Below are 54,703 nucleotides of genomic sequence, written 5' to 3'. Positions count from 1 at the left end.
CGCGGGCTCGGCCACGGTGCGCCGGTCGCCGTCTTCCGAGAAGCGCACGCCCCACAGGCCGTTGGCCTCGAAGCGCCAGAGCGGGCCGTCCAGGTGGTTGTCCCAGTCGCGGTCTTCTCCAGCTTCCCCGTCTTGCTCGTCGCCGTCGCCTTCATTCGCCATGAAGTCTTCGAAGCGCTCGTCGCGCGGCGGCTCGTAGCCGTTGAAGTAGGCATGCGAAACACCGCCCAGGCCGAACTGCCAGGCCCAGCCCTCCCAGTCGGCGAAGCGCTTGATGCCGAGTTCGGCGTCGAAGCCGGGGTGGTTGCCGCTGTCGATGCAACGCTGCACGCGCGCCCACCGCGCATTGCATTCGTTGCGGCTGCGCTCGATGAAGCCGCCCTGCTGCGCATCGCCGTCCATCCACGACAGCTCGTCCAGGTCGGCGGACAGGCACGGCCGGGTGCCTTCGGGCGCCTCGTCGATCAGCGCGGCCAGATGCAGCGCCAGCGCCTCGAACTGGAGCGCGACCTGCGGCAGCGTGTGCAGCATCGGATGCCGCTCCACGAAGGCCTGCATGCGCCGGACGCGGCCCAGCGCGGCGTGCGCATCGCTGGCGAGGTTGCGGGTGCCGGCGTCGCCGAAGACGCGCTGGTGGTCGATGGCCGCGCCCGCCGCGCCGTTCGCCAGCAGGATCTGCCAGAGCACGGGAAAGTTGTTGTTCGCCGCGCCGAATTCGGTGGAGGCGGCCTCTTCGTCATCGGCTGCGGTGCGGTGTTCGAGATAGAGCCAGGAGCGATTACCCATGTGCGGTCGGTGCGTGTGTGGTCCCTGGCGAAGGCCAGGGTTGACGGGCAGTTTAGGGGCGCGCCACGAGGCGCCGAGTGACCCGCGCGCTCCCCCACAAGCCCTCCTCGAAGTGGCGGCAAAAGCCTTAAAGATGTTTTGCTCATGTGAAACCAACAAACGCATCGTTCCCCGAATAAGCAGTTCTGCCGAGAATCTCCGGTCGGCCCCAACCGGGGCCCCGACTCTCTTGCGCGCCAGATGAACTTCCAACAACTGCGCTCGGTACGCGAGGCCGTTCGTTGCGGCTTCAACCTGACCGAAGTCGCCCACACCCTTCACACTTCCCAGCCCGGCGTGAGCCGGCAGATCCGCGAGCTCGAGGAAGAACTCGGCATCGAGCTGTTCGTGCGCGCCGGCAAGCGGCTCACGGGCCTCACCGAGCCCGGCGGGCATGTGCTGCCGATCATCGAGCGCATGCTGATGGAGAGCAGCAACCTCAAGCACGCGGGCCAGGAATTCATCGCGCAGCAAAGCGGGCTGCTGTCGGTGGCGGCCACGCACTCGCAGGCGCGCTATGCGATGCCGGTGGCGGTGCAGGAATTCCGAGCGCAGTTCCCGAACGTGAAGCTGCACCTGCACCAGGGCTCGCCCAAGCAGATCGCGCAGATGCTGCTCGACGGCGAAGCCGACGTGGGCATCGCCACCGAGGCGCTGGGCGATTATCCGCAGCTGGTCGCCCTGCCCTGCTACCGCTGGACGCATTCGGTGATCGTGCCGCCGGGGCATCCGCTGCTCGACGCACCGCTGACGCTCGACGCGCTCACGCGCTATCCGCTCATCACCTACGACACCGGCTTCACCGGCCGCTCGCGCATCGACGAGGCCTTCGAGCAGCGCGGACTGCAGCCCAACATCGTGCTGGCCGCGATGGATGCCGACGTCATCAAGACCTACGTGCAGCTGGGCCTGGGCGTGGGCATCGTGGCCGGCGTGGCCTACGAAGCCGAGCGCGACACCCACTTGCGCGCGCTCGATGCGGGGCGGCTTTTCGGCATCAACCTCACCAAGCTCGCGGTACGGCGGGGCACCTACCTGCGCAAGTACGTCTATGCCTTCATCGAATCGTTCGCGCCCACGCTGACGCGGGCGGTGGTCGAAAAGGCCCTGGGAGACGAGGCCAAAGCCTCACACTACGAAATCTAGAGCCTGTCCAGTGGCGTTTGGGGGGTGTGTACCGGGGACGACAGAAAGGTTAAAAAAGAAGAATGCAGCTTCACACAGGCGGCGTACATTCGGGTTAATTCCCTGGCTTCCTGGAAACGGATCAGCAATGGCATCGACCCCGCAGCAGCAGCAACAGCAAACAAGGGCCGCCCTCAAGGCCGCCGATGCCGCGGAGCGGCGCGAACGGCTGAGACGGGGCCTGCCCGCCACGGTCGAACTGCTGCAGAGCCGCCAGGCCGATCGCATCGACGATGCCGACATCGATGCATACGTGAGCCTCAACTGGCTCGAATGGCACGGCGGCGGGCTTCGCCTGACCATCACCGGCCGCAACGTCTGCGCCCAATCGGCGCCCACCGCACTGGTCTGAAAAAAACGCCGCAAGCCTCGCGGCCTGCGGCGTCGTCTGTGCAGTGCTGTTTCGCGCAATGGCCGAAACAGCGTCTGTTTACTGGCCTGCGATGATGTTCGCAATCACGCCGGTGGCAATGGCCGCGAGCACGAAGTCTCCGCCCACGCCCACCCATTGGTACCCACGCGGCGGCTGCTGCAGCCGGTAGGCACGCCAGTCCTGCACCACGTAGTTGCGGCCACGGTACTCCGGCGGCACGCGGCCACCACGGCGCCATTCGGCGTGCGGTTGCGGGAAGCCGCGGCGATCGAACTGGCGGCCGTCACGGAAGTCCTGGTTGCCACGGTAGCCCGGCGGGCCGCCACGGTGATCGAAGTTGGGGCCGCGCTGTTCGAAGCGTCCGTCGCCCGGGCCGGGACGGCCGTCGAAACGACGATCCTGCGCAACGGCGCTGCCGGCGGCCATGCACATTGCCAGTGCCGCTGCGGCAACGGCCATGCTCTTTGACTTGATGTTCATCTGGAATCCTCCATGCGTTGATGAGACGAGTCCATTGTGTGCCCCGCATGTGTCCGCAACGGCCGTTTCAGGTCGCGGTCAGGTGAAATCAGGTAAGCGCTGGTATCCGTGCGGGGCCTTGTCCTGCAATCGGTCCAGCGGCGGCAGGTCGAGCTCGATCAGGGCGCCGTGGGTGCGTGCAAGGTCGAAGGTGCCGGTAGATTGCGGCCGGCCCGTGTGCAGCACCAGCGCATAGGGCCCTTCTCCGCGCGCGGCGATGCGCTGTGTGAGCGTGTCGCTGCCCTCCCCCGCATGGGCCGCGTTCTCGCGCGGCGACGACAGCACGAGCACGCTGCTCCCCAATGCGACGACCGCCACGCGCAGATGGCTGCCGGGCACCGCCACGGGCTCGCCGATGTGGGTGTCGGCATCCTCGGGCACCGTGCCCAGCAATGCGCGGTAGCGCGCGAGCGTCGCGTCGAGGTCGCGCACGGCGATGGCCAGGCTCGCCACGCCGAGCGCGCCGTTGGCATGCACGCGCGCTTCGCCTTCGGGCACGCGCAAGGCGCGCGGCGTGAGGTCGCCGCACAGGAAGGGCAAGTCGGCCGAGGGCGCACGCGCCGTCTGCCAGCGCAGGCGTTCGCCATCGGGCCGCACGCGGCCGCCGTCGAGCGGACCTTCCAGCACCAGGCCGCGCTCCTTCGCGCCGGCGACCGTGGCCGCGGTGTCGCGCGGCAGCAGCGCGAAGTCGACGATGCCCTCGCCGTGCTTCTGCAGCAGCTGCCACCACCGTTCGGCGGGCGACGGTTCGCGCCATGCGATCAGCTCGAAGTAGCTGCCGTCACCGAACACCACCAGCGCGTTGTGCGTGGCGCGGCCCGGATGGTCGCCGCCGCGCAGCACGTGGAAGCCGAGCGCGCCGTAGTCGGCGATGGTGCGTTCGAGGTCGTGCACCGCGATGACGACGTGGTCGAGTTTCAATGGCATGGGTGGGTTCTCTCTCTCTCTCCGTGGGCTTTCGCCGATTCAGGAAGCGGTGCGCGCCGCGCCGTCGCCGCCGAGGTAGGCATCGCGTATGCGCGCGTCCGCCAGCAGTTCGCGCGCCGGGCCCGACAGCACGATGCGCCCGGTCTGCAGCACATAGCCGTGGTGCGCGATCTGCAGCGCGAGGCTCGCGTTCTGCTCGACCATGAACACCGACACGCCCTGTGCGTTGATGCGCGCGATGAGCTCCAGCACCTTGTCGACGTACAGCGGCGACAGGCCCATGGTCGGCTCGTCCATGCAGATGAGCTGCGGACGGCCCATGAGCGCACGTGCCATCGCCACCATCTGCTGCTCGCCGCCCGACAGCGTGCCGGCCTGGAACTCGATGCGCTCCGCCACGCGCGGGAACAGCTCGAGCATGCGCTCCAGGTCTTCGGCCACGGCCTTGCGGTCGCTGCGCGCGTAGGCGCCCATCAGCAGGTTCTCGCGCACGGTCATCGCGGGGAACAGGCGGCGCGCCTCGGGCACCGAGCCGATGCCCTTGCGGATGATCTGCGGCGTGCTCAGCCCGAGCGTGGAAGCGCCGTTGAAATTGACTTCGCCCGAGCGCGGCTTGAGCAGGCCGAGCACGATCTTCATGGTGGTCGACTTGCCGCTGGCGTTGCCGCCGAGCAGGCTGACGATCTGGCCCTTGCGCACTTCGATGTCGAGGTCGAAGTGGGCCTGGACCGGACCATAGAAGCTGTTGACCTTCTTCAGCTGCAGCAGCGGCTTGTGCGATTCATTCGGAGCCGGCGCGGCAGTGCGCTCCGGCAGCCCCTCTTCGCCCCGGCCCTCTCCCCAGAGCGGCGACGGAGAAAGGCCTGTGCGCGCGACGGTGGCGATCATGCGGGCACCGCCTCTGCCGCACCCACATGGCGATGCCCGAGATACGCCTCGATCACCGCAGGGTCGTTGCGCACTTCATCGGGCAGCCCCTCGGCGATCTTGCGGCCGTCGTCGAGCACGGCCACGCGGTCGGAGAGCTGCATCACGAGGTCGAGCTTGTGCTCGATCAGCAGGATGGCCTGGCCGCGCGCCTTGAGGCTGCGAATGATCTCCAGCATCTCGGCGGTCTCGCTCTCGTTCATGCCGGCGGTGGGCTCGTCGAGCAGCAGCAGGCGCGGCCGAAGCGCGAGCGCGCGTGCGATCTCTACACGGCGGCGGTTGGCATAGGAGAGGCTGTAGGCCGGATGGTCGATGCGCGGCGCCAGCCGTTCGCCGAAGAGCGCGATGATCTCGCGCGCTTCTTCGCGCAGTGCGTCTTCCTCGCGGCGCACGGCGGCGGGCTGCACCAGCGCCAGCGCAAGCTCGGCCAATGCGCCCAGGCCCGGCACGCCGCCCGCGCGCGGTTTCACGGCGCGCAGCCGTGTGTGCGCACCGACCAGCACGTTGTCGAGCACAGAGAGATTCGCGAACACACGCCCATGCTGGAACGTGCGCGCCAGGCCGCGCTGCGCGAGCTGTTGCGCGGGCAGGCCGGTGATGTCTTCTGCGTCGAACAGCACCCGGCCTTCATCGGGCCTGTCGAGGCCCGTGACCAGGTTGAACAGCGTGGTCTTGCCGGCGCCGTTCGGGCCGATCACGCTCAGCAGTTCGCCCTCGCCCACATGCAGGTCGACGGCATCGACGGCGGTGAGGCCGCCGAAGCGGCGCACCAGGCCGCGTATCTCAAGCAGCGACGGCATCGGCGGCCTTCGCCTTCGAGTTCACGAGCTTCACGTCGGCGCGGATGGCCTGCGGATTGCGCAGCAGGTTCAGGATGGGGCAGTTGCGTTCGACCGCCTCGAACAGCGCGTCGATCTCTTCGCGGCTCGCGGGCGAATCGATGTGCACCGTGTAGCCGATCTCGTGCGGCCAGATGGGCGTCTTTTCATGGCCCGGCTTGCCTCCGCGCGGATCGATGATGCCGGTCACTTCCACTTCGAGGCTTTCGAGCGGCACCTGGCGCTCGGCCGCCTGGATCAGGAAGATGTGCGTGACGCAGGTGCCCAGCACGCCCAGTTGCAGCTCGGGCGAACTGGGGCCGAGGTTGTAGCCCGCGAAGTCGGACGGGCTGTCGCTGATGACCTGGTGGTCGCGGATGCGCAGGCGGCGCACGCCGCTGCGGCCTTCGGCCTTCACGCTGGCCTTGAGTTGCACGGGCTGCGCTGTGCCGGCCTCGACGGCGGCATTGCGTGCGAGCACGGCGGCGCGTTTCTCGGCGAGGTAGTCGTTCAGGTGGCTCATGGTGTGGTGTTCTTTCAGACAGTGCCCAGCAAACCCTGCGGGCGGAAGCGGATCAAGAGAAGCAGCGCGACGCCGTAGATCAGCATGCGGTACTCGGCCGTCACGCGGAACAGCTCCGGCAGGCTCACGAGCGCGACCGCGCCCAGCAGCGCGCCGCTGATGTTCCCGAGGCCGCCGAGGATCACCATCGTCAGCGCGAGGATCGAGATCTGCGAGCCGAAGGTCTCGTGGTTGATGTACGAATACATGTGCGCGGTGAAGGCGCCGCTCACGCCGGCCGCGAAGCCACCGAAGCCGAAGGCCAGCGCCTTGTAGCGGTCGGGGCTCACGCCGTAGGCGCGCGCCGCCACTTCGTCTTCGCGCACCGCGCGGAAGGTGCGGCCCAGGTGCGAACGCAAGAGACGCCACTGCAGCAGCGCAAGAAGCACCATCGCACCGAAGGAAGCCCAGTAGATGGCCTGGTTCGACGAAGCATCGCGCCCGAACAGCGACAGCGGCGGTATGCCCGACACGCCGATGGGCCCGTGCGTGAGGCTTTCCCAGTTGAGGATGGTGAGCGCCACGATCTCGCCGATGCCCAGCGTGGCGATCGACACGTAATGGCCGCGCAGCCTGAAGGCCGGAAAGATGAGCGCGGTGCCGATCAGCGACGTGAGGATGCCCGCGAGCACGATGCCCATGCCCACCGGCAGGTGCAGGTCGAGCACCAGCAGCGACGACGCATACGCGCCGATGGCCAGCAGCCCCGCATGGCCGAGCGAGATCTGCCCGATGGTGCCGGCCACCAGCGTGAGGCTCAGCGCCAGCGCACCGTAGAGCCATGCGTTGGTGAGCGTCTGCAGCAGGTACGGCGACGGATCGAACAGCGGCAATGCCACAGCCACCGCGAACACTGCGGCGAGCACGCGGCGCGGTATGTGCCAGGGCTTGCTCGGCGCGATGAAGGTGCCGGTCAGCGGCTCGGGCGGCAGTGCGCGCTTGCGGCCGAACAGGCCGTTCGGCTTCCACACCAGGATGACCAGCAGCAGCGCAAAGGCAAAGAGGTTGCGGTACGGCGTGCCGAGAATGGCCACGCCGTAGCTTTCGATCAGCCCCAGCAACAGGCTGCCGACAATGGCGCCCGGCACGTTGCCCACGCCGCCGACCACCGTGGCCACCACGCCCTTGAGCGTGGCCTGGAAGCTCATCGCCGGGCTGATGTTGTTGTAGTACATGCCCACCAGCAAGCCAGAAAGGCCACCCAGCGCGGCGGCAATGGCGAACACGGTCTGGTTCACGCGGTCGACGTCCACGCCCATCTGCTGCGCCGCGTCGCGGTCTTGCGCGGTGGCGCGCACGGCCCAGCCGAGCTTCGTGAAACGCAGGAAGAGAAACAGCACGGCCGCGCTCGCGAGGCCGATGCCCGCAATCAGGATGTCGAGCGCGCCGATGGTGCCGGTGCCGATCTGCAGCCGCCAGTCGGGCAGCTGCGTGGGCAGCGAGCGCGGGTCGGGGCTGAACACCAGCTGCACGAGGATGTCGAGCACGAAGCTGATGCCGATGGTGGCCAGCAGCGGCGCAATGCGAGCCGCGCCCTGCAGCGGCCGCAGGCCCACGCGCTCGATCAGCATGCCGAGCGCACCGGAGCCCAGCACCACCAGCAGGATGGTCACGGGCAGCGGCGTGTGCAGGTAGGTGATCGACGCCCAGCCGATGTACGCGCCCACCGTGTACACCGAGCCGTGCGCGAAGTTGATGAGATGCGAGACACCGAAGATCAACGCGAGCCCGACCGCGAGCAACGCGTAGATGTTGCCGATGATCAGGCCGTTGACGGTGTAGTCGAAGAAGGAGGTGAAGCTCATCGGCTACCTGGCCGCAGCAAGCGCCGCCTTCTCGTCCAGCTGCGCCCACTTGCCATCCTTCACGACAAGATTCACGCTCTTCACGCCGATGATCCGCCGCGTCTGCGCATCGAAGCTGGCCTTGCCGAAGATCACGCTCGGCACGTCCTTGATCTTGTAGAACGCGTCGCGCACGGCCTTGCGATCAGCGTTCGCGCCGGCCTGCCGCAGCGCGGCGGCGGCGTACACCACGGCGTCGTAGGCGTAGGCATTGAACGCGTCCGGCTCCTTGCCGTACTTCGCGCGGAAGCTCTTCACGAAGTCCTGCACCTCGGCGCGCGGCTCCTCCGGATAGAAAGCGGTGTTGGTGAAGATGCCGTTCACCGCCGCGCCGCCCAGCTCGATGAACTTCGGCGAATACACCGAGCCCACCGCGGCGATGGGCTGCCTGAGCCCCACGCTGCGCACCTGGCCCGCGATGAGCGCGCCGTCGGGGTAGTAGGAGATCAGCACCAGCCCGTCGGGGTTGGCGTCGCGCACGCGCACCAGGGTCGAGCGGAAGTCTTTCTCGTCGGGCTGGTAGCCCTCTGCAATCGCGACCTGCGCGCCGCGTTCCTGCGCGGCCTTCACGAGCACGTCCTTGCTGGTTCGGCCCCAGTCTGTGTTGAGGTAGAGCACCGCGATGCGCTTGAAGCCCAGCGTCTTCACCGCGAGCTCGGCCAGCAGCGGCTGTGCATCGGCCTGGCTGATGGAGGGGCTCCAGATGTAGTCGCCGCCCTTGGTGAAGTCGGGGTGGGAGTTGGTGAAGCCCAGTTGCACCAGGCCCGCGCGCTGGTAGATGGGCGATGCCGCCATCGAGGCCGGGCTGGAGAAGTCGCCGAGCTCGATGAGCACGCGCTTGTCGTTCACCAGCTTCTGCGCGATGGCCACCGACTGGCGCGGGTCGCTCTGGCTGTCCTCGAAGTTGTAGGCCAGCGGGCGGCCGTGGATGCCGCCCTGGGCATTGATGTGCTCCAGCGCGAGATCGAAGCCGGCCTTCCACTGCGCGCCGTACTGCGCGTTCTGCCCGGTGAGCGGGCCGCTCACGCCGAACCATACGGGATCGCCCGTGGCCGGTGCGGCCAGGGCCGCGAGCGGCGCGGCCAACAGGGCAGCGGAAAGAACGGCCACATGGCGCAGGAAGCGGTGGCGGGAAAGCAGCGGCATGGTGTCGGGCCCCGGTCGGTGGTGATGAATGAAGATGCAGGGCCGCGATTCTTCGCCTGCCCCCTTCGCCGGGGAACGAACAAAAACGGGGAGGCTTATGCGCTTTCCGAGAAAAGGGGCAAGCGCCCGGGCAGCTTGTGGCCGCGATTAAGCTGCGCGCAGCATGAAGCGAAGACACCTCCTCCACCTGCTGGCCGGCGTGCCCGCAGCGGCAGCACTGGCGGCCTGCGGCAAGCGCAAGGCCTCCTCCAACGCATTGAAGCCCGGCGCCCGCGTGCTGGCGCTGGGCGACAGCCTGACCTTCGGCTACGGCGCGCCGACCGACGCGTCATGGCCCGTGAAGCTGGGCGAGATCACGGGCTGGCAGATCGACAACGAGGGCGTCAACGGAGACACCTCGGCGGGCGCGCTGCAGCGGCTGCCAGGGCTGCTCAATGGCGCAAGCTACGACGCGATCCTGATCGGCATCGGCGGCAACGACATGCTGCGCGGCGTGTCTGCCGCGGCCACGCGCGACAACCTGGCGGAGCTGATCGACCTGGCACGCGCGCACACGCCGCATGTCGCGGTGCTGGCCACGCCGGCGCCCGACGCGATGCGCGCATTCGTCGGCTCGCTCAGCGATGCGCCGTTCTATGAAGAGGTGGCGAAGTCGGGGCAGGCTCTGCTTGTCGCCAATGTTTATTCGAGCGTGCTGTCGGATGCATCGCTGCGCTCCGACCGCATCCATGCCAATGCACGAGGCTATGAAAAGGTCGCGCAGCTGCTGGCGGACCAGTTGAAGGCCGCGGGCTGGCGCTGATCAGGCGGCGCTGTTCAGAAGATCGACGTAGGCGCCCTGCACCAGCTGGTCGGTGCCCACGCCCAGTCGCGCCATGAGCGCATGCGCCTGCGCGATGCCGGCTTCGGCGGACTCGCCCTCTTCCAGCACCACTTCGAGCTCAAGGAATTCGCCGAGGCCTTCCACGCGGTCCAGGTGCACACGTGTGCGGCCCACGAGAAACAACCGGCGCTGCTTGCGCACGCGGCCTGCCTGGCCCCATGCGAGCGTGAGCGATTCGCGCAGCACGTCGGGTGTGCTGCAGGGCGTGATCAGGTAGAACGATTCCTTGGGGCCTGCGCTGTTGGCGCGGCGGTAGAAGATCAGCTCCGCGCGGTCGGGTGCGAAGGTACGCAGCTTCAGGCGGTCGGCGCTGTCGTTGCAGCGGAAGAAGGTGTCGTCCTGTGCGATCTCGATGGGGCCCTTGTTGGCCAATGTCGCGGCGATGGTTGCCACGCGTTCGACGCTGTCGATGCGGGCTTTGATCTCTATGTTTCTTGCCATTTTTTGTGCCTTCGGGTTTTGGTCCGGGGGCGTGCGAATGACACCGGGTACTCCCCTCCGCGAATGTCCCCCGCCCTTCGGGCTCCTCCTTTATTTCGCTGCGGGGAGCACCCGGTGCCATTCGCACATGGGCGCGGCTTTGGTGCCGGCCGCACGAACGCTGCGTCCATCGATCACGACGGCGGGGTGCCTTGCGCAGCGAAATAAAGGAGGAGGCCGCAGGCCGGGGGACATTCGCGGAGCAAGGTACCCCGCCGTCGTGAGCGCGCCCCGAACTGGATCAGTCAAAGCTTCAGGGCGCGTTGCCCTGAGGCCCCACAGGCGGCGGTGCGGCGCGGCCACTGGAACCCGGCGCGAGCTTGCGTCCAAACGCTTCGCCCACATTGCGCACCGGACGGCTGGCCTTTTCAGATACGTTGTTGACGCCGCGCCGGGTGGCTGCGTCTGCGCGGCCGATGCCTCGGCCCGCCGCATTGGTACCGCGCTGCACGCTGCCCACCACCTTGCCGCCGCGCGACGGCTGCTTGAGCGTGTGGGCGCGCTGTGCCTTGGGCGGGTTGTCGGCGCTCTGGGCGTGCGCGGCGACCGGCAGCCAGAGCGCGGCGGCCATCGCCAAGGCGAGCGATGCGCTGACGGTGTTCGGGAATTTCATGGGGCCTCCTTGTTGTCCTCGTCTTCTGCTGCTTCCGCTGCGGCAGCACGCGCCATGCGCTCGCTCTTCCAGTAGACGTCGTCACCGCCGTTCATGCGGTTGAGCACGCGCGCCAGCACGAACAGCAGATCACTCAGACGATTGAGGTACTGGCGCAGCGCATCGTTGAGCTCGGCCGTGGCGCCCAGCGCGACCACCGCGCGTTCGGCCCTTCGCGCCACCGTGCGGCACACATGCGCGAGCGAGGCCGCGCGGGTGCCGGCCGGCAGGATGAATTCGGCCAGCCGCGGCAGCGCGGCGTTGTGCTCTGCCAGGGCGTTGTCCAGCTGCAGCAGCGCATCGGCCTTCAGCAAGGTGAAGCCCGGCATCGAGAGCTCGCCGCCGAGGTTGAAGAGCTGGTGCTGCACATCGACCAGAAGCTCGCGCACGGGCTCCGGCATGGGCTCGCACAGCAGCACGCCGATTTGCGAGTTGAGTTCGTCCACGTCGCCCATCGCATGCACGCGCAGGTGATCCTTGGGCACGCGGGTGTTGTCGCCGAGGCCGGTGGTGCCGTCGTCGCCGGTGCGGGTGGCGATCTGGGAAAGTCGGTTGCCCATGGGCGCTCCTGCTTTTATTGCGCGACGCTCGATGCGTCGATCTTGCCGGCCAGCCACTGCAGGCCTGCAAGATGCTGCTGGTCGTGGCTGCAGAGGTAGTGAATGAGGCTGCGCATGGTCAGGGGGCCGTAGCCCTCGAACACGGCCGTGCGCTGCAGCTGCGCGTCGCTCAGGCTGGAGATGATCTCCATGGTCTGCACGCGCGCCAGGCGGAAGTCGGCCAGCACCTTTGCCGCGTCGGCCGCGCCGTAGTTGCGCTCGACGGCCAGCGGCTCGCTGTCGATCGAGGCCAGGGTCGGGTGCGCCTCCTGCAGCGTGCGGCGAAAGCGCACGTGGTAGCCCTCGATCTCGATGTCGCGCACATGGCAGAGCTGCTCGATGGCGGTGAAGGCCTCGCTGGGAACGCCCTCCCACGAGGGCGGCGTCCAGTGCCTGAAGGCCGGGGGAATGGCCGCGTAGTGGGCCTCCAGTTGCGACGGAAAGGCCGCGAGTGCGCTGAGGGTGGTGGGGTTCATGTTTTTTCCGAAGCGCATTATGGTGCTCGCTCCGTAAAATGGCCGATCCCCCTCACCCCTCGCAGGAGACGCCCCGATGAACGCCCCGACCCAAACCTCGCACCTGATGCCGGAGCTTCATCTGCGCGACGTTCCCGCCAGCCTGATCGACGGGCTGAAGGCCCGCTTCGGCGCCAACTGTTCCACGGCGCTGGCGGTGCGCACGCAGCACGGGCGCGACGAGTCTTCGTTCGACGCGCCGCCGCCCTCGGCCGTGGTGTTCGCCGAAAGCACGCAGGACGTGGCCGACGCGGTGAAGCTGGCCAGCGAGCACAGCGTGCCGGTCATCCCCTTCGGCGTGGGCTCCTCGCTCGAAGGCCACCTGCTGGCGGTGCAAGGCGGCATCAGCATCGACGTGTCGCGCATGAACCGCGTGCTGTCGGTCAACGCCGACGACCTCACGGTGACGGTGCAGCCGGGCGTCACACGCAAGCAGCTCAATGAAGAGATCAAGAGCACGGGCCTGTTCTTCCCCATCGACCCCGGCGCCGACGCCTCCATCGGCGGCATGACCGCCACGCGCGCCAGCGGCACGAACGCGGTGCGCTACGGCACCATGCGCGAGAACGTGCTGGCGCTGGAGGTGGTCACCGCCGCCGGCGAAGTCATTCGCACCGGCACGCGCGCGAAGAAGTCTTCCGCCGGCTACGACCTCACGCGCCTCATGGTGGGCAGCGAGGGCACGCTGGGCGTGGTCACCGAGGTCACGCTGCGCATCTATCCGCTGCCCGAGGCGGTGTCCGCCGCGATCTGCTCGTTCCCGAGCATCGAGGCCGCGGTGCGCACGACCATCGAGACCATCCAGCTGGGCGTGCCGATCGCGCGTGTGGAGCTGATCGACGTCAACACGGTGCGCATGGTGAATGCCTATGCCAAGCTGAACCTGCGCGAAGAGCCGATGCTGCTGATGGAATTCCACGGCTCGCCCGCAGGCGTGAAGGAGCAGGCCGAGACGGTGCAGGAGCTGGCCAGCGGCCACGGCGGCAATGCCTTCGAATGGGCCAGCACGCCGGAAGAACGCACGCGCCTGTGGACCGCGCGTCACAACAGCTATTTCGCGGCGGTGCAGTCGCGCCCGGGCTGCCGCGTGATCTCGACCGACACATGCGTGCCGATCTCGCGGCTGGCCGACTGCCTGCTCGACTCGGTGGCCGAGGCCGATGCCAGCGGCATCCCCTACTTCCTGGTCGGCCACGTGGGCGACGGCAACTTCCACTTCGGCTACCTGCTCGACCCGAACATCCCCGAAGAGCGCGTGAAGGCCGAGGAGCTGAACCACGCGCTAGTGAGCCGCGCGCTGGCGCTGGAAGGCACCTGCACCGGCGAGCACGGCGTGGGGCTGCACAAGATGGACTTCCTGGTCACTGAAGCAGGCGTGGGCGCGATCGACATGATGCGCACCATCAAGCGCGCGCTCGACCCGAAGAACATCATGAACCCCGGGAAGATCTTCAGCCTCTGACGGCCCGGGCGTCCGTTCCCGGACGATCCATGAAAAAGCCCGGCGGCTCGCGAGAGCCCCGGGCTTTTTTTCCGATCGCGCGCGCGAGGCGATCGATCGATCGATCAGTTGCTGCTGTTGCTGCGACGACGCGCAGGAGCCGGCTTCTCGGCCGGCACATAGGTCTGCGACGGCGCTGCGCCGCCGTCCACGCCCAGGCGGCCGCCGCCGCCGAGGCCTTGGCCGCGCACCGTCTGCGCCTTGTAGTTGCGCAGCGAGCGGACCATCTGGTTGAAGGCATCCATGAAGGCGGCGGCAATCACCTTGCCCTGCGCCGTGTTGGTGTAGCCGCCGATGTTGCCGCCCGCGCTGCGGCCGGCGAGCGCGCCGAAGGCGCCGAAGTCGGTCTTGGAGGCGCTGCCTTCCGAAGCCGCGACCTGCACGCCGGAGCGGTTGTCGATGAGGGTCAGCAGCGCGCTGGCTTCCTTGGTCTGCATGCTGCCGCCGAGCTGCGCGAGCGCGCGGCCACGGCCGCCACCCACGAGGCCGCCGAGCGCGCCGCCGATGCCGCCTGCGTCGCTGTTGCTGAACACGATCTCGGGCGACAGGCCGTAGTCGGAAGCGACCATCTGGCCGCGGCCGAAGTTGCTGCCGCCGCGCATTTCGCCCGACTGCTGCAGTGCGCGTTCACGCGTCATCGCGTTCATGCCGGCCGCGCCGCGCTCGACCACGATGAAGCAGTTCGACTGTTGCACCAGCAGGCGCAGCAGGTTGGCCGTAGGCGGCAGCTTGTATTCACCCGTGAGCACCGTGTACCAGCCGGCGCTCTGGTTCTCGATCAACGAGACCGTGCCCAGCGGCGATTCGCAACGCTCCAGCTGGCTGCTTGCGTTGTCGGTGGCACCGCCGGCCGCGCTGCCGGTGGCCATGGTCTTGGCCGACTGGCTGCCCATCTGCATGTCGGTGGCTGCGCAGCCGGTGAGAAGAAGTGCGCCGACGGCCACGGCCGCGAGCGGGAACCTTGTGAACTGCATGGAGGACTCCCTCGGTTGTCAGAGATTTGGGGTTGAAAAACCAGCGGTCGAGGATACGCGCAAAGGATTGCAAGAATCAATCAACCGAATGCAATCAAACGAATGCCCGACGCCGGATTCACAACCTAGGCTGTTCGGCGGATGCGCTCGATCAATCCGTTGAGTGCCTCGATGGAACCGAAGTGGATGGCGAGCTCGCCGCTCTCCTCGATCCGGCCGCCGCGCTTGCTGCGCTTCTTGATGCGCACCTCGACTTCGGCGGTCAGCAGGTCGGCCAGTTCTTCTTCCACGCGCTGCAGGTCGCGCGACTTCTCGCCGTCGTTGCTGCGGCGCGATGGCGTGAGCGTGAACTCGGCCGCAAGCTTCTTCACCAGCGCCTCGGCTTCGCGTACTGACATCTTCTTGGCGGCGATCTGGTTGGCGGCCGTGATCTGCGTGCCCCGGTCGAGCGACAGCAGCGCGCGGGCATGGCCCATGTCGATGTCGCCGGCCATCAGCATCTGCTGCGCAGGCTCGGCCAGGTTCAGCAGGCGCAGCAGGTTGCTGGCGGCGCTGCGCGAACGGCCCACGGCCTGCGCAGCCTGCTCGTGCGTGAGGCCGAATTCTGTAACAAGACGTTGCAAACCTTGGGCTTCTTCCAGCGGATTGAGGTCTTCGCGCTGGATGTTCTCGATGAGCGACATCGCCGCCGCGGCCTCGTTGGGCACGTCGCGCACCAGTACCGGCACGCTGTCGAGGCCCGCCAGCCTGGCGGCGCGGAAGCGGCGCTCGCCCGCGATGATTTCGTACTCGGCGTTCTTGGCGGCTGCCGATTCGGGGTCGAGCCGGCGCACCAGGATCGGCTGCATGATGCCCTGCACCTTGATGCTCTCGGCCAGTTCGTACAACGCGCCTTCGTCCATGCGCGTGCGCGGCTGGTAGACGCCGGCGACCATCTGGTCGAGCATCAGCGTGTTCGGGTTCTGCGGCGCGCCACCCTCTTCCCGGCCGCTATTGCCGCCACCGATGCCGTTGTCGGCGGAAGGCGCAGCCGTCGGGCCGAGGAGCGCTTCGAGGCCGCGGCCGAGGCCCTTGGGTTTCTTGGTCGCCATCAGTTCTTTTCTTTCGAGATTTCGTTCAGGAGGTCCCGGCCTTCGGGCCAGTCGCCCAGGCCGGATTCGGCGTTCAGGTGGCCGCGTGCGCCGGCGTCGACGAAGCGCGCGCCCCAGTCGCTGGCCATCTGGCGCGAGCGCGAGGCTTCGCAATACGGATCGTCGTTGGCGGCGATGAGCACCGCCGGAAACGGCAGCGGCTGCCGCACGATCGGCGCCCAGCCGGGAATCTGCTGGCGCAGGTCGTCGCGCTCCAAGTCCCCGGGTGCCACCAGCAGCGCGCCGCGCACCTTGTGGGTGTTGCGCGAGTGCGAGGCCCAGGCGGCGACGAGGATGCAGCCGAGGCTGTGCGCGGCCAGGACCACGGGGCCGGGCGATGCCAGCACTTCTTCCTCGAGACGGATCGACCAGTCGCCGCGCAGCGGACGCATCCACTCGTGCTGCTCGACACGATGGTCGCCGTGGACGGCTTCCCATCGGGTCTGCCAATGGCCGGGGCCGCTGTTCTGCCATCCGGGCAGCAGCAGGATGCGGGGTGCTGCAGTCATGTGCCGTGGCCCCGCGTCAAGCGCTGTTTTCGCTGGTGGAACCGGACTCCGGCGCGGTAGCCGGCGCCATCACGTCGGCCGGGATCGGCAGGTCCGGCGCGATGCGCTCCACCGGCGCGATCGGCGGCGCCACCGCGCCCGAGGCGAATGCGCTGGCGGGCGGCATCTTCTCGACCAGCTCTTGGGCGAACGCGATGAAGGCCTGGCTGCCGCGCGCGGCCGGGTCGAACACCACGCCAGGCAATCCGTAGCTCGGTGCCTCGGCCAAGCGCACATTGCGCGGGATGACCGTGTCGAACACCTTGTCGCCGAAGTGGGACTTGAGCTGCTCGCTCACCTGCTGCTGCAGCGTGATGCGCGGATCGAACATCACGCGCAGCAGGCCGATGATCTGCAGGTTCTTGTTGAGGTTGGCGTGCACCTGCTTGATGGTGTTGACCAGGTCGGTCAGCCCTTCGAGCGCGAAGTACTCGCACTGCATCGGCACGATCACGCCGTGGGCCGCGCACAGGCCGTTCAGTGTCAGCAGGCTCAGGCTCGGCGGGCAGTCGATCAACACGAAGTCGTACTCCGCGCCGACGGCGGCCAAGGCGGTGCGCAGGCGCTTTTCGCGGCGGTCGAGCGCGACCATCTCGACTTCGGCACCCGCCAGCTCGCGGTTGGCACCCAGCACGTCGTAACTGCAGCCGCCCTCCACCAGCTTGTCGGACTTGACCCGCGCTTCGGCCACCGAGGCCGATTCAAGCAGCACGTCGTACACCGTCAACTCCAGCTGGCGCTTGTCGATGCCCGAACCCATGGTGGCATTGCCCTGGGGGTCGAGGTCGATCATCAGCACCCGCTGGCCGACCTTGGCCAGGCCGGCGGCGAGATTGACGGTGGTGGTGGTCTTGCCGACGCCGCCCTTTTGGTTGGCAATGCAGAAAATCTTGGCCATGTCTGTACGAGGGGTCGATCAGCGGGAAATCGCGAGCTTGATGCCGAAGGCGATCAGGAAGGTGCCGGCCAGCTTCTCGAGCGTGGTGGAAATGCGGGGATTGGCACGGATGCGCTCGGCCAGGAAGTGCGTGAGCAGAGTGGAAGTCAGGCCGTACAGGAAGGTCAGCGCGGCGATGGTGACGGCCATTGCGCCGAAGGTGATCAGGCCCTGGTGACGGGCCGGATCCACGAACAGCGGGAAGAAGGCCATGTAGAACACGATCGCCTTGGGATTCAGCAAGGTGATGGTGAAGGCCTGGCGCAGGAAGTGGCTCGGCTTGATGTTGAGGATGGGAGCCGAGCCCGGCTTGGCCAGCAGCATCTTGATGCCCAGCCAGGCAAGATAGCCGGCGCCCAGCCACTGCACCGCCTTGAAAGCGGCCGGATAAGCAGCCAGCACCGCAGAGACGCCGGCGACGGCGGCCCACATCAGGCACTGGTCACCCAAAATCACCCCGGCTGTTGCTGCCAGCCCGCCTCGGATTCCACCCTTGCTGGTCGAAGTGATCAGCGCCAGGTTGCCCGGGCCGGGAATCAGGAGGAAAAGGACAATGGCGGCGACGAATGCGCCGTAGTCAGCGATGCCGAACATGGGTTTTGCCTCGAAAAAGCGAGCCGGAGAGAGACCAGAGGGGAGGCATCGAGTCTAAGCGAGCACGATGCCGTGAAGGCTGTTATGGCACCGGCTTTTGCCGGCGCCACTGCTTCTTTTGGTAATCGAGGTGCCTGTTCAGGCGGATTCTTTGCGTGCCCAGACGATGCAGCGCTCGGCGTCCAAGCCTGGAACCGTCAGTTGTTCCACGTGAAACACTGCAACGCCCTTCGGCAAGGCCGCGAGTTCTTCGGCCGGTACCTTGCCCTTCATGGCAAGCCACACCGCACCGGGCGCCAGCAGATGCACCGAGCCATTGAAAAAATCAGGCAGCGAGGCAAATGCGCGCGAGCTGATGACGTCGTAGCTTCCCGTGAGCGACTCGACCCGGGCGTGCAGCCCGCGCAGGTTCGGCAACTCCAACTCGGCTGCCACCTGCTGAACGAAAGCAGCCTTCTTGGCCACGGCGTCGAGGCAGCTGACGTCGATGTCAGGCCGCATGATGGCGATCACGACGCCGGGCAACCCGCCTCCCGAGCCTACGTCCAGCAACTTGCCCCTCCCTGCCCACTCGCGCTGCAGCGGCGCAATGGCGGCCAGGCTATCGAGCAAGTGGTGCGTGAGCACGCTTGCCGGATCTCGCAGCGCGGTCAGGTTGTAGACCTTGTTCCACTTGAGCATCAAGGTGCCGTAGGCCAGCAGCCGCTCGCCTTGCTGATCGGACAGGGTCACGCCCATTGCAGCCGCGCCCGCGCGCAGCGTATCGATTGGCGCTGTCATTCGGCGGCTGCTTCCGTGGCGGCTGCGTCGCGAGCGAACGCCTTGTGACCACCCTTGCGCAGATGGATCATCAACAGCGAGATCGCTGCGGGCGTCACGCCGGAGATGCGCGACGCCAGGCCCAACGTCTCCGGACGGTGCTTGTCCAGCTTCTGTCGCACCTCGAAGCTCAGCGCCTTGACTTGCCCGTAGTCGAAGTCAGCCGGCAGCTTCAGGTTCTCGAAGTGCGCGGCACGCTCTACCTCATCGTGCTGGCGCTCGATGTAGCCAGAATATTTGGCAGAGATCTCGATCTGCTCGATCTCGGTTTCGCTCAGCGCCACCGGGGCGGCGTACTTGCTGCCGTCCAGCGACATGAGCGTTTCATAGTTCACATCGGGCCGGCGCAGCAGGTCGGCCAGGTTGTATTCATGGTCGATGGCCTTGCCCAGCACACGCTCCGACTCCGAAGCCGGCAGGTTTCGCGGATTCACCCAAATGGACTTGAGCCGCTCTGTTTCACGTGAAACAGCATCGCGCTTGCGGCTGAACGCATCCCACCGCGCATCGTCCACCAGGCCCAACTTGCGGCCAGCTTCGGTGAGGCGCATGTCTGCGTTGTCTTCACGCAGCTGCAGGCGGAACTCCGCGCGGCTGGTGAACATGCGGTAGGGCTCGGTCACGCCCTTCGTAATCAGGTCGTCGACCAACACGCCCAGATAGGCTTCATCGCGACGCGGCAGCCAAGCGTCTTCGCCACGGCATTGCAGCGCAGCGTTGATGCCGGCAAACAGGCCCTGGGCCGCCGCCTCTTCATAACCGGTCGTGCCGTTGATCTGCCCGGCAAAGAACAGTCCCTTGACCGAACGGGTCTCAAAGCTGCTCTTGAGCTCACGCGGATCGAAGTAGTCGTATTCGATGGCATAGCCCGGCCGCAGGATATGCGCGTTCTCCAGGCCGGGCATCGAGCGCACCAGCTGGTACTGGATGTCGAACGGCAGGCTGGTCGAGATCCCGTTCGGGTAGTACTCGCTGGTCGTCAGGCCTTCGGGCTCCAGGAAGATCTGGTGGCTTTCCTTGTCGGCAAAGCGGTTGATCTTGTCTTCCACGCTCGGGCAGTAGCGCGGACCCACGCCGTCGATCTTGCCGGTGAACATCGGACTGCGGTCGAAGCCCGAACGGATGATGTCGTGCGTGCGCGCGTTGGTGTGGGTGATCCAGCAAGGCATCTGCCGCGGATGCATGTCCGTCCGGCCCATGAAGCTGAACACCGGCATCGGCCCTGCCCCGCCCGGCATGCCGTCGCCCGGCTGCTCGGTGCATTTCGAGAAATCGATGCTGCGGCCATCGAGCCGTGGCGGCGTGCCGGTCTTGAGGCGACCCTGCGGCAGCTTCAGTTCCTTGAGCCGTGCCGACAAGCTCACAGCCGGCGGATCGCCTGCGCGGCCAGCCTGGTAGTTGTCCAGACCCACGTGGATGCGGCCATCGAGGAAAGTCCCCGCCGTCAGCACCACCGTACGCGCGCGGAAAGCAATGCCCACCTGAGTGACGGCACCGACCACGCGATCGCCCTCCACCATCAAGTCGTCGACCGCTTGCTGGAACAGGCTGAGGTTCGGCTGGTTCTCCAGGCGATGGCGAATGGCCGCCTTGTACAGCACGCGGTCGGCTTGGGCGCGCGTCGCACGCACTGCCGGGCCCTTGCTCGAATTGAGAATGCGGAACTGAATGCCGGCTTCGTCGGTGGCAATCGCCATCGCGCCACCGAGTGCATCGACCTCTTTCACCAGGTGGCCCTTGCCGATGCCGCCGATCGACGGGTTGCAGCTCATCTGGCCCAGCGTCTCGATGTTGTGAGAGAGCAGCAGCGTCTTGGCGCCCATGCGCGCGGCGGCGAGCGCGGCTTCGGTGCCGGCATGGCCACCGCCGACGACGATCACGTCGAATTCTTCGGGGTACAGCATTTGGAATGGGGGCGCACAACTGACGCGTGCGCGGCGCAAAAGGGGGCACCGATTTTAATCGCCGGTGCCGTCTCGCGCCCGTTGTGTGGACAAGCTAGAGGGCCATGCCAAATCGGCCCCGGATGCCCACAACGACTGGAACGTTTGCTATATATTTAATAGCAAACAAACCGCGTCAGCCGGTCACTTCTTCCACTTGCACCACCGGCACGGGCTTCTCGATGCCCACCAGCGCGCCCGATGGTGGCGGTGGCTTCGGCGGTTCGAGGCTTTCGTCCTGCAGTTCGCGGATCACCAGCTTCTTGTCGGTCATGCGCACATTGCCGAAGATCGTGCAGAAGGCCACGTCCTTTGCGTCGCGCCCCGTGCCCACGCGCACCAGCCGGTCGACCGGCGCCATGCGAGTGGGATCGAACAGCACCCACTGTCCGCCGAGCCAGGCTTCGAACACGGCATGGAAATCCTGCGGCGGTTCGTCGAACCACACATAGCCCACCACCAGCCGCGCCGGAATGTTGAGCGCACGGCAGAAGGTGATGCCCAGGTGCGCAAAGTCGCGGCACACGCCGGCGCGTTCCACGAACACCTCTCGCGCGGTGGTGGTCGAGTCGCTGCTGCCCGGTTCGTAGGCGATGCTTTCGTGGATCCAGTCGACGATCGCCTGCACCCTTCCGATGCCCGGCGGCAGGTCGCCGAAGAGCTGCTGCGCACACCGCGACATCAGGTCCGACTCGCAGTAGCGCGTCGGCATCATGTAGTGCAGCACCTCGTCCGGCACCTCGTTCACCGGCATTTCGCGAAGATCGGTCGGCACCACCACATGGGCACGCTGCACCGTGGCCTTGTAGCTGATCTTCAGCGGCCCCGGCTTCGCATCGAAGCGGATGAAGCGATTGCCGCTGCCCTCGTCGCAGAACACCTGCATCTCGGTCGGTGGCTCGATGCTCAGTTCTTCGTTGACGACCGCCTGCGCACCAGCACGGGCCGCCTCGATGTTGAGCAGCATGTGCGCCGGCGCGGCGACTTCGTAGTCGAGTTGCGCGTCGATGTGGGAGATGTGCATGGGTTTCTCTTCAGGTGCGTCGTCGACGCGAACGGTGTTCGGGCAATTGCCAATGAGCCTGCGTCACGAGCAGCACACGCAGTACGCGATGCGCCGGACTTTGCAGAAGCCAGCCCAGCGACCGCGCCTGCGGCCACCGGGGTTTGTCGCGCAGCATGGGTCAGTCCAACGCTTTCTTCACGGCACCCACCCCCAGGGCGGCCAGCACCACGAACAGCACCGCCAACACCAGGAACAGGCCGAACAGCAGCTTGGCAATGCCGGCAGCGCCGGCGGCCACGCCACCGAAGCCCAACAGGCCGGCAACCAGCGAGATGACGGCAAAAATGATCGCGTACTTCAACATTCAAGACTCCTTCGGCAGTGCCTGGCCCGCCGTGCGAAGGAGCTTAAAACGGCCGCGGCGGCGCCCGATAGTCACCTCGCGCAAGCCGTCGTAGGACAAAAACGCGACGCCGCCAAACCCGCTAGCATCCGCCGTGGTCTCCCAGAACAATCACACCTCGCCAATCCATTGGAGTTATTTCGAATGAAGCTGTATTACTCGCCGGGCGCCTGCTCGCTGTCTCCCCACATCGCCATGCACGAAGCCGGCCTCGCCTTCGAGCCCGTGCTGGCCAGCACCAAGAGCCACAAGCTGCAAGACGGCACCGACTACTACGGCATCAACCCGCTGGGCTACGTGCCGATGCTCGAACTCGACGACGGCACCCGCCTGCGCGAAGGCCCGGCCATCCTGCAGTACATCGCCGACCTGGTCCCCACCAAGAACCTCGCGCCGGCCTCCGGCACCATGCAGCGCTACCGCCTGCAGGAATGGCTGACCTTCATCGGCACGGAAATCCACAAGGGCTTCAGCCCGCTGTTCAACCCGGCCATGCCGGAAGAAGCCAAGACCATCGCCAAGGAAAAGCTGGCTTCGCGCTTCAAGTGGCTCGACAGCGAGCTGGCCGGCAAGCAGTACCTGATGGGCGACACCTTCAGCGTGGCCGACGGCTACCTCTTCACCGTCACCAACTGGTCCAAGCCGACCGGCGTCGACATCTCCGGCTACCCCAACCTGCAAGCCTGGCACGCGCGCGTCGGCGCCCGCCCCGCGGTGCAGGAAGCAATGAAGGCTGAAGGCCTGCTGAAGTAAGCCGAAGCAAGCAGAAGAGGCAACACGGCCGGGCAATCCTCAGGGAAAACCCGGCCTGCTTCAGCCACAAGCCGCATGCCGCGGCTTTTTTTTCGGGCCACTCTCAGGGCATCGCTTCAGAAGAAGACAGAAGCCCCGAAGAAGGAACCGCGCCATGCCCGAAACCCCTCCCCCCGTCGAACTGCGCGAAGAGATGCGCGGGCCCGTCATGTGGCTCACCATCGACCGCGAAGAACGCCGCAACGCCATCAGCGGCGCCGTGCTCGCCGGCCTGGGCGATGCACTTCGCCGCGCCAACGACGACAGCGCGGTGCGCGCCGTGGTCATCACCGGTGCCGGCACGCGCGCCTTCTGCGCGGGCGCCGACCTGCAGAGCGGCACCTCCTTCAAGTTCGACTACGCGGCGCCCTACCAGGGCTTCGCCAACCTGTTCCGCCAGGCCCGCCAATCCACCGTGCCGCTGATTGCGCGCGTCAACGGTGCCTGCATGGCGGGCGGCATGGGGCTCATGGCGATGTGCGACATGGCCGTGGCCGGCAGCCATGCCGTGTTCGGCCTGCCCGAGGTGAAGGTCGGCCTTTTCCCGGCAGAGGTGCTCAGCGTGCTCGGCGGCCTGCTGCCGCGCCGCGTGCTGGCAGAGATGTGCATCACCGGCGAGCCCATCGACGCCAAGCAGGCGCTCGAACTCGGGCTCGTCAACCGCGTGAGCGAAGACGTCGACGAGAGCGTCGACTGGCTCCTCGGCCGCATGCTCGACAAATCGCCCGCCGCCATCCGGCGCGGCCTCTACACCATGAAGAAGATCGAGGCGATGGCCTTCGAGGAATCGATGGCCTTCACCGAAAGCCAGATCGGCCTCTTCGCCCTGACCGAGGACGCGGCCGAAGGGCAACTCGCCTTCCGCGAGAAACGCAAGCCACAGTGGAGCGGCCGATGAACGACAACCAACGCATCGTCCGCATCGGCGGCGCCTCCGGCTTCTGGGGCGACAGCAGCGTCGGCGCGCCGCAGCTCGTGCAGAGCGGGCAGATCGACTACCTCGTGTTCGACTACCTCGCCGAGCTCACGATGTCGATCCTCGCGGGCGCGCGGCTCAAGAAGCCCGAGCTGGGCTACGCGACCGACTTCGTCTCGGTGGCGATGAAAGCGGTGCTGAAGGATGCCGTGGAACAAGGCATCCGCGTGGTGAGCAACGCAGGCGGCGTGAACCCGCAAGGCTGCGCCGACGCATTGGCGGCACTCGCCGCCGAACAAGGCATCGCGCTGAAGATTGCGGTGGTGAGCGGCGACGACGTGTCGCCCCTGCTGCCGCAGCTGCGCCAGTCGCAACCGCCAGTGCGCGAACTGCAGAGCGGCGCGGCGCTGCCGGAACGCGTGCTCACCGCCAATGCCTACCTCGGCGCACGGCCGATACAGGCCGCGCTCGATGCGGGCGCGCAGGTGGTCATCACCGGCCGCTGCGTCGACTCGGCCGTCACGCTCGGCGTGCTCATGCATGAATTCAAATGGCAGCCGGGCGACTTCGACCTGCTCGCCGCCGGCAGCCTCGCCGGCCACATCATCGAATGCGGCTGCCAGGCCACCGGTGGCCTGCACACCGACTGGGACACCGTGCCAGACTGGCCGAACATCGGCTACCCCATCGTGGAATGCAGCGCCGACGGCAGCTTCGTCGTGACCAAGCCCGCGGGCACCGGCGGCAAGCTCACGCCCGCCGTGGTGGGCGAGCAGATGCTCTACGAAATCGGCGACCCCGCCGCCTACCTGCTGCCCGACGTGGTGGCCGACTTCACGCAGGTGCGCATCGAGCAGGCCGGCGAGCACCGGGTGCGCGTGCACGGCGCGCGCGGCCATGCACCGACCGCGAGCTACAAGGTCAGCGCCACCTACGTCGACGGCTTCAAGACGGCGGCGCAACTCACCATCGTGGGCTTCGACGCAGTGGCCAAAGCCCGGCGCACCGGCGAGGCAATCCTTACGCGCACAGGCATGCTGTTCGCGCAGAACGGCTTCGGCCCCTACAGCGCGACGCATCTCGAGGTGCTGGGCGCGGAGTCATGCTACGGCCCGCATGCGCAGGCCCTGCAGACGCGCGAGGCGGTGCTGCGGCTCGCGGTGACGCATCCGCGCAAGGACGCGCTGGAGCTGTTCGCGCGCGAAGTGGCGCCTGCCGGCACGTCATGGGCACCGGGCACCACGGGCGCAGGCGGCGGCCGCGCGTCGGTGTCGCCGTCGATAAGGCAGTACGCATTCCTGCTCGACAAGTCGATGGTCGAGGCGAGCGTGACCATCGACGGCGAACGCATCGACCTGCCCCGCACGGAAACTCCCGCTTCACCCACCGTACCCATCCGACAGCCTGCCAGAGCCGAACAAACGGCGACGACGCCGGCGGAAGACACCGTCGAAGTACCACTGATCCGCCTGGCCTGGGCCCGCAGCGGCGACAAGGGCGACACCTCGAACATCGGCGTCATCGCGCGCCACCCCGCCCTGCTCGGGCTGCTGCGCGAACAGCTCACCGAGTCGCGCGTGGCCGAGTGGCTCTCCCACCTCGTCAAGGGCCGCGTCACGCGCTACGACGTGCCGGGCATCGGCGCCTTCAACTTCGTCTGCGAACAGGCGCTGGGCGGCGGCGGCATGGCCTCGTTGCGCAACGACCCGCTCGGCAAGGGCATGGGGCAGATCCTGCTCGCCATGCCCCTGCGCGCGAGCCCGGCCTTGCTGGCGCTGCTTGCATAGCATCAATCCGGACAACCGTACGGCAGCAGGGTTGAGGCCGGGCGCTTAGCCTTGCGCCTGTTTCAACTTTGCCTCTGACCCCACGATGTCCTCCCTCTTCGACCCCGTCCAGGCCGGCGACCTGAAGCTCGCCAACCGCATCGTGATGGCGCCGCTGACGCGCAATCGCTCGCCCAACGCCATTCCGCCCGACATCGCCACCACCTACTACGCCCAGCGCGCCAGTGCCGGCCTGCTCATCACCGAGGCCACCGCCATCAGCCACCAGGGCCAGGGCTATTCCGACGTGCCCGGCCTCTACGGCACCGAGCAGCTCGACGCCTGGAAGCGCGTGACCGACGCCGTGCACGCCAAGGGCGGCAAGATCGTCGTGCAGCTGTGGCACGTGGGCCGCGTCTCGCACACCGAACTGCAACCCGGTGGCGGCAAGCCCGTGGCGCCCTCGGCCATCACCGCCAAGACCAAGACCGTGCTCATCAAGGACGGCGTACCGACCTTCGTAGAAACCTCCGAGCCGCGCGCGCTCGACGCCGGCGAGCTGCCAGGCATCGTGCATGCCTATGCGGTGGCCGCACGCAGCGCAGTCGAGACCGCCGGTTTCGACGGCGTCGAAATCCACGGCGCCAACGGCTACCTGCTCGACCAGTTCCTGAAGGACGGCAGCAACAAGCGCACCGACGACTACGGCGGCAGCATCGAGAACCGCGCCCGCCTGCTGCTGGAGACCACCCGCGCCGTGGTCGACGCGGTCGGCGGCGGCAAGACCGGCATCCGCCTGTCGCCCGTCACGCCCGCCAACGACGCGCACGACAGCGACCCGCAGCCGCTGTTCACCTACGTGGTGAAGCAGCTCGCGCAGCTCAACCTGGCCTACATCCACATCATCGAAGGCGCCACCGGCGGCCCGCGCGAAATCGAAGACCGCCCCTTCGACTACGAAGCCCTCAAGACCGCCTACCGCGAAGCCGGCGGCAAGGGCGCCTGGATGGTCAACAACGGCTACGACCGCCCGCTGGCCGAAGAGGCGGTGAAGGAAGGCGACGACCTCGTGGCCTTCGGCAAGCCCTTCATCTCGAACCCCGACCTGGTGCGCCGCCTGCGCGAGAACGCACCGCTGAACGAACTCGACAAGGCCACCATGTACGGCGGCGGCGCCAAGGGCTACACGGACTACCCGGCACTGGCCTGAGTCCGCCCGGTCGGTTCTTCCACGGCCCATGCGCGCTGCCGGCGCGCATGGGCCGATTTGCCTGCGCGGCTGCGAGCCCGTACGCTCGGCACTCATCCAATACCGGGAGGAGATGCCGCATGGCAACGGACAACCACGAAGAAGAGAAGTCGGCGCCGGGCGCACGCCCGGTGGTGTCGCGCGACCCCGAGGCCTACCACGGCGACCTAGTCACCATCGCGCGCCGCTTCACCCCCACCGATGCACAGCTGCTCTGCGGCTGCCTCCAGGCGGCCGGCATTCCGGCCACCGTGGCCGATGCGGCGCTGGTGCAGACCAACATGCTGTGGAGCATCGCCCTGGGCGGTGCCAGCCTGCGCGTGCCGCAGGCCTTCGTTCAGGAAGCCAACGAGGTCATCGCAGCCTACGAGCGCGGCGAGTTCTCGCTCGACGAAGACTTCGACCCCAACGCCTGAGCCTTTTCTTTCATTGCCGCGCTTTCATCCATGGCCCACATCGAACACAAGCTCGCCGCGCTCGGCCTCGTGCTGCCGCCCACCATCACACCGCCACCAGGTGTGGTGCTGCCCTTTGCCTTCGTGCGCGTGCTCGGTCGGCGCGCCTTCATCTCGGGCCACGGGCCGCTCAATGCCGACGGCACCATCGCCACGCCGCTCGGCAAGCTGGGCCGCGAGCTCACGGTCGAACAGGGGTATGCGGCCGCACGGCTCACCGCGCTTGCGATGCTCGGCAGCCTTCAGCGTGCCATCGGCGATCTCGACCGCATCACCGCATGGACCCGCGTGTTCGGCATGGTGGCCTCGGCACCTGGCTTCGACAGGCAGCCGGCCGTGATCAACGGCTTCTCCGACCTGATCCTCGAGCTCTTCGGCCCCGGGATCGGCATGCATGCACGCAGCGCCGTGGGCATGGCGGAGCTGCCGTTCAACATCCCGGTCGAGATCGAGGGCGAGGTGGAGTTCGAGCCGTGAATGACACAAGCTGGACCCTGCGGCGCGCCGATGCGGCCGATGCCGCTTCCATCACCGAATGCGCTGTGGAAGCCTTTCGCCACTACATTCCGCGCCTTGGCCTCACGCCATTGCCGATGACCAGGGACTACGAAGTGGCCATAGCGAAAGCGCAGGTCTGGGTCGCGACACAACAGGCACAGACCGTCGCCGCGCTGGTGCTCGACGTCACCGAAGAAGGCTTCCTGATCGACGTGATCGCGGTGCGCCCGCAGCACCAGGGCACGGGCGTCGGCCGCGCGCTGCTGGAGCTGGCGGAACGCGAGGCATTGCGTCAGGGCCACGATTCGATCTACCTCTTCACCAACGAGAAGATGACCGAGAACCGCGCGCTCTACGAGCGCATCGGATACGTCGAATACAAGCGTCTCGCGCTCGAGCAACGCACTCGCGTGTTCCTGCGCAAGCCATTGGGATGAGCCTTGCCATGCAGCTCGAACGCATCCATCACGCCGCCATCATCTGCGCCGACTACGCGGTGTCCAGGCACTTCTACACAGAGGTACTGGGCCTGCGCGTGGTCGCCGAAAACCATCGCGCCGCACGCGATTCGTACAAGCTCGACCTGGCCTTGCCCGATGGCTCGCAGATCGAGCTCTTCTCGTTTTCCGGCGCACCCGCGCGCCTCACGCGGCCCGAGGCACAGGGCCTGCGGCACCTGTCCTTCGAAGTGCACGACGTGCAGGCCGCCGCCGATGAACTCGCGGCTCAGGGCATCGCCGTGGAACCTCTGCGCACCGACGAATACACCGGCCGCCGCTTCACCTTCTTCGCCGATCCCGACGGCCTGCCGCTGGAGCTCTACGAAGCCGCACCGGCCGAAGAGCTCGATGCGCTGCTGCTGAAGCTCGAAGGCGCATTGCACCTGCGCGAGGTGCGTGCGAACGCCGCGCAGCTGGAGGAACTGCTCGACGACGGCTTCCATGAACTCGGCGTATCGGGCGAAATATGGACGCGGCCCGCGATCATCGAAGCACTCCGCGACGAGACTTTCTCGCAACGCACGATGACGGACTTTCGCGTGCTGCGCATGGCACCCGACGTGGCGCTGGTCACCTACCGCGCACACCGCGAAGCGATTCCTGAAAGGCCCGCCGCGGATTCGTTGCGCAGTTCGCTGTGGCGGCGGCGGCATGGCCGCTGGCGCATGGCGTTCCACCAAGGTACGCCGCTCTCGCGCTGAGCGAACGCGCGGCGGAGCGGGCTCAGGCCACTTCGCCGAACGCCACGCTCACACGCAGGCCGGTCGGCTCGGCGACCTCGAGCCGCAGCTCGGCGCCCAGCAGCTCCGCATAGCGCGACACGATCGACAGCCCCAGTCCCGAGCCCTGCCCCAGCTTCTCGCCGGCCGGACCCTGCGCCCAGCGCTGCATCAGGTCGCGCTGCGCTTCGATCGGAATGCCCGGCCCGTCGTCGATCACGCTCAGCGTGCGGCCCGCCAGCTCGACCGTGATGGTGCGCCCGCCATAGCGCAGCGCGTTGTCGATCAGGTTGTCGAGGATGCCCTCCACCAGCGCCTCGTTGGCATACACCACCACGCCGTCATCGAGGCCGCGTGCGCCCAGGTCGACACCGCGCGCATCGGCGCGTGCGAGGTGGCGCAACACCGTCTGTTCGGCCAGCACGTCTAGCCGCACCGGCACGCGCTTGAGTTCGGTGCGCGCCTCCTCGGCCAGCGCCAGCGCGAGCAGCTGGTCGATCAGGTGGCTGGCTCGCGCCTGCCGTTCGGACACGCGCTCGAGCTGCTCGCGCCACACGTTGGTGTCGTGCTGCGCAAGGCCGTATTCGGCCAGCGCGCGAATGCCCGCCAGCGGCGTGCGCAACTCATGTGCCACGTTGCCCACGAACTCGCGCTGCGCCTGCACGCTTTGGCCCAGGCGTTCGAACAGAGAGTTGACCGCATTGCCCAGGCGCTGAAGCTCGCGCGATGTCTGCGCCACCTGCACAGGCGACAGGTCATGCACGTCGCGCCGGTCGAGCGCACGTTGCAGGTCGGCCAGCGGCCGCAGGTCGCTGCGAATGCCATACCAGAGCCAGATCGCGAGCAGCACCAGCAGCAGGATCTGCGGTGCCAGCGCATAGCCGAGCAGCTGCCGCACCAGCGCGGTCCGGCTCAGCGTGGTCTGCGCAATGATCACGCGGTAAGGCATGCTGAGGTCGGGCTCGGCGTCATGCTCGAGCACCACCGCGCGCAGTGCGCTGCCTTCGTAGTCGATGTCGGAGAAGCGGTAGCGCGAGCCGTCCACAGGCAGCGGCGCATTCAGGCCGGCCTGGCCCGAGATCAGCGTGCCGTCGAGCCGCTGCACGGCGAAGTACACCTTGTCGACCTGGTCGAACAGCACCGTGGCCACTTCGCGCGGCGTCAGCAGCAGCTCGATGCCGCGTTCGCCGGCTTGCACGTTGGCAGACAGCGCATAGGCGTCGTCGAGCATGCCGCGGTCGAAGGCCTGCTCCGAAAAATAGTTGGCGATGACCAGCGCGATGACGGCACCCACCATCCACGTGAGCGCCAGCGGCACCAGCACGTTGCGCAGCACGCGCCGCGTGAGCGAAGGCGCGCGCTGCGTGGCCTGCTGCTGTTCTGCGGTCTCGCCGGTCACGCGCGGATCACGCCTCGGCTTCGAGCAGGTAGCCGATGCCGCGCAGCGTGCGGATGCTCGCGCCGGTGCCCTGCAGCTTCTTGCGCAGGCGCGAGATGAAGGCTTCGAGCGCGTTGTCGCCGAGCGATTCGTCGAAGCTCGAGAGCTTGTCGGACAGCGCACGCTTGCTCACGGTGCGGCCGGGCGGGCTCATGAGTTCCCACAGCACTTCGAACTCGCGCGCCGGCAGGTCGAGCGGGCCGCTCGTGGTGGAGAAGCGGCGTGCCTTGCGGTCGAGCTTGAGCTGGCCCAGCAGCACGATGTCTTCGGTGCCCTTGGCGCGGCGTACCAGTGCACGCAGGCGGGCTTCGACTTCCGCCAGGTCGAAGGGCTTGCCGAGGTAGTCGTCGGCGCCGGCATCGAGGCCGGCGATGCGCTCTTCGGTGCGGCCGCGCGCGGTCAGCACCAGCACCGGCGTGCGGTCGCCGCGCGCGCGTGCCTGGCGCAGCGCGGTGAGGCCGCTTGCCAGCCCGCTGGTGGGGCTGGCAGTGGCCGGCAGGTTGAGGTCGAGCAGCACCGCATCGAAGGGCTGCACGCGCCAGAGATGGTCGGCATCTTCGACGTTGGTCGAAACGTCGACCCGGTGGCCCGCGTCCGCAAGGCTGCGGACCATGACATCGCGCAGAACGGCGTCATCTTCGACAAGCAGAATTCGCATGGTGTTTGAATGGTTGGGGTAATCTGCCCTTGCGAATGACGGGTCAGCAGCCGGTCAGTCGCTCCAGCGATAAACGCAACATGAGCATACGACAGCAATATGAACCACGGGCCATTTTCATGGCCGGCGCAACACGATGAGTGCGCGCGAACCCTCCGATCAGCTGAGCCTGGTGCCTCCCGAGGTGCAACGCACCGCCGTGGTCCTGCTGCATGGTCTGTGCAGCACGCCTGACGAGTTGCTGACCGTGCAATCGGCACTGCGCAGCCGCGGCTACTCGGTGCATCCGCTGTCGATAGAGGGTTACTCGTTCGATGCCAACGCGCCGCTGCAGCATGCAGCGCCGTTCGAACGCTGGATCGATGCCATACAGGCCGAGGTCAAGGCGCTGCGCACGCAGCACGACCGCGTGATGCTCATCGGCATTTCCGCCGGCTCCTCGCTCGCGCTGGGCGCGGCCATCCGCTGCGGCACGGACGTCGACGCGCTGGTGCTCATGTCGACCACGCTGCGCTTCGACGGCTGGGCCATTCCGCGCACGCAGTTCCTGCTGCCGCTGGCCTTCTACACGCCGCTGGGCCGGCTCTGGCAATACCGCGAGCGCCCGCCCTACGGCGTGAAGAACGAACGCGTGCGCGCCTGGATCGAGCGCGAGCTGCGCCACCGCAAGGTGTCGCGCGCGGGCAGCTCGGTCATCGGCGTGGGCCACCTGCGCGAGCACGACCGGCTCATCCGCCACGTGCGCCGCAACCTCAACAGCGTGCAATGCGACAACGTGCTCGCACTGCACGCCCAGCAGGACGAAGTGGCCAGCGTGGCCAACCTCGACATCCTCGCGCGCGGCCTGCGCTGCCGCGCATTCCGCACGGTGGTGGTCGCGAACAGCTACCACATGATCACAATCGACAACGACCGTCAACAGGTGGTACGTGAAACAGTGTCTTTTGCAGACGCCGTGGCCCATGGCACGATGCCCGAGCATCCCCTGTACGCCTGATCTGCCTGCCCACGCCTGAAAGGAAAGCATCCCCATGTCTTATTCCGACGCTTCTTCGCCCACCTTCAACAGCATCGCGACGATCCTCGAGACCGACTTCAAGGTCGAGCGCTCGGCCATCTCGCCCGCCACCGCCCTGTCCGACCTCGGCCTCGATTCGCTCGCGCTGATGGAGTTCGTCTTCGCCGTCGAAGACGCCTTCCACCTGCGCATTCCCGAGGACCGCCTCGACCCGCGCGAAGCCGGCATCACGCTGCAGCGCCTGTGCGAAGTGATCGACGCGGAAAGCAGCGGCGCCGCCGCTGCCAAGCCCGCGCTACCCGCCGAAGTCCCGGCATGAGCAGCGGAGCCGCCCACGCCGTGCTCGCCGCTTCGGCAGCGCGCGCCGCATCCGCCCCAGTGCGCGTGAGCGGCCTCGGTTTCATCACGCCCATCGGCCGCACCGTCGAAGACTTCGACGACGCCCTGTTCGCCGGCCGCTCGGCGGTTCGCGCGCAGAAGCTCGAGATCAAGGGCATGGACACGATGGAGCTTGCCGTCGCCGCCTGCGACTTCGAATCGAACGGCGTGCGCAGCACCTCGCGCCTGCCGCTGGACCGCGGCACGGCCATGGCATTGGCCGCCGCGCAGGACGCCGCCGCCGAAGCCAGGCTCGACCTGGAGACCATCGACCGCGACCGTCTCGGCATCTTCTGGGGCAGCGGCCTGGCCGGTGCCGGCACCTTCGACAACACCACCAGCGCGCTCTACGGCGAACAGCGCCGCATGCGCCCGACGACCGTGCTCACCGTGATGCCCAACGCCGCCGTGGCGGAGCTTGCGCTGCACTTCGGCGCGCGCGGCTCGGCCATTGCCTACGCCTGTGCCTGCGCCTCGTCGGCCGTGGCCATCGGCGAAGCCATGCGCGCCATCCGCGGCGGCTGGATCGACGTCGCCATCGTCGGCGGCCATGACGCCATGCTCACGCCCGGCGTGATGGCCAGCTGGCACGCGATGCGCGTGATGGCGCCGCCGCCGGCCGACGCGCCCTCCTCCGCCTGCCGCCCGTTCTCCGGCGACCGCGCGGGCTTTGCCATCGGCGAAGGCGCGGCCGCGCTGGTGCTCGAATCCGAAGCGCACGCCGCAGCCCGCGGCGCCGGTGCCGCACCCTTCGTGCTCGCCGGCTACGCCACCAATTGCGACGGCACGCACATCACCAACCCCGACACCGCCGGCCAGGTGCGCGCCATGCGCGCCGCGCTGCGCGACGCCGGCATCGAAGCCTCCGACGTGGGCCACATCAACGCCCACGGCACGGCCACTTCGGCCGGCGACGCCGCCGAGGCGGCATCGATCCGCGAAGTGTTCGGCAAGGCAACGCCTGTGAGCGCGACCAAGGCCATCCACGGCCACGTGCTCGGCGGCGGGGGCGCCATCGAACTCATCGCGGCGCTGCGCGCGCTGGCCCGGGAGGCTCTGCCGCCCATCGCCAACCTGCAGACACCGGACGCCGCATTCGACCTGGATTTCGTCCAGGGCGAGGCGCGCGAGGCCAAGGGAATCCGCTACGCGCTGTCCAATTCCTTCGCTTTTGGCGGCACGAATGCGGTCATCGTGGCCGGTCGCGCGTCCGAACGCTGAAGATTCGCTGAGCACTTCCTGAAAAATCGAACGCGGTGCATCGGCTGGTTGTCTTCGTCGTGCCCGTGTTCGCGCTGCTCATGGCGTGCGAGTTCGCCTGGGGCTGGCTCAAGCGCCGCAACACCTACCGTTTCAGCGACACGCTCGGCAGCCTGAGCCAGGGCCTGCTGAGCCAGGCCCTCGCGGTATGCACCCAGCTTTTCCAGATCGGCCTGTACGCGATGGTCTATCCGTTCGTCGCGATCTGGACCCGGCCGGACTTCTGGGACGGCGCCATCGGCTGGATCCTGGCCGTGGTGCTGTTCGACTTCTTCGACTACTGGCTGCACCGCGCGGGCCATGAGTCGGCCGTGTTCTGGGCCGCGCACTCTGTGCACCACCAGAGCCAGCAGTTCAACTTCTCCACCGCGCTGCGGCAGGAAAGCACCGTGGCCTTCCTGGGCTGGGCCTTCTACCTGCCGATGGCGGTGGTCGGCGTGCCGCCCGAGCAGTTCGGCCTCGCGGGGCTGATCGTGCTGGTCTACCAGTTCTGGATCCACACCGAGCACATCGGCAAGCTCGGCTGGTTCGACAGGGTGTTCTCGTCGCCGTCCAACCACCGCGTGCACCACGCGGTGAACGACGGCTACGTCGACCGCAACTACGGCGGCATGCTGGTGATATGGGACCGAATGTTCGGCACCTTCGCCGAAGAAACCGAACGCTGCGTGTACGGCACGCGCAAGGCGCTCGCGAGCTTCGATCCGCTGCGCGCCATCGTCGGGCCCTATGCGCCGCTGCTGCGCGACGCCTGGCACACGCGGCGCTGGCAGGACAAGATCGCCGTGTGGTTCAAGCCGCCGGGCTGGCGGCCGGCCGACGTGGCGGCATGCTTTCCGGAGGCACCTTTTTCGCTCGAAGAAGCCATGCGCATCCACGATCCCCAATTGACGCGTCCGCAGGTCGCTTCGGCCGCACTCCACTTCGCATGCTGGGTCGGCGTGACGCTGGCCTTCCTGTGGCGCGCCGACGACCTGGCCTTCCAGACCGGGCTGGCGCTGCTCGCGCTGGCGGTCGGCGGCTTCTGGTCCATCGGCGCGGTGCTCGATTCGAAGCTGCGGCTGCGCTGGGCCTGGTGCGCGCAGGCCGCGCTGCTGGCGGTCTCGGCGGTACTGCTCGCCAGCTGAAGGGCCACCGCGCTCACTGGCTATGCTCGGCGCTTCCATCGCTCCGAAGCAGGCAAGAAAACACCATGCGCAGGCTCGCCACTCCTGAAGACATCGACACCGTCTTCGCCCTCTACATGCACGAGAAGGTCGTGCCCTACCTGGGCTACGACCCGATGCCGCTGGAAGACTTCCGCGCGATCTACCGGCAGCTGCTCGATGGCCGCGACTTCTTCGTCTACGAGCGCGACGGACGCATCGCGGGCTTCTATCGCGCCGCGCGCTACCCCGGGCGTGTGCGGCACGTCGCCAGCCTCGGCACGCTCGCGGTCGATCCCGCGCTGCACGGCCAGGGCATTGCGCTGGCGATGGTGACGGACGCCATCGACCGGCTCATGTCGGAGGGCGTCAAGCGCATCGAGCTCATCGTAGAAAGCGACAACGCACCGGCGCTGCGCTTCTACGAAAAGCTCGGCTTCGAACGCGAAGGCACGCTGCGCAAGTTCTACAAGCGCGCCAACGATGCAGAGGCCATCGACGACCACGTCATGGCGTTGCTGGTCGATTGAAAAGACTGCGTCAGGGCTTCCAGCGCCGCAGCAGCAGCGCATTGGCCATCACGCTCACGCTGGACAGCGCCATCGCCGCACCGGCCACCACCGGGCTCAGCAGGCCGAAGGCCGCGAGCGGAATGCCGGCCACGTTGTAGGCAAAGGCCCAAAACAGGTTCTGCCGGATCTTCGAGACCGTGCGGCCCGAGAGTTCGAAGGCCTGCGCCACCAGCGCGAGGTCGCCGCGCATCAGCGTGATGCCGGCCGCTTCCATTGCCACGTCGGTACCGCCGCCCGAAGGCGCCATCGCGATGCCGACATCGGCCGCCGCCAGCGCAGGCGCGTCGTTGGCACCGTCGCCGACCATGGCCACCACGTGCCCGTTCTTTCTCAGGGCAGCAACCTGCGCGGCCTTGTCGGCCGGCAGCACGTCGGCGCGAACGTCTTCCGGGGCAATGCCCAGCCGGGCCGCCATCGCTTGCGCGGCACGCAGGTTGTCGCCCGAGATCATCACCACGCGAAGGCCGCGCGCACGCAGCGTGCGAATGGCTTCGGCGGCCTGCGGCTTGGGTTCGTCGGCAAAGGCCAGCAGCGCCTGCACATGCGCCGCGCCGGCCTCGTCGAAACGCAGCAGCGCGGACACCGTCGCGCCCTTGGCCTGCAGGCGATCGACATCGGCCGCATCGGGCATGGCGTCGAGTTCACGGCACCAGCGCAGGCTGGCGATGGCCCAGGTCGCGCCGTCGACATCGCCGCGCACGCCGCGGCCCGGCATGGCCTGCATCGCACTCAACGCGGGAGCCTGCAGGTTGCGCTGTGCGGCAGCGGCCAGCACCGCCTTCGCGAGCGGATGCTCGCTGCCGCCTTGCAGGCTGGCAGCGACCGCCAGCAACTTTTCTTCTGCCTCAATGGCACCCGCCACCGGCAACAGTTCCGTCAGCACGGGCCGGCCCAGCGTCAGCGTGCCGGTCTTGTCGAAGGCCACCGTGTCAACGCGGTGCGCAATTTCAAGCGCACGCGCATCCTTGATGAGAATGCCGTGCTTCGCCGCCACCCCGGTGCCGGCCATCACCGCCACCGGCGTCGCGAGACCCAGGGCACAGGGGCAAGCGATGACGAGCACCGCCACCGCATGGATGAGTGCCGTCTCGATGCCCGCGCCCGCAATCAGCCAGCCAGCCAGCGTGACGAGCGCGATCAAAAGCACCACCGGCACGAACACGGCCGCGACCTTGTCCACCAGCCGCTGGATCGGCGCCTTCGCGGCCTGCGCATCTTCGACCAGCCGGATGATGCGCGCGAGCACGCTCTCTGCACCCACCGCGCTCACCTCGATCACCATGCGGCCGTCGCCGTTCACGGCGCCGCCCGTCAATGCATCGCCGGGCCCCTTCGACACGGGCAGCGGCTCGCCGGTGAGCATCGACTCGTCGACCTCGGACTGCCCTTCGATCACTCGCGCATCGGCCGGCACCCGTTCGCCGGGCCGCACCACCAGGTGGTCGCCGACCATCACTTCGGCCAGCGGCACATCGCTTTCCTTGCCGCGCGCACCAACCAGGTGAGCCACCTCAGGGCGCAACTGCTGCAGCGCACGGATGGCCGACGTGGCCTGGCGCTTGGCGCGCGCCTCGAGCCACTTGCCGAGCATCACCAATGTGATGACCACGGCTGAAGCTTCGAAATAGAGATGCGGCATTTCTCCATGGCCGGCGTGCTCGCCGGTGGCCGCGCGCCACCACAGCCAGAGCGACAACCCGAAGGCCGCGCTGGTGCCCAGCGCCACCAGCAGGTCCATGTTGCCGGTGCGCGCCTTCGCGGCATGCCAGCCCGCGCGGTAGAAGCGCGCGCCAAGCCAGAACTGCACCGGCGCCGCGAGCAGCAGCTGCACCCAGGGCGGCAGCATCCAGTCTTGCCCGAACGGGCTGCCGACCATCGGCGCCATCAGCGGAATCGACAGCAGCAGGCCGACGGCAACCGGGCCGAAGCCGTGCCACGGCGACAGCGCCGCGGCTTCGTCGGCCGCGCTTGCCGCCGCGCGCGGTTCGTAGCCCGCGGCACGCACCGCACGGCGCACGCGCAGGTCGATGTCGTCGCCCGGCGCCGCCACGATGCGCGCCGACTCGGTCGCAAGGTTCACGCTGACGTCCTGCACGCCGGGCACGTTCTTGAGTGCGCGCTCGACACGCATCACGCATGAAGCGCAGGTCATGCCGCCGACCGAAAGGTCGAACGTGGTCTGGGGCTGCTGCAGAATATTTTCCATATGCCGAGGCTAAAGCCTCACACCGTGGCAAGGTCAAGCGGAAATTTTCAGAGCCCCTTCGCTGGACATTGACATCGTGAGAGGGTTCAGACTTGCATCCTCTTCCCCCACTCACTTCAACAGGAGCAAAGACGATGAGCCAGAAATTCCAGGTCACGGGCATGAGCTGCGGCCACTGCGTGAACGCGGTACAGAACGCCGTACAGACGGTCGACCCCGAAGCGCAAGTGACGGTGGATCTCCCCACCGGCCACGTCGACGTGCTGAGCGACCAGCCGCGCAAGGACATAGTCGCCGCCATCGAGAACGCGGGCTACACCGTCCAATGACAGGCCACGTCACCATCGGCGAAGCGGCGCAGCGCTCCGGAGTGTCGGCCCGCATGGTCCGACACTACGAAGGGCTCGGCCTGCTGCCGGCGGTGGCACGCACCGAGAGCGGCTACCGACAGTACGACGATGCCGACATCCACACGCTGCGCTTCATCAAGCGCTCGCGCGACCTCGGCTTCTCGATGGAGGAAATCTCGGAACTGGTGGGGCTGTGGCACAACCGCCGGCGCGCCAGTTCGAGCGTGAAGCGCATTGCCGAAAAGCATCTCGGCGAATTGGAGCAGCGCATTGCCGACATGCAGTCGATGCGCAACACGCTGGCCCACCTGGTCCACTGCTGCCACGGGGACGCCAGGCCCGACTGCCCCATCCTCGACGACCTGGGCAAGGTCTAGCAAACGCTCTCGTCCAGAAACACCGCGGAACCGGCTTTGCCGGGCCGCTGGTGTTGCCCCCGGCGAGGGGGTAGGAGAAGCGACACGAAGTGCGCGAAGCCTGGGGGAGCGCCCCAGTCAGGCCCCGCGCACCAGCGACAGCACCTTGCCCGCATCCAGCGTGCGGGCCTTCTCCTGGATGGCCGGCAGGTACTGCGTCTGCAGGCTCTGCCCTTCCTTCACCACGCCGGAGAACGCGTCCTTCAGCATCTGTGCCGAGAGCGTGCGGCCGCCGGCGTAGTAGCGCTTGGCCACATGGCCCAGCGCATAGGTCGAGGCGAAGCTCATTCCCGAACTCACGGCCTGGTTGCCCAGCCCGCGCAACAGGCCGCCGCCCACCTTGCCGAGCAAGCCGCCGAGCAGCTTGCGCCCGGCCTGTTCCAGGTACTGCGAAGTCAGGCCCACGCCGACCGTGGCCAGGAAATCCTTGATGTGGCCGCTGTCCAGCTGGTAGCCGTGCGCCTGGCCGATGCGGTAGACCAGCTTCATCTGCAGCGGAATGATCGCCATCGTCGACAGCGTCTCGGGCAGCAGCTCGAGCGCGCCGTTGAGGATGGCGGCGTTCAGGATGGACTTGTCGAGTTCGGCGCTGTCGGGTGAGCCCGGCGCGGTAGCCACCGCCGTGCCGGCTGCCGCGGCAGTGGCCGCCGTTGCCGCCACCGGCACCGCTGCGATTTCTTCCGCCTGCTGCGAGAAACCGGCGGCCGACACATCCAGCCCCAGCGAGGTGCGCACGTCCGCCAGGAACATGCGTTCGGAGTCCGATTGCACGCCGTCGGCATCGCACACGCACACCGCCATTTCGTAGGCGAGCTGCCGCGACTCGGTGCTTTTCAGCTCACCCGCCACCGACGCCAGCGACACCCGCTTCATCAGCACGTCCTGGTAGAGCGTTGGCAGGTTCAGGCCGTCGGCCTGGGACAGGCCCTCCGCGATCCGCTTGATCTCGGCGCGTTCGCGTTCGTGCTTTTCGCCGTCGACGAAGGCCGCCAGCAGGCTGAGAGTCACGATGGCCCGTGTTTCAGAAGGTGTCATTTTCGATATTTCGTAATTTGCAATGTGAAGAAGGGCTGTGTTTTTCTTGCCGGCAACGGCGCGGCCTCCTTGGGCACGTTCTCCCCACAAAACTTGAGCAACTCTGTGGATAACGTCGGAGCTTCTGTGTAGGGCCGTTGCAAGTTATTGATTTTCAAAGGGAATCTACAGACTGCCTTATTTTTGCGCAATGGATTTCCCTGCCCGAAAAACGTCTTTCGCAGATTTCCGCAGGGGTGTCAAAGGACAACTCTGGGGACAGTTCTGGCACAAGCCATCGGTTATCCACAGCGCGGTCGGGTTACCCAAAGTTGTTCATTTGCCGGGTACATCCCGAAAGCGCGGCTGCGCACAGTGACACGGGCATGACAAGTCGTTGTCGCATAACGAAAAAAGCGGCATGTCCACAGAAGGTGCCAACCCTTATCTACTACTACTAATTTGAATAAGAAGAATAAGAAGATGGGAAAGGGACAGGCCTCGCCCGAAAAAAAAGCCGCGAAAGGCCGCGCCGGCCCCGGCGCCTCGATCGAAAACCGGTCCTCCCGGCGCGGTCCCCCGTCGGTAACATCCGCGGGATGAGCTTCAAACCCCGGATCCTGATTGCCGAAGACGAATCGGGCATCGCCGACACGCTGCAATACGTCCTGAAAAGCGACGGTTTCACGCCCATCTGGTGCGCCACGGCCGAGGAAGCGATCGCGCAGTTCGCCCAGGAACCACCCGCGCTGGCCATCCTGGACATCGGATTGCCCGATCTCAACGGCTTCGAACTCTTCAAACGCCTCCAGGCGTTGAATCAATCGATGGGCGGACCGGAGGTGCCGATGGTCTTCCTGACCGCCCGCAGCGACGAGATAGACCGCGTGGTGGGCCTCGAACTGGGTGCCGACGACTACATCGCCAAGCCGTTCTCTCCGCGTGAACTGGTCGCTCGCGTACGGACCATCCTGCGACGCAGCGCCCGAAACGCGCCAGGAAGCCCGGGAACAGCTCCGGTGCCGAACCATGGGGTACCCCATCAAATCGGCGCCCACGCGCCTCATGCAGCCCCTCAACCCCCTGCAATGCCGTTTTCGCTGGACATCGAGCGGATGCAGATCCGGTATTACGGACGCCTGCTCGAACTCTCGCGCTACGAATACGGACTGCTGAAATTGCTGGTGCAGCGCCCGGGGCGCGTTTTCACGCGCGACGAACTGCTCGAACTGGTCTGGGACGACTCGAGCGACAGCTTCGACCGCACGGTAGACGCGCACATCAAGACCCTGCGCGCCAAGCTCAAGGCAGTCGCGCCGGATGTCGAGCCGATCCGCACCTTGCGCGGCACCGGCTATGCACTGAACGAAGAATTGCCGGCCAAGGCGCCGTGACAAGGCGCACGCGGATATTCATTGGCATCCTGCTGATCTACACGGCAGGCATCGCCTTCCTGCTGTACCGCGTGGTCTCGGACATCGACCCGCGCTACCGCGAGTCGGCCGAGGAATCGCTGGTCGAGACCTCGCAGCTGCTGGCCAGCCTGGTCGAGCAGGACGTGATCGCCGGCGCCATCAACACCGCGCGCCTCGAGCCGCTGTTCCGCACAGCCTATGCGCGCGAGTTCTCGGCGCAGATCTACAACCTGCACAAGAGCCAGGTCGAGTTGCGCGTGTACGTGACCGACCGCAACGGCCGCGTGATGTTCGATTCGCTCGGCAGGCATCTCGGCGCCGACTATTCGCAATGGATGGACGTGAGCCGCACGCTGGCCGGGCTTTACGGTGCGCGCACTTCGCGCGACGTCGACGGCGACCCTCGCACCTCGGTCATGTACGTGGGCGCGCCGATCCGCTGGAACAACGAGATCGTCGGCATGGTCAGCGTGGGCAAGCCGGTCCAGAGCTTCGGCCAGTTCGTGGAAGACGCGCGGGCACGCACGCTGTGGGTCGGCGTGGGCTCAGGGCTCGCGCTGCTGTTGCTGGCGCTGATCGTGTCGGTATGGCTGGTGCGGCCCTTCGGGCTGATCCGCGACTACTGGACATGGGTGCGCGCGCAGCGCACCCTGAGCCTGTCGCGCATGGTGCGCCGGGCCATCGACGGCGTGCGCAGTGGCTTCAGCGAAATGCGCGACGCATTGACGGGGCGCAACTACGTGGCCGACTACGTGCAGACCTTCACCCACGAAGTGAAGAGCCCGCTCTCGGCCATTCGCGGCGCGGCCGAGCTGCTGCAGGAACCGTCGATGCCGCACGCGGAGCGCGAACGCTTCCTGGTGAACATCGAGCGAGAGACGCAGCGCATCCAGGAAATCGTCGACCGCATGATGGAACTCACCGCGCTGGAGACGCGGCGCGCGCTCGACCGCACCGAGCCGGTCGCGCTGGCTTCGCTGATCGACGACATCGCCATCAGCGCCCAGCCCGCGGCAGCCAAGCGCAACATCAAGCTGCTGGTGAACATCCGCAGTGAAGCCAGCACGGAAGGCGACCCCTTTTTGCTGCGCCGCGCGATCAGCAATCTGCTGGACAACGCAATCGATTTTTCACCGCGCGATAGCGAGGTGCTGCTCACGCTGGAGACCACCTCGAGGCTGGCGCGCGTGAGCGTGCGCGACCACGGACCGGGTATTCCGGAATACGCGCAGGAAAAGGTTTTTCAGAAGTTCTATTCGCTGGCCAGGCCGCACAGCAAGAAGAAAAGCACGGGCCTGGGGCTGGCGTTCGTGAAGGAGATCGCGACCTTGCACCGTGGGCGCATCGAACTGGGCAATGCATCGCGCGGCGGCGCGGTGGCGACGCTCACGCTGCCGCTCCTGTCACATGCCGGGCGGAATCACTGAGCGGTCATTGGCCGGTGAGCGCACCGTAGGCGCTGCGCGTCTCCGGGCTCACCGCATCGAGCAGCTGCTCATACGAGGTCTGGTGCCGCGCAAGCATGCGCGCCGACGCCACGGTCTTCGACTTGCAGTACCAGTGGCAGGTGTGCTGCATCAGGAACAGCTCGGCCGACATGGTGAAGGCCTTGGACTTGGGCGTGCGGTTCGACTCGTTGCGCATCACGCCGGCAATGCCGCGCGCGTGGATCAGCAGGGCCTGGCGGAAGTCGAAGCTCGCGGCCGGGAAGATGGTGGTGGCCATCGGGATTCCCACCGGCAGCTTGCTCACGCGCGTGAGCTGCTCGGGCAGGCGCGAGAACTCGGCGGCGAAGCTGTCGAACTGGCCCGCGAGCTTTTCCTCGGTGGAGTCGAGCAGGCTCCAGATCTGCTGGCGGCGCTCGGCGTCGTCCTCGCCGAGGCAGCGCAGGTAGCCCGACGTGAGGCTCTCCATCAGCTTTTCGATCTGGTAGCGGCCGAGGTGGCTGACCAGCAGTGCGATGCGCTGTCGCTGGTCTCTGGACTTGAGGATGTAGAAGCCGGCGGCGATGAGTGCCACCAGAGTAAGAATTTCCATGGATGCGGGGGAATAAAAGAAAAAGGCGGGAAGCAGCACCGAGTGTAGGCACCGCCATCCCGCCTTGTTTTTCGCGGCAATGCGCTAGCGGAAGAAATCGAGGATCTTGTTGCGTTCTTCAGGCGGCGGCGGTGCGCCGATGGGCGCGCTCGTGAGTTCCTCCACCGGCGGCGGCGCCTCGGTGCTGTCCAGGCCCAGGCTTGCCACGTTGTGGCCCGGCGTGAAGTCGTCGAAGTACAGCTCGCCGTCGACGCGCACCACGCCCGGCGGTTCGGCCGGCTGCGTCACGGGCACGCCCTGCAGCGCGGTCTGCATGTAGCCGGTCCAGATCGGCAGGCTCAGGCTGCCGCCGGTTTCGCCGCGCACGCCGAGCTGCCGCGGCGTGTCGTAGCCGACCCAGGCCACGCCGACCATGGTCGGCTGGAAGCCGGCGAACCAGGTGTCGAAGGAGTCGTTGGTGGTACCGGTCTTGCCGTAGAGGTCGTCGCGCTTGAGCGTCTGGTAGGCCTTGAAGCCGGTGCCGTTGCGCACCACGCTCTGCAGCAGCGAACTCATGATGAAGGCGTTGCGCTGCGGAATGGCACGGCGCGATTCGTCGAGCACCGGCGGCTCGGTTTCCATCAAGACCTTGCCTTTCATGTCGGTCACCTTCGTCACGAGATACGGATTGACGCGGTAGCCGCCGTTGGCGAACACCGAATAGCCCACTGCCATCTGCATCGGCGTGACCGAGCCGGCGCCCAGGCCCATCGGCAGGTTGGCGGGTTGCTTGTCCTTGTCGAAACCGAACTTCGTGACCCAGTCCTGCGCGTAGGGCGCGCCGATGGACTGCAGCACGCGCAGCGTCACCAGGTTCTTCGATTTCATGAGCGCGGTGCGCAGCGGCATCGGGCCTTCGTAGGTGCCTTCGAAGTTCTTCGGCTCCCACGGCTGGCCGCCGTTGGCGCTGGCATCGAAGTACAGCGGTGCGTCATTCACCACGGTCGCGGGCGTGAAGCCCTTTTCGAGCGCGGCCGAGTAGATGAAGGGCTTGAAGCTCGAGCCCGGCTGGCGCCAGGCCTGCGTCACGTGGTTGAACTTGTTCTTGCCGAAATCGAAGCCACCCACCAATGCCTTGATGGCACCGGAGCGCGGGTCCATGCCGATGAAGGCCGCCTCGACCTCGGGCAGCTGCGTGATCTCCCAGGTGTTCTTGGGCGTCTTCGCGACGCGGATCACCGCGCCGCGGCGGATCTTGATGTTGGGCGGCGCCTTGGCCGCGAGGCCCGACTGCGCGGGCTTCAGGCCTTCGCCGGTGATCTGGATGGTTTCGCCGTTGGCGCGCACGGCGCTGATTTCCTTCGGATTGGCATCGAGCACCACGGCCGCGATCACGTCGCCGTTGTCGGGGTGTTCGGCCAGTGCGTCGTCCACGGCCTCGTCGATTTCCTTCTGCTCGGTCGGCAGGTCGACGAACTTCTCGGGACCGCGATAGGCCTGGCGGCGCTCGTAGTCCATGATGCCCTTGCGCAGCGACTTGTAGGCTGCGGCCTGGTCGGCCGCGACCAGCGAGGTGTAGACCTTCAGGCCGCTGGTGTAGATGCTGTCGCCGTACTGCGCGTACATCATCTGGCGCACGGTTTCGGCCACGTACTCGGCATGCAGGCGGTTCGGGTCAGCGGCATCGCGCAGGTGCAGTTCTTCTTTCTTCGCGGCGGCCGCCTGCTCGGCGGTGATGAAGCCGGTTTCCTGCATGCGGTCGATCACGTAGAGCTGGCGTGCCCGCGCGCGGCGCGGGTTGGCCACGGGGTTGTTGGCGCCGGGCGCCTTGGGCAGGCCCGCCAGCATGGCGGCCTCGGCGACGGTCACGTCCTGCAGCGGCTTGCCGAAGTAGGTCTCGGCGGCGGCGGCGAAACCGTAGGCACGGTTGCCCAGGTAGATCTGGTTCAGGTAGATCTCGAGGATCTGGTCCTTGGTGAGCTGCTGCTCGAGCCGCATCGCCAGCAATATCTCGTAGGTCTTGCGGCTCATGGTCCGCTCGGAGCTCAGGTACACGTTGCGCGCGACCTGCATCGTGATGGTCGAGGCGCCCTGCTTGCGCCCGCCCTTCAGGCTGGCGACAGCCGCACGCAGGAAGCCCTTGTAGTCGACGCCGCCGTGGTCGTAGAAGCGCGCGTCTTCCACGGCCAGCACCGCGTCTTTCATGACCTTCGGGATGTTCGCGAAAGGCGTGAGGTTGCGGCGCTCTTCGCCGAACTCGCCGATCAGCTGGCCTTCGGTCGAGTACACGCGCAACGGCAGCTTCGGGCGGTAGTCGGACAGCTCCGAGACATCGGGCAGCTTCGGATAGATGGCCACCACGGCCACGATGGCGGCGACCAGCACCACCAGCGCGCCGGAACCCACCACCACGGCACCCCATCCGGCAATGCGTTTCCAGCGGCGATTCGGATCGGCCGGCGCGGAACCGTCGTCGTCGGGGGGGGTGGAGCTTGAGCGTTTGAACATAGGAATTACTGGCTAGCTAGCGAGAAGATTGGAGCCGCCGCGCGTCGTCGCGTTCCGGCAACAGGAGATCGGGTGCGCCGCGCTGCGCGGCCTGCAGCGCGCAGTGCATGGCGTCGAAGTACTTGTCGTGGTCGTAGGCGATCAGCAGCAGATCCACCCCGGCGCCGAGGGCGCGGACGGTGGCGTCGCAAAGACCGCGGTTGTAGGCCGCGCACATCGTGAGGTCGTCTGTGACGAGCAGGCCCTGATAGCCCCACTCGCCCCGAATCACCTGCCGCACGATTCTGCGCGAGAAAGAGACTGGATGTTCCGCGTCGAGTTCCGGAAGGATCACATGACCCAGCATGATCGCTGCGTCAGATTGTTTCGATACTTCTTGAAATGGTTTCCAGTCATGTGTTGCAAGCCGGGCCGCCGGCGTGTGCAGCACGGCGGCGAAATGGTGCGTGTCCTCGGTCACTCCGGCCAGGCCGGGAAAGTGCTTGAGCGTGCCGCGAACGCCAGCAGATTCAAGGCCTTGCTCGTAAGCGAGCGCCACCTGCGCGGTGATGGCCGGGTCGGCCGAAATGGCACGTTCGTCGATGCGGGTGTGAAGGTCCCAGCGGCCCGGCGCGCGGCCTGGGCGCAGGTCGACCACCGGGCTGAAATTGAGTGTGATGCCTAAAGCAGCGAGCGCCCTGCCCTGCTGTGCGCCGTAGGCGTGGGCGCGTTGCGCGAGTTCCTCGTCGGAGACGTCGGCGTCCAGCAGTGTGGCCAGCGCGGGTTGCGGCTCGACCAGCGGGGAGAGCCGAGAGACGGCGCCGCCCTCCTGGTCGGTCGCGACCACCAGCGGCGGAAGTCCGGCTTCTAGGCGCAGCGCCTGCAGGCTCGCGATTTCGTCGCGCAATTCTGTGGCGGTGCGGCCTTTCACATTACGGCCGGTCACGAAAATTCCGCCGATCAGGCCCTTGCGCACGCGGTCGCGCAACTGCGCCGCATCGTCGTAGCCGACGACGAAGCGTGCACCGAGCGCCTGAGCGACGGGGCCCGATGCGGCTTCGACCTCGGCCCGGTGCTGGCGCGATGCGGCCTCGTTGGCCAGGGCAGTGAGCAAGGCCGCGAAGGCCACGCCCAATGCCACGGGACGCAGCCTGCCCCGCGCGAACCGCCAAGCGACGGCGATACCCACGGCGAGCGCTCCCAGCAGCAGACCCAGCTCCCACGCACGCATGAAACGCAGATGCGGGTCTTTCAGGTGCCATGCCCAGAACCACATCACGGCCAGGGCAAGCCAGCCCAGCGCTCCGGCGATGATCCGCAGCGCTCTCATGGCATGTTGTCGGCACGGCGCGAGAGCGCATACCAGTCGACCTTGCGCGTGACGAGCATCAGCACGGCCAGCATGCCGAAGATCAGCAATGCGCCGAGCAGCAGCGCATTGCTTTCCGATGCGAGTAGCCCGTAGAGCGCGCCGTACAGCAACGCCACGAAGGCGCCGAAAGACAACCCGCGCCGCCAGCCCTCCAGCACCGCGCTGAAATAGACCGCCAGCAGGACGACGCTGGCTGCAGCGGCACCGGCGTAGGCCATCCAGAACGCGAACTTCTCCGACAACGCGAGCAGCAGCAGGAAGAACAACGCAATCGACAGGCCCACCAGGCCGTACTGGATCGGATGCAGCCGCAGCTTGCGGAACAGCTCGAACATGAAGGCCGCCATCAGCACCAGGCCGATGAAGAGTGCGCCGTACTTGCCGGCGCGCGTGCTCATCGAATAGACGTTGATAGGCTGCGCGAGCGATACGTCGAAGGTCTGCAGCGGACCGATATTGCGGCGCGGCATGTTCATGTTGGCGACCGTGGTGTTCGCGCTGGCCACGTCCGCCGTGTTGCCGTCGGCGGGGCCGCCACGGCCTGAAAGACCGGAACGCACCTGCTCGCGTGCCGAGGTGACGAGTGAGGACACGCGCCAGTGCGCGTCGAATCCTTGCGGCGTCACGCTGCGCTCGGCCGCGAGAAAGCGGCCGCCGAAGCTCGGATGGGCCCAGGGCGAGGTGAGATGCGCGGTCGTTTCCTCGGCAATGGGCGCGATGGCCAGGGTGTCCTGCCCGACGAGGCCGATCTTCATTTCGAAGGCGACCGGGGTGCCGGCCTGCCATGCGGCGAGCGCGGCACCGGTGACGGGTGCATGGATGCCGTCGGCAAACCAGGCATCGTCGGCCAGGCCGGGCACGCGCTGCCTGAAGCGGAGCACCTCGCCGCCCATCGCCACTGTGGGCGAGCCGTCGAGGCCGCGCAGGTCGCTCACGTTGAAGGCAACGAACGGGGCCTTGAACTCGATCTTCGAATCGGCCTCGCTGTGCGAAACGGTTTTTGGGTCGAAGGCCGCGAAGCCGCCGCCGAGCGTGGCATTCAGCGTATAGAACGGAATCCTGAAGATGCCGCGGTAGCGCTCCTGCGGCGCCATCGTGCCTTCGATGTGCAGCTTGTCGGGGAACACCACGTGGGCCATTTCCTTGCTGCGCGGCTCCTGGCCGATCACCTTGCCTTGCGCGTTGCGCAGCGGCTCCATCCAGCGTTCGACATACGGCACCAGCAGCAACGGGCCGACCACCGTCTGGCGGCCGGCATAGGTGGCGGCAAGCTCGTGGCCCGCTTCGCGCTGGCTTTCGCCGCGCTCGCGGTTGATCGAATCGATTTCCGCGAGCGGAATGCACAACAGCAACAGCAGGAAGAACAGGCCGGCCACCTTGACCAGCATCGAACTCTGCAGGGCCTTCAACAACTGAAGCATGTTTTTCTCTCCTCGTCGGTATCGGTGAAGCGGCGATGCTGTTCGCGCGACCCGAAGGCTGTGTGAAGCACCCTGCGCGCTTCCCTTCACACAGACTTCACACAGCGGGGAACCGGCTTGTTCGACTTCAAGGAGCCTTCCAACTGGCTTCTCGCGCGGTGGCGACAGTCATGTCCGTGCAAGTTCGCACGAGCAAGGACACCGCCATGAACGACGCCCCCACCACTCCACGCCCCGGCCGCTGGCTCTGGCTCGCCACCGTGAGCCTGGCGACCGTGGCCTTCGTCGCATTGAGCGTGCGCCCGCTGCATGCGCAGGAAGCGCCTGCCGGCCCGCGCCTGAAGACAGAGAGCCCGTACTTCTTCGTCAAGAGCGACGACCCCTCGGTCGACCGCCTGCCCCTGAAGGGCACGGAGGTGGCCGTGAAGATCTCTGGCGTGATCGCCGACGTGACGGTCACGCAGACCTATCGCAACGAAGGCCGGCGCGCCATCGAGGCCAAGTATGTTTTCCCCGGATCGACCAAGGCCGCAGTGAGCGGCCTCAACGTGCGGCTGGCCGACCGGCTCATCACCGCGCAGATCCGCGAGAAGCAGCAGGCTCAGATCGAATACGACACCGCCAAGAAAGAGGGCAAGACCGCCGCACTGCTGGAGCAGCACCTGCCCAACGTGTTCCAGATGAACGTCGCCAACATCATGCCGGGCGACGACGTGAAGGTGGAGCTGCGCTACACCGAACTGCTGGTGCCGCAGTCGGGCAACTACGAGTTCGTGTTTCCGACCGTGGTGGGCCCGCGCTACAACAGCCCGCAGTCGGCCAACGCACAGGCCAAGTGGGTGGCGCAGCCCACGCTCGCCGAAGGCGTGGCGAGCGGCACCAGCTTCAAGCTCAAGGCCAGCATCGACACGCCGATGGGCCTGAAGGAAATCCGCTCGACCACGCACGCCATCGACGTGAAGAAGAGCGACGAAGACAAGCACGCCGACGTCGTGCTCACCGCCGATGGCCGCCCCGCGGACAACCGCGACTTCGTGCTCGACTACCGCCTGGCCGGCGAGAAGATCGAATCGGGCCTGATGCTCTACAAGGGCCAGGGAGAGAACGCCGAGAACTTCTTCCTCGCGATGGTCGAGCCGCCCAAGGCCGTGGCCGCCAGCGCCATTTCGCCGCGCGACTACATCTTCGTGGTCGACATCTCGGGCTCGATGCACGGCTTTCCGCTCGACACGGCGAAGACGGTGCTCGAGCGCCTGATCGGCGGCCTGCGCCCGAGCGACACCTTCAACGTGCTGCTGTTCTCGGGCAGCAACAAGATGCTCTCGCCCAAGTCGGTGCCGGCCACGCGCGCCAACATCGAGCAGGCGCTGGCCACCATCCAGAACTACAGCGGCAGCGGCAGCACCGAGCTGATCCCGGCGCTCAAGCGCGTGTATGCCGAGCCGAAGGAAGACAAGGTGTCGCGCACCGTGGTGGTCGTGACCGACGGCTACGTGACGGTCGAGCGCGAAGCCTTCGATCTGGTGCGCAAGAACCTGTCGAAGGCCAACGTGTTCGCCTTCGGCATCGGATCGTCGGTGAACCGCAGCCTGATGGAAGGCATTGCGCGCGCCGGCATGGGCGAGCCGTTCATCATCACCGACCCGATCCAGGCGCCCGAGCAGGCGGCGCGTTTTCGTCGCATGGTCGAGTCGCCGGTGCTCACGAACGTGAAGGCCACCTTCGGCGGACTCGACGTGTACGACGTGGAACCGCAGGCCCTGCCTGACGTGCTCGGCGAACGCCCGGTGATCGTGTTCGGCAAGTGGCGCGCGGATTCGAGCGGACAGGCAAAGGGCCGCGTGATCATCGAAGGCCAGGGCGCAAGCGGCCCCTATCGCCAGGAAGTGCGCATCGACGAGCGCACCCGCCAGGACACGGCGGCGCTGCGCACGCTGTGGGCGCGTCATCGCATTCAGAGCCTGAGCGACCAGGAAACGCTGGAAGGCGGCACGGCCTTCAAGGACCGTATCACCGAGCTGGGCCTGAAGTACAGCCTGCTCACCCAGTACACGAGCTTCATTGCCGTCGACAAGGTGGTGCGCAACGTGGCGCCGCAGAACAGCGTGGACGTGAACCAGCCCTTGCCCCTTCCGCAAGGCGTGAGCGAGCTGGCGCTAGGCGCCGAGGTGCCGAGCACGCCCGAACCCGAGACGCTGGGCGCCATCGCCGTCGTGCTGTCGATGCTCGCCATGCTGCGCCGCCGGGCCCGCCGCAACGACGCGCGCCGCTTCACTGCCTGAACGCCTGAACCACCGAGAAAGAAAAAAATGTCTCTGGCAGCACTTGCCCATCGCCACCCGCGCATCGTCGACTGGGGCATCTTCATCGACCGCGCGCCGGCCGCCGGCTGGCTCGGCCTGCAGTTCCTGGCGCTGATGCCGACATGGGCCTGGATGGTCCAGCGCATGCGCGACGGCTCCGACGATCCGCTGGGCCTGCTGGCGCTGGTCGCACTGGCCGCACTGACCTGGAATCGCCGGCGCGAGCTGCGAGCCTCGCCGCGGCTGGGCTGGCTCGTGCTGGCTGGCGCGGGCACCGTGCTCGCGACCTTGCTGCGCACCGGGCTCGGCGTGCTGCCCGCGCTGCCGCCGCTGGCTGCCGGGCTCGTGGCGGTGCTGGCGCTGGCCTGCGGGCTGCTGGCTTTCCTGCCGCGCAACGTGGGCAGGTTGCCGGTGGCGGGGCTCGCGGTGCTGGCGCTGCCTCTGCTGTCGTCGCTCCAGTTCTATGCGGGCTATCCGCTGCGGGTGGTCACGGCCGAGGCGAGCCGCTGGCTGCTTGCGCCCGGCTTCCAGGTGATGCGCGAAGGCACCAGCCTGATGGTCGACGGCCGCCTCGTGATCGTCGACGCGCCCTGCTCCGGCGTGCAGATGGTCTGGCTCGGCTATTTCACCGCCTGCGCGGTCGCGCTGTGGGCGCGCCGCGGCGACCAGACCTTCCTGCGCCGCCTGCCGATGGTCGGGCTGCTGGTGCTGGCGGGGAACATCGTGCGCAACAGCGTGCTGATCGCCTTCGAAGGCGCCGGCCATCCGCTGGCGCCTTGGGCTCACAACGCGCTGGGCCTGGCGGTGCTTGCCGTCGTGTGCGCCGCCATCGCCCGCCTGATGGTGCCGGAGCGCCACGTGCCCGAACTCGCCGCACAACCCATCCCGGGCCTGATCACCACCCAAGGAGGCCGCCATGTCGACACCGTTCTTTGAGCGCTGGCTCGCCAACCATTTCATCAACCGCATCGGCCACAAGTCGGCCTTCGCGCTGGCGATGCTGCTGTGCATGCTGTGGTCGGCCGGTGCGGCAATGCGTGCGCCGGCCGAGCCGGTGGCCCTGGCCGCATCGCACGAATGGCCCAGCCAGTGGGACGGCGTGCCGCTGCGCCCGCTGGCGCTGAGCGACGTGGAACAGCGCTTCGCCGACAGCTTTCCGGGCGCCATCGGCCGCATGACCGACGGCACACAGACACTGGTGATGCGCGAGGTGAAGCAGCCCACGCGCATGCTGCACCCGGCAGCCGACTGTTACCGCGCGCTGGGCTATCGCATCGAGCAGGCCCGGCTGGAACGCGATGCGCAGGAGCGCCTGTGGCGCTGTTTTGTTGCGCAACGGCACGGCGCGCAAAAAATCCGTGTTTGCGAGCGCATCGTCGACGCCCGGGGCACGGCTTTCACAGACACTTCTAGCTGGTACTGGGCAGCGGCCAGCGGCCAATCGCATGGACCGTGGCAAGCTGTCACCGTGGCCAGACCGATCTGAGAAACGAGCCTGTGAAGAAGACCCTGCGAATTGTGCTTTTCAGCCTGATGGCCCTTGTCATCACGGCGTGTGTTGCTATCTTTTTGATAGTCAAGCTGGCGCTTGCGCCGGCTGCCGGCGAATGGAGCACCACGGTGAAGGCCGGTCCGCTGAATTTCGAGATCGGCGTGCCCACCGCAGTGCGCGTGGCCACGTCGCCGTGGTTCGCGCCCTACCTGGACGGGCGCTCGCTAGATACCCGCGCCGGCGCCGTGCGCTTCGCCTGGAAGCCCGCCGGCGAGCTGCTCGAAATGCAATGCGCGCCCTGCAGCGCCGAGGTGCCGGCACTCGGCACCCAGCCAATCAAGGTCGAGCGGCTGGTGGCCACCGTCAAGCGCGACGGCAACACCCTCAACGGCACCTTCGAGGCCACGCCCGAGAGCACCGACACGACCCGGCTCCACGGCCGCTGGGAAGGCAAGCTCTCGCCAAAGAACCTGCAGCTCAGCGCCAACGTCGAAGATGCCCCCATCGCCCGCTGGTATGCGGTGCTGGTGCCCACGTTGCCGGAGCTGCGCAGCGCGCGCATCGGCGGCACGCTGGCGCTGCGCGGGCAACTGTTGCTGCCCGAGGCCACGTTCGCGGTGCAGCCGACCATCAGCCAGTTCACCGTCGAGGGGCTGGGCACCGAGGCCATGCTCAATGCACGGACCAGTTGCGGCCCGTCGGCAAGGCTGGCCAACGACAGCTGGCTGGCGCGCGCGGTGGTAGCCGCCGAAGACCAGCGCTTCTTCACCCATGCCGGCTACGACCTGACCGAGATCCTCGCGTCGATCGACAACAACCAGAAGCCGGGCCAGACCAAGCGCGGCGGCAGCACGCTCACGCAGCAGCTGGCCAAGCTGCTGGTGACGGGCAGCGACCGCACCGCCGAACGCAAGCTGCGCGAGATGCTCTACGCGGTCGAGATGGAGCAGACGCTGGGCAAGGCCCGCATCCTGCAGCTGTACCTCGACAACGCCCCGTGGGGCGGCAGCATCTGCGGCGCCGAAGCTGCGGCGCGGCGCTACTTCAAGCGCAGCGCGCGCACGCTGGAGCCGGCGCAGGCCGTGTGGCTCGCGGCCATGCTGCACAAGCCGCAGGCCGTGCTCGAGCAATGGCGGCGCGACGGCCACATCGACGCCGACCGCACCAAGTGGGTCGCCGAAAGCATCCGCGGCATCAACCGGAACCAGCGCGAGGCCCTGCTCAAGGGCGTGGCCGCGGCGAAGTTCACGGCGCCCGAGGCCGTCTCGCAATGAACCTCATGAATCCGATTTCAGAAGCCGACATCGAAGCCATCGAGCGCGCCACAGTCTCGGCGGTGGCGCCCGACCTGACCGAAGAACTCGACGGCTGGCTGCTGCCCTTTGCCGAGGGCACGGTCAATCGCGCCAAGTCCGCCGTGCCCTTGCACCGGGGCGTGGTCGATGCAGCCACCCTCGACCGCATAGAAGACCGCTTTGACAACCGACAGGCCGTGCCGCTGCTGCGCCTGGCCGACGCGGATTGTTTCGACGGCTTGCGCGCCGAACTGGAGCGGCGCCACTACGCCAGCGACAACCCGACGCTGGTGCAGCTCGGCTCGATCCCGCGGATGCTGCAGGTGGCCGAGGGCCGCGGTGCGCCGGCCGACGTCGACACGACACCCGACGACGCCTGGGCGGCGCTGTTCCTCGGCGAAGGCTTCGATCCGGTGGATGGAGCGCATCGCGTGCGCACCCTCTCGCGCGCCAAGGGCACGCTGTTTGCCAGCGTGCGCGAAGGCGGCCGCACCCTGGCCGCCGGCGCAATGGCGTTCGGCCACGGCTGGTGCAGCGTGCACGGCATGCGCACCGACCAGGCGCAGCGCGGCCGGGGACTCGCGGCGCGCGTTCTGGCCGGCCTGGCGCAGGCGGCCATGTCGCGCGGCTTCGAGCGGGTGTTCCTGCAGGTCGATGCGGCGAACCCGCCGGCGCTGGCGCTGTACAGGCGCGCGGGTTTCGAAACCCGCTGGCAGTACCGCTACTGGCGTGGCCACGATCCGCGCGCCGGATTTCAAGCCGCCGGCTGACAGCGCACGGGTGGCGCCACGGGCCGGTTAGTGCCACCATGGACGCATGAAGAACGCCAACCACCACGCCAACCACCCCACCGATCCCGTCGCCACGCCGCGCGGCATCGACCACATCGTGGCCGGTGTTTCCACCAGCGATGGCGACGGCGTGAAGCTCACCCGCGTGCTGCAGCAGCCGCTGCAGAAGCGGCTCGACCCCTACCTCATGCTCGACGCCTTCGGCAGCGACAACCCGGGCGACTACATCGGCGGCTTTCCCAACCATCCGCACCGCGGCTTCGAGACCGTGACGTACATGATCGCGGGCCGCATGCGCCATCGCGACAGCGCCGGCCACGAAGGCCTGCTCGAGAACGGCGGCGTGCAATGGATGACCGCCGGCCGCGGCCTCGTGCACAGCGAACTGCCGGAGCAGGAAGAAGGCCTGATGGAAGGCTTCCAGCTGTGGCTCAACCTGCCCGCCAAGGACAAGATGCGCGAGCCTTGGTATCGCGACATCCAGAATGAAGAGATTCCCGAATTCACCACCGTCGGCGGCGCACATGTGCGCGTGATCGCCGGTGCGAGCCACGGCATCGAAGGCGCGGTGCGCCGCGAGCACACCGAGCCGCTGTACCTCGACATCACGCTGCCGCCCGGCGCCGAATTCGCGCAGCCGCTGCCGGACGA

57 protein-coding genes (2 of these 57 only partly in view) are annotated in these 54,703 nt (G+C 67.2%); 27 read left to right on the top strand and 30 right to left on the bottom strand.

The features are described 5' to 3' along the window. Positions 1-786, bottom strand: partial view of an SEL1-like repeat protein gene (locus ACWV14_RS00510; protein ID WP_454901780.1) — the 5' portion only. It extends 2,142 nt beyond the left edge of the window; 786 of the gene's 2,928 nt are visible here — the first part of the coding sequence; its start codon is at positions 784-786; its stop codon lies beyond the left edge, outside the window. Positions 787-1,026: 240 nt separating this feature from the next. On the opposite strand from ACWV14_RS00510, the gene ACWV14_RS00505 reads away from it, so the two are divergent. Together ACWV14_RS00505 and ACWV14_RS00500 are read left to right on the top strand one after the other, a co-directional pair. Next, positions 1,027-1,971, top strand: a complete 945-nt coding sequence (locus ACWV14_RS00505; protein ID WP_454901778.1) for a CysB family HTH-type transcriptional regulator — start codon at positions 1,027-1,029, stop codon at positions 1,969-1,971. Between the two features lie 127 nt (positions 1,972-2,098). Then, positions 2,099-2,362, top strand: coding sequence for a hypothetical protein (locus ACWV14_RS00500; RefSeq protein ID WP_454901776.1), 264 nt, complete (start codon positions 2,099-2,101; stop codon positions 2,360-2,362). Positions 2,363-2,440: 78 nt separating this feature from the next. On the opposite strand, the gene ACWV14_RS00495 is transcribed toward ACWV14_RS00500, so the two are convergent. From ACWV14_RS00495 to ACWV14_RS00465, 7 genes are all read right to left on the bottom strand, one after another. Next, positions 2,441-2,863, bottom strand: coding sequence for an RcnB family protein (locus tag ACWV14_RS00495; protein ID WP_454901774.1), 423 nt, complete (start codon positions 2,861-2,863; stop codon positions 2,441-2,443). A gap of 78 nt (positions 2,864-2,941) precedes the next feature. Further along, positions 2,942-3,829 (bottom strand): VOC family protein, encoded by an 888-nt coding sequence (locus ACWV14_RS00490; RefSeq protein ID WP_454901772.1) that lies wholly within the window; start codon positions 3,827-3,829, stop codon positions 2,942-2,944. Positions 3,830-3,868: 39 nt separating this feature from the next. Beyond that, the gene (locus ACWV14_RS00485) at positions 3,869-4,717 is read right to left on the bottom strand and encodes an ABC transporter ATP-binding protein (protein WP_454901771.1); all 849 of its coding nucleotides are present in this window, start codon (positions 4,715-4,717) and stop codon (positions 3,869-3,871) included. Further along, positions 4,714-5,556, bottom strand: a complete 843-nt coding sequence (locus ACWV14_RS00480) for an ABC transporter ATP-binding protein (protein WP_454901769.1) — start codon at positions 5,554-5,556, stop codon at positions 4,714-4,716. Before ACWV14_RS00480 ends, ACWV14_RS00485 begins: the two co-directional genes overlap by 4 nt. After that, positions 5,540-6,097, bottom strand: a complete 558-nt coding sequence (locus tag ACWV14_RS00475) for an OsmC family protein (protein ID WP_454901767.1) — start codon at positions 6,095-6,097, stop codon at positions 5,540-5,542. The genes ACWV14_RS00480 and ACWV14_RS00475 overlap by 17 nt, the downstream gene beginning before the upstream one ends. Before the next feature lie 14 nt (positions 6,098-6,111). Beyond that, the gene (locus ACWV14_RS00470; RefSeq protein ID WP_454901766.1) at positions 6,112-7,941 is read right to left on the bottom strand and encodes an ABC transporter permease; all 1,830 of its coding nucleotides are present in this window, start codon (positions 7,939-7,941) and stop codon (positions 6,112-6,114) included. 3 nt (positions 7,942-7,944) lie between these two features. Continuing rightward, positions 7,945-9,126: an ABC transporter substrate-binding protein gene (locus tag ACWV14_RS00465; RefSeq protein WP_454901764.1), complete on the bottom strand. Its 1,182-nt coding sequence runs from the start codon at positions 9,124-9,126 to the stop codon at positions 7,945-7,947. A 163-nt stretch (positions 9,127-9,289) separates the two neighbouring features. Here ACWV14_RS00465 and ACWV14_RS00460 point away from each other — a divergent pair, with 163 nt between their 5' ends. Next, positions 9,290-9,928 (top strand): GDSL-type esterase/lipase family protein, encoded by a 639-nt coding sequence (locus tag ACWV14_RS00460; protein WP_454901762.1) that lies wholly within the window; start codon positions 9,290-9,292, stop codon positions 9,926-9,928. Here the strand turns inward: ACWV14_RS00460 and ACWV14_RS00455 are convergent, their stop codons facing one another. From ACWV14_RS00455 to ACWV14_RS00440, 4 genes are all read right to left on the bottom strand, one after another. After that, positions 9,929-10,450: a class IV adenylate cyclase gene (locus ACWV14_RS00455; RefSeq protein ID WP_454901760.1), complete on the bottom strand. Its 522-nt coding sequence runs from the start codon at positions 10,448-10,450 to the stop codon at positions 9,929-9,931. 292 nt (positions 10,451-10,742) lie between these two features. Next, positions 10,743-11,102 (bottom strand): hypothetical protein, encoded by a 360-nt coding sequence (locus tag ACWV14_RS00450; protein WP_454901758.1) that lies wholly within the window; start codon positions 11,100-11,102, stop codon positions 10,743-10,745. Continuing rightward, positions 11,099-11,701 carry a cob(I)yrinic acid a,c-diamide adenosyltransferase gene (locus ACWV14_RS00445; RefSeq protein WP_454901756.1) on the bottom strand — a complete coding sequence of 201 codons (603 nt, stop codon included), beginning with the start codon at positions 11,699-11,701 and terminating at the stop codon, positions 11,099-11,101. Before ACWV14_RS00445 ends, ACWV14_RS00450 begins: the two co-directional genes overlap by 4 nt. Positions 11,702-11,715: 14 nt before the next feature. After that, positions 11,716-12,216 carry a DinB family protein gene (locus ACWV14_RS00440; protein ID WP_454901754.1) on the bottom strand — a complete coding sequence of 167 codons (501 nt, stop codon included), beginning with the start codon at positions 12,214-12,216 and terminating at the stop codon, positions 11,716-11,718. A gap of 76 nt (positions 12,217-12,292) precedes the next feature. Between ACWV14_RS00440 and ACWV14_RS00435 the strand changes: the two genes are divergently transcribed. Further along, positions 12,293-13,717 (top strand): FAD-binding oxidoreductase, encoded by a 1,425-nt coding sequence (locus ACWV14_RS00435; RefSeq protein ID WP_454901752.1) that lies wholly within the window; start codon positions 12,293-12,295, stop codon positions 13,715-13,717. Positions 13,718-13,821: 104 nt separating this feature from the next. Here ACWV14_RS00435 and ACWV14_RS00430 read toward each other — a convergent pair whose 3' ends face one another. The 10 genes from ACWV14_RS00430 to ACWV14_RS00385 form a co-directional block, all read right to left on the bottom strand. Beyond that, positions 13,822-14,730: a CsgG/HfaB family protein gene (locus ACWV14_RS00430; RefSeq protein ID WP_454901750.1), complete on the bottom strand. Its 909-nt coding sequence runs from the start codon at positions 14,728-14,730 to the stop codon at positions 13,822-13,824. A 125-nt stretch (positions 14,731-14,855) separates the two neighbouring features. Further along, positions 14,856-15,821 carry a ParB/RepB/Spo0J family partition protein gene (locus ACWV14_RS00425; protein WP_454901748.1) on the bottom strand — a complete coding sequence of 322 codons (966 nt, stop codon included), beginning with the start codon at positions 15,819-15,821 and terminating at the stop codon, positions 14,856-14,858. Further along, entirely contained in the window at positions 15,821-16,369 is a 549-nt protein-coding gene (locus ACWV14_RS00420) for an RBBP9/YdeN family alpha/beta hydrolase (protein WP_454901746.1), read from the bottom strand. Before ACWV14_RS00420 ends, ACWV14_RS00425 begins: the two co-directional genes overlap by 1 nt. Positions 16,370-16,385: 16 nt before the next feature. Continuing rightward, positions 16,386-17,306: a ParA family protein gene (locus ACWV14_RS00415; protein WP_454901744.1), complete on the bottom strand. Its 921-nt coding sequence runs from the start codon at positions 17,304-17,306 to the stop codon at positions 16,386-16,388. Between the two features lie 18 nt (positions 17,307-17,324). Then, the gene (locus ACWV14_RS00410; RefSeq protein WP_454901742.1) at positions 17,325-17,939 is read right to left on the bottom strand and encodes a LysE family transporter; all 615 of its coding nucleotides are present in this window, start codon (positions 17,937-17,939) and stop codon (positions 17,325-17,327) included. Between the two features lie 138 nt (positions 17,940-18,077). After that, positions 18,078-18,719, bottom strand: a complete 642-nt coding sequence (gene rsmG / locus ACWV14_RS00405) for a 16S rRNA (guanine(527)-N(7))-methyltransferase RsmG (RefSeq protein ID WP_454901740.1) — start codon at positions 18,717-18,719, stop codon at positions 18,078-18,080. Further along, positions 18,716-20,662 carry a tRNA uridine-5-carboxymethylaminomethyl(34) synthesis enzyme MnmG gene (mnmG, locus tag ACWV14_RS00400; RefSeq protein ID WP_454901738.1) on the bottom strand — a complete coding sequence of 649 codons (1,947 nt, stop codon included), beginning with the start codon at positions 20,660-20,662 and terminating at the stop codon, positions 18,716-18,718. Before mnmG ends, rsmG begins: the two co-directional genes overlap by 4 nt. Positions 20,663-20,837: 175 nt before the next feature. Then, positions 20,838-21,725, bottom strand: coding sequence for a transglutaminase-like domain-containing protein (locus ACWV14_RS00395; protein WP_454901736.1), 888 nt, complete (start codon positions 21,723-21,725; stop codon positions 20,838-20,840). A 10-nt stretch (positions 21,726-21,735) separates the two neighbouring features. Further along, complete coding sequence (locus ACWV14_RS00390) at positions 21,736-21,882, bottom strand: hypothetical protein (protein ID WP_454901734.1); 147 nt, start codon at positions 21,880-21,882, stop codon at positions 21,736-21,738. Between the two features lie 3 nt (positions 21,883-21,885). After that, on the bottom strand, positions 21,886-22,071 hold the full coding sequence (locus ACWV14_RS00385; RefSeq protein WP_013538518.1) for a DUF1328 family protein: 186 nt from the start codon (positions 22,069-22,071) through the stop codon (positions 21,886-21,888). Between the two features lie 183 nt (positions 22,072-22,254). On the opposite strand from ACWV14_RS00385, the gene gstA reads away from it, so the two are divergent. From gstA to gloA2, 8 genes are all read left to right on the top strand, one after another. Beyond that, positions 22,255-22,863, top strand: a complete 609-nt coding sequence (gene gstA, locus ACWV14_RS00380) for a glutathione transferase GstA (RefSeq protein WP_454901732.1) — start codon at positions 22,255-22,257, stop codon at positions 22,861-22,863. A gap of 154 nt (positions 22,864-23,017) precedes the next feature. Then, the gene (locus ACWV14_RS00375) at positions 23,018-23,800 is read left to right on the top strand and encodes an enoyl-CoA hydratase/isomerase family protein (protein WP_454901730.1); all 783 of its coding nucleotides are present in this window, start codon (positions 23,018-23,020) and stop codon (positions 23,798-23,800) included. Further along, positions 23,797-25,605, top strand: a complete 1,809-nt coding sequence (locus ACWV14_RS00370) for an acyclic terpene utilization AtuA family protein (protein WP_454901728.1) — start codon at positions 23,797-23,799, stop codon at positions 25,603-25,605. Before ACWV14_RS00375 ends, ACWV14_RS00370 begins: the two co-directional genes overlap by 4 nt. 85 nt (positions 25,606-25,690) lie before the next feature. Continuing rightward, positions 25,691-26,794, top strand: a complete 1,104-nt coding sequence (locus tag ACWV14_RS00365; RefSeq protein ID WP_422089015.1) for an alkene reductase — start codon at positions 25,691-25,693, stop codon at positions 26,792-26,794. A gap of 119 nt (positions 26,795-26,913) precedes the next feature. After that, positions 26,914-27,249 carry a hypothetical protein gene (locus ACWV14_RS00360; RefSeq protein ID WP_454901726.1) on the top strand — a complete coding sequence of 112 codons (336 nt, stop codon included), beginning with the start codon at positions 26,914-26,916 and terminating at the stop codon, positions 27,247-27,249. A 30-nt stretch (positions 27,250-27,279) separates the two neighbouring features. Further along, the gene (locus ACWV14_RS00355) at positions 27,280-27,765 is read left to right on the top strand and encodes a RidA family protein (RefSeq protein WP_422089017.1); all 486 of its coding nucleotides are present in this window, start codon (positions 27,280-27,282) and stop codon (positions 27,763-27,765) included. Continuing rightward, entirely contained in the window at positions 27,762-28,223 is a 462-nt protein-coding gene (locus ACWV14_RS00350; RefSeq protein ID WP_454901723.1) for a GNAT family N-acetyltransferase, read from the top strand. The genes ACWV14_RS00355 and ACWV14_RS00350 overlap by 4 nt, the downstream gene beginning before the upstream one ends. Further along, entirely contained in the window at positions 28,220-28,987 is a 768-nt protein-coding gene (gene gloA2, locus ACWV14_RS00345) for an SMU1112c/YaeR family gloxylase I-like metalloprotein (protein WP_455240155.1), read from the top strand. Before ACWV14_RS00350 ends, gloA2 begins: the two co-directional genes overlap by 4 nt. 22 nt (positions 28,988-29,009) lie before the next feature. Here gloA2 and ACWV14_RS00340 read toward each other — a convergent pair whose 3' ends face one another. Then, positions 29,010-30,404 carry a sensor histidine kinase gene (locus ACWV14_RS00340; RefSeq protein ID WP_454901720.1) on the bottom strand — a complete coding sequence of 465 codons (1,395 nt, stop codon included), beginning with the start codon at positions 30,402-30,404 and terminating at the stop codon, positions 29,010-29,012. 7 nt (positions 30,405-30,411) lie between these two features. Further along, complete coding sequence (locus ACWV14_RS00335; protein ID WP_237677548.1) at positions 30,412-31,101, bottom strand: response regulator transcription factor; 690 nt, start codon at positions 31,099-31,101, stop codon at positions 30,412-30,414. A gap of 136 nt (positions 31,102-31,237) precedes the next feature. Between ACWV14_RS00335 and ACWV14_RS00330 the strand changes: the two genes are divergently transcribed. From ACWV14_RS00330 to ACWV14_RS00310, 5 genes are all read left to right on the top strand, one after another. After that, positions 31,238-32,098, top strand: a complete 861-nt coding sequence (locus ACWV14_RS00330; RefSeq protein WP_454901717.1) for an alpha/beta hydrolase — start codon at positions 31,238-31,240, stop codon at positions 32,096-32,098. Positions 32,099-32,132: 34 nt separating this feature from the next. Then, positions 32,133-32,438 carry an acyl carrier protein gene (locus ACWV14_RS00325; protein ID WP_454901715.1) on the top strand — a complete coding sequence of 102 codons (306 nt, stop codon included), beginning with the start codon at positions 32,133-32,135 and terminating at the stop codon, positions 32,436-32,438. Beyond that, positions 32,435-33,718, top strand: coding sequence for a beta-ketoacyl-[acyl-carrier-protein] synthase family protein (locus ACWV14_RS00320; RefSeq protein ID WP_422089023.1), 1,284 nt, complete (start codon positions 32,435-32,437; stop codon positions 33,716-33,718). Before ACWV14_RS00325 ends, ACWV14_RS00320 begins: the two co-directional genes overlap by 4 nt. Before the next feature lie 35 nt (positions 33,719-33,753). Next, a complete protein-coding gene (locus tag ACWV14_RS00315) occupies positions 33,754-34,884 on the top strand; it encodes a sterol desaturase family protein (protein WP_454901713.1) in 1,131 nt (376 codons plus the stop codon). Positions 34,885-34,949: 65 nt separating this feature from the next. Then, positions 34,950-35,432, top strand: a complete 483-nt coding sequence (locus ACWV14_RS00310) for an N-acetyltransferase family protein (RefSeq protein ID WP_454901711.1) — start codon at positions 34,950-34,952, stop codon at positions 35,430-35,432. Positions 35,433-35,442: 10 nt separating this feature from the next. On the opposite strand, the gene ACWV14_RS00305 is transcribed toward ACWV14_RS00310, so the two are convergent. Then, entirely contained in the window at positions 35,443-37,680 is a 2,238-nt protein-coding gene (locus ACWV14_RS00305; protein WP_454901710.1) for a heavy metal translocating P-type ATPase, read from the bottom strand. A 134-nt stretch (positions 37,681-37,814) separates the two neighbouring features. Here ACWV14_RS00305 and ACWV14_RS00300 point away from each other — a divergent pair, with 134 nt between their 5' ends. Continuing rightward, positions 37,815-38,009 (top strand): heavy-metal-associated domain-containing protein, encoded by a 195-nt coding sequence (locus ACWV14_RS00300; RefSeq protein WP_422089027.1) that lies wholly within the window; start codon positions 37,815-37,817, stop codon positions 38,007-38,009. Beyond that, entirely contained in the window at positions 38,006-38,407 is a 402-nt protein-coding gene (gene cueR, locus ACWV14_RS00295) for a Cu(I)-responsive transcriptional regulator (RefSeq protein WP_422089028.1), read from the top strand. The genes ACWV14_RS00300 and cueR overlap by 4 nt, the downstream gene beginning before the upstream one ends. 117 nt (positions 38,408-38,524) lie before the next feature. Here the strand turns inward: cueR and ACWV14_RS00290 are convergent, their stop codons facing one another. Then, positions 38,525-39,481, bottom strand: a complete 957-nt coding sequence (locus tag ACWV14_RS00290; RefSeq protein WP_454901707.1) for a YcjF family protein — start codon at positions 39,479-39,481, stop codon at positions 38,525-38,527. 578 nt (positions 39,482-40,059) lie between these two features. Here ACWV14_RS00290 and creB point away from each other — a divergent pair. Both creB and creC read left to right on the top strand, forming a co-directional pair. Further along, entirely contained in the window at positions 40,060-40,854 is a 795-nt protein-coding gene (creB, locus tag ACWV14_RS00285) for a two-component system response regulator CreB (RefSeq protein ID WP_454901705.1), read from the top strand. Next, positions 40,851-42,302: a two-component system sensor histidine kinase CreC gene (gene creC, locus ACWV14_RS00280; RefSeq protein WP_422089031.1), complete on the top strand. Its 1,452-nt coding sequence runs from the start codon at positions 40,851-40,853 to the stop codon at positions 42,300-42,302. Before creB ends, creC begins: the two co-directional genes overlap by 4 nt. 4 nt (positions 42,303-42,306) lie before the next feature. Here the strand turns inward: creC and ACWV14_RS00275 are convergent, their stop codons facing one another. From ACWV14_RS00275 to creD, 4 genes are all read right to left on the bottom strand, one after another. Next, complete coding sequence (locus tag ACWV14_RS00275) at positions 42,307-42,912, bottom strand: hypothetical protein (RefSeq protein WP_454901703.1); 606 nt, start codon at positions 42,910-42,912, stop codon at positions 42,307-42,309. 84 nt (positions 42,913-42,996) lie between these two features. Next, positions 42,997-45,399, bottom strand: a complete 2,403-nt coding sequence (locus ACWV14_RS00270; RefSeq protein ID WP_454901701.1) for a penicillin-binding protein 1A — start codon at positions 45,397-45,399, stop codon at positions 42,997-42,999. A 16-nt stretch (positions 45,400-45,415) separates the two neighbouring features. Then, entirely contained in the window at positions 45,416-46,708 is a 1,293-nt protein-coding gene (locus ACWV14_RS00265; RefSeq protein ID WP_454901699.1) for a glycoside hydrolase family 3 N-terminal domain-containing protein, read from the bottom strand. Then, positions 46,705-48,171, bottom strand: a complete 1,467-nt coding sequence (gene creD / locus ACWV14_RS00260) for a cell envelope integrity protein CreD (protein ID WP_454901697.1) — start codon at positions 48,169-48,171, stop codon at positions 46,705-46,707. The genes ACWV14_RS00265 and creD overlap by 4 nt, the downstream gene beginning before the upstream one ends. 206 nt (positions 48,172-48,377) lie before the next feature. On the opposite strand from creD, the gene ACWV14_RS00255 reads away from it, so the two are divergent. The 6 genes from ACWV14_RS00255 to ACWV14_RS00230 all read left to right on the top strand — a co-directional run. Continuing rightward, on the top strand, positions 48,378-50,453 hold the full coding sequence (locus ACWV14_RS00255) for a VIT and vWA domain-containing protein (RefSeq protein WP_422089036.1): 2,076 nt from the start codon (positions 48,378-48,380) through the stop codon (positions 50,451-50,453). A gap of 27 nt (positions 50,454-50,480) precedes the next feature. Beyond that, positions 50,481-51,410 carry an exosortase Q gene (gene xrtQ, locus ACWV14_RS00250; protein ID WP_454901695.1) on the top strand — a complete coding sequence of 310 codons (930 nt, stop codon included), beginning with the start codon at positions 50,481-50,483 and terminating at the stop codon, positions 51,408-51,410. After that, a complete protein-coding gene (locus tag ACWV14_RS00245; protein WP_454901693.1) occupies positions 51,391-51,960 on the top strand; it encodes a hypothetical protein in 570 nt (189 codons plus the stop codon). Before xrtQ ends, ACWV14_RS00245 begins: the two co-directional genes overlap by 20 nt. Positions 51,961-52,043: 83 nt before the next feature. Continuing rightward, positions 52,044-53,240, top strand: a complete 1,197-nt coding sequence (locus ACWV14_RS00240) for a biosynthetic peptidoglycan transglycosylase (RefSeq protein ID WP_454901691.1) — start codon at positions 52,044-52,046, stop codon at positions 53,238-53,240. Positions 53,241-53,245: 5 nt separating this feature from the next. Continuing rightward, complete coding sequence (locus ACWV14_RS00235; protein WP_454901689.1) at positions 53,246-54,031, top strand: GNAT family N-acetyltransferase; 786 nt, start codon at positions 53,246-53,248, stop codon at positions 54,029-54,031. 46 nt (positions 54,032-54,077) lie between these two features. Next, positions 54,078-54,703, top strand: partial view of a pirin family protein gene (locus ACWV14_RS00230; RefSeq protein WP_454901687.1) — the 5' portion only. It continues 271 nt past the right edge of the window; only the first 626 of its 897 coding nucleotides appear in the window; the start codon lies at positions 54,078-54,080; its stop codon lies off the right edge, out of view.

It is taken from the genome of Variovorax durovernensis (assembly GCF_977011995.1).
The sequence above is the reverse complement of the archived record's forward strand: the minus strand, read 5'-3'. Positions and strand labels throughout refer to the sequence as shown.

What these genes read in the sequence shown, in the direction of transcription:
- ACWV14_RS00505 (WP_454901778.1), top strand. Translation starts at nt 1,027, where the DNA reads ATGAACTTCCAACAACTGCGCTCGGTACGCGAGGCCGTTCGTTGCGGC.
- ACWV14_RS00500 (WP_454901776.1), top strand. Translation starts at nt 2,099, where the DNA reads ATGGCATCGACCCCGCAGCAGCAGCAACAGCAAACAAGGGCCGCCCTC.
- ACWV14_RS00495 (WP_454901774.1), bottom strand. Translation starts at nt 2,863, where the DNA reads ATGAACATCAAGTCAAAGAGCATGGCCGTTGCCGCAGCGGCACTGGCA.
- ACWV14_RS00490 (WP_454901772.1), bottom strand. Translation starts at nt 3,829, where the DNA reads ATGCCATTGAAACTCGACCACGTCGTCATCGCGGTGCACGACCTCGAA.
- ACWV14_RS00485 (WP_454901771.1), bottom strand. Translation starts at nt 4,717, where the DNA reads ATGATCGCCACCGTCGCGCGCACAGGCCTTTCTCCGTCGCCGCTCTGG.
- ACWV14_RS00480 (WP_454901769.1), bottom strand. Translation starts at nt 5,556, where the DNA reads ATGCCGTCGCTGCTTGAGATACGCGGCCTGGTGCGCCGCTTCGGCGGC.
- ACWV14_RS00475 (WP_454901767.1), bottom strand. Translation starts at nt 6,097, where the DNA reads ATGAGCCACCTGAACGACTACCTCGCCGAGAAACGCGCCGCCGTGCTC.
- ACWV14_RS00470 (WP_454901766.1), bottom strand. Translation starts at nt 7,941, where the DNA reads ATGAGCTTCACCTCCTTCTTCGACTACACCGTCAACGGCCTGATCATC.
- ACWV14_RS00465 (WP_454901764.1), bottom strand. Translation starts at nt 9,126, where the DNA reads ATGCCGCTGCTTTCCCGCCACCGCTTCCTGCGCCATGTGGCCGTTCTT.
- ACWV14_RS00460 (WP_454901762.1), top strand. Translation starts at nt 9,290, where the DNA reads ATGAAGCGAAGACACCTCCTCCACCTGCTGGCCGGCGTGCCCGCAGCG.
- ACWV14_RS00455 (WP_454901760.1), bottom strand. Translation starts at nt 10,450, where the DNA reads ATGGCAAGAAACATAGAGATCAAAGCCCGCATCGACAGCGTCGAACGC.
- ACWV14_RS00450 (WP_454901758.1), bottom strand. Translation starts at nt 11,102, where the DNA reads ATGAAATTCCCGAACACCGTCAGCGCATCGCTCGCCTTGGCGATGGCC.
- ACWV14_RS00445 (WP_454901756.1), bottom strand. Translation starts at nt 11,701, where the DNA reads ATGGGCAACCGACTTTCCCAGATCGCCACCCGCACCGGCGACGACGGC.
- ACWV14_RS00440 (WP_454901754.1), bottom strand. Translation starts at nt 12,216, where the DNA reads ATGAACCCCACCACCCTCAGCGCACTCGCGGCCTTTCCGTCGCAACTG.
- ACWV14_RS00435 (WP_454901752.1), top strand. Translation starts at nt 12,293, where the DNA reads ATGAACGCCCCGACCCAAACCTCGCACCTGATGCCGGAGCTTCATCTG.
- ACWV14_RS00430 (WP_454901750.1), bottom strand. Translation starts at nt 14,730, where the DNA reads ATGCAGTTCACAAGGTTCCCGCTCGCGGCCGTGGCCGTCGGCGCACTT.
- ACWV14_RS00425 (WP_454901748.1), bottom strand. Translation starts at nt 15,821, where the DNA reads ATGGCGACCAAGAAACCCAAGGGCCTCGGCCGCGGCCTCGAAGCGCTC.
- ACWV14_RS00420 (WP_454901746.1), bottom strand. Translation starts at nt 16,369, where the DNA reads ATGACTGCAGCACCCCGCATCCTGCTGCTGCCCGGATGGCAGAACAGC.
- ACWV14_RS00415 (WP_454901744.1), bottom strand. Translation starts at nt 17,306, where the DNA reads ATGGCCAAGATTTTCTGCATTGCCAACCAAAAGGGCGGCGTCGGCAAG.
- ACWV14_RS00410 (WP_454901742.1), bottom strand. Translation starts at nt 17,939, where the DNA reads ATGTTCGGCATCGCTGACTACGGCGCATTCGTCGCCGCCATTGTCCTT.
- rsmG (WP_454901740.1), bottom strand. Translation starts at nt 18,719, where the DNA reads ATGACAGCGCCAATCGATACGCTGCGCGCGGGCGCGGCTGCAATGGGC.
- mnmG (WP_454901738.1), bottom strand. Translation starts at nt 20,662, where the DNA reads ATGCTGTACCCCGAAGAATTCGACGTGATCGTCGTCGGCGGTGGCCAT.
- ACWV14_RS00395 (WP_454901736.1), bottom strand. Translation starts at nt 21,725, where the DNA reads ATGCACATCTCCCACATCGACGCGCAACTCGACTACGAAGTCGCCGCG.
- ACWV14_RS00390 (WP_454901734.1), bottom strand. Translation starts at nt 21,882, where the DNA reads ATGCTGCGCGACAAACCCCGGTGGCCGCAGGCGCGGTCGCTGGGCTGG.
- ACWV14_RS00385 (WP_013538518.1), bottom strand. Translation starts at nt 22,071, where the DNA reads ATGTTGAAGTACGCGATCATTTTTGCCGTCATCTCGCTGGTTGCCGGC.
- gstA (WP_454901732.1), top strand. Translation starts at nt 22,255, where the DNA reads ATGAAGCTGTATTACTCGCCGGGCGCCTGCTCGCTGTCTCCCCACATC.
- ACWV14_RS00375 (WP_454901730.1), top strand. Translation starts at nt 23,018, where the DNA reads ATGCCCGAAACCCCTCCCCCCGTCGAACTGCGCGAAGAGATGCGCGGG.
- ACWV14_RS00370 (WP_454901728.1), top strand. Translation starts at nt 23,797, where the DNA reads ATGAACGACAACCAACGCATCGTCCGCATCGGCGGCGCCTCCGGCTTC.
- ACWV14_RS00365 (WP_422089015.1), top strand. Translation starts at nt 25,691, where the DNA reads ATGTCCTCCCTCTTCGACCCCGTCCAGGCCGGCGACCTGAAGCTCGCC.
- ACWV14_RS00360 (WP_454901726.1), top strand. Translation starts at nt 26,914, where the DNA reads ATGGCAACGGACAACCACGAAGAAGAGAAGTCGGCGCCGGGCGCACGC.
- ACWV14_RS00355 (WP_422089017.1), top strand. Translation starts at nt 27,280, where the DNA reads ATGGCCCACATCGAACACAAGCTCGCCGCGCTCGGCCTCGTGCTGCCG.
- gloA2 (WP_455240155.1), top strand. Translation starts at nt 28,220, where the DNA reads ATGAGCCTTGCCATGCAGCTCGAACGCATCCATCACGCCGCCATCATC.
- ACWV14_RS00335 (WP_237677548.1), bottom strand. Translation starts at nt 31,101, where the DNA reads ATGCGAATTCTGCTTGTCGAAGATGACGCCGTTCTGCGCGATGTCATG.
- ACWV14_RS00330 (WP_454901717.1), top strand. Translation starts at nt 31,238, where the DNA reads ATGAGTGCGCGCGAACCCTCCGATCAGCTGAGCCTGGTGCCTCCCGAG.
- ACWV14_RS00325 (WP_454901715.1), top strand. Translation starts at nt 32,133, where the DNA reads ATGTCTTATTCCGACGCTTCTTCGCCCACCTTCAACAGCATCGCGACG.
- ACWV14_RS00320 (WP_422089023.1), top strand. Translation starts at nt 32,435, where the DNA reads ATGAGCAGCGGAGCCGCCCACGCCGTGCTCGCCGCTTCGGCAGCGCGC.
- ACWV14_RS00310 (WP_454901711.1), top strand. Translation starts at nt 34,950, where the DNA reads ATGCGCAGGCTCGCCACTCCTGAAGACATCGACACCGTCTTCGCCCTC.
- ACWV14_RS00305 (WP_454901710.1), bottom strand. Translation starts at nt 37,680, where the DNA reads ATGGAAAATATTCTGCAGCAGCCCCAGACCACGTTCGACCTTTCGGTC.
- ACWV14_RS00300 (WP_422089027.1), top strand. Translation starts at nt 37,815, where the DNA reads ATGAGCCAGAAATTCCAGGTCACGGGCATGAGCTGCGGCCACTGCGTG.
- cueR (WP_422089028.1), top strand. Translation starts at nt 38,006, where the DNA reads ATGACAGGCCACGTCACCATCGGCGAAGCGGCGCAGCGCTCCGGAGTG.
- ACWV14_RS00290 (WP_454901707.1), bottom strand. Translation starts at nt 39,481, where the DNA reads ATGACACCTTCTGAAACACGGGCCATCGTGACTCTCAGCCTGCTGGCG.
- creB (WP_454901705.1), top strand. Translation starts at nt 40,060, where the DNA reads ATGAGCTTCAAACCCCGGATCCTGATTGCCGAAGACGAATCGGGCATC.
- ACWV14_RS00275 (WP_454901703.1), bottom strand. Translation starts at nt 42,912, where the DNA reads ATGGAAATTCTTACTCTGGTGGCACTCATCGCCGCCGGCTTCTACATC.
- ACWV14_RS00270 (WP_454901701.1), bottom strand. Translation starts at nt 45,399, where the DNA reads ATGTTCAAACGCTCAAGCTCCACCCCCCCCGACGACGACGGTTCCGCG.
- ACWV14_RS00265 (WP_454901699.1), bottom strand. Translation starts at nt 46,708, where the DNA reads ATGAGAGCGCTGCGGATCATCGCCGGAGCGCTGGGCTGGCTTGCCCTG.
- creD (WP_454901697.1), bottom strand. Translation starts at nt 48,171, where the DNA reads ATGCTTCAGTTGTTGAAGGCCCTGCAGAGTTCGATGCTGGTCAAGGTG.
- ACWV14_RS00255 (WP_422089036.1), top strand. Translation starts at nt 48,378, where the DNA reads ATGAACGACGCCCCCACCACTCCACGCCCCGGCCGCTGGCTCTGGCTC.
- xrtQ (WP_454901695.1), top strand. Translation starts at nt 50,481, where the DNA reads ATGTCTCTGGCAGCACTTGCCCATCGCCACCCGCGCATCGTCGACTGG.
- ACWV14_RS00245 (WP_454901693.1), top strand. Translation starts at nt 51,391, where the DNA reads ATGTCGACACCGTTCTTTGAGCGCTGGCTCGCCAACCATTTCATCAAC.
- ACWV14_RS00235 (WP_454901689.1), top strand. Translation starts at nt 53,246, where the DNA reads ATGAATCCGATTTCAGAAGCCGACATCGAAGCCATCGAGCGCGCCACA.